The organism is Agrobacterium sp. A3-95, from assembly GCF_053521785.1.
Genome location: NZ_JBNWDR010000006.1, coordinates 57,672 through 114,718, shown reverse-complemented (window position 1 = coordinate 114,718; position 57,047 = coordinate 57,672). Strand labels below are relative to the sequence as shown.

Annotated in this window: 52 protein-coding genes and 2 riboswitches (2 of these 54 cut by a window edge); of the genes, 25 read left to right on the top strand and 27 right to left on the bottom strand. The window is 58.3% G+C overall.

Features of this window, described 5'->3' with window-relative positions:
* The 3 genes from ACQZ5Y_RS16780 to ACQZ5Y_RS16770 form a co-directional block, all read left to right on the top strand.
* A protein-coding gene (locus tag ACQZ5Y_RS16780; RefSeq protein WP_111795197.1) for a sugar phosphate isomerase/epimerase family protein crosses the window boundary here: on the top strand, positions 1-129 show its 3' end. 795 nt of this gene lie to the left of the window's left edge; the window shows 129 of its 924 coding nt (coding positions 796-924); its start codon lies beyond the left edge, outside the window; the stop codon is at positions 127-129.
* Between the two features lie 20 nt (positions 130-149).
* The gene (locus ACQZ5Y_RS16775; RefSeq protein ID WP_026330871.1) at positions 150-1,322 is read left to right on the top strand and encodes a Gfo/Idh/MocA family protein; all 1,173 of its coding nucleotides are present in this window, start codon (positions 150-152) and stop codon (positions 1,320-1,322) included.
* Between the two features lie 133 nt (positions 1,323-1,455).
* Positions 1,456-2,355: a sugar phosphate isomerase/epimerase family protein gene (locus ACQZ5Y_RS16770; RefSeq protein WP_019565834.1), complete on the top strand. Its 900-nt coding sequence runs from the start codon at positions 1,456-1,458 to the stop codon at positions 2,353-2,355.
* Between the two features lie 283 nt (positions 2,356-2,638).
* On the opposite strand, the gene ACQZ5Y_RS16765 is transcribed toward ACQZ5Y_RS16770, so the two are convergent.
* The 8 genes from ACQZ5Y_RS16765 to ACQZ5Y_RS16730 form a co-directional block, all read right to left on the bottom strand.
* Positions 2,639-2,869: a BrnA antitoxin family protein gene (locus tag ACQZ5Y_RS16765; protein WP_013637508.1), complete on the bottom strand. Its 231-nt coding sequence runs from the start codon at positions 2,867-2,869 to the stop codon at positions 2,639-2,641.
* A 295-nt stretch (positions 2,870-3,164) separates the two neighbouring features.
* Positions 3,165-4,922, bottom strand: a complete 1,758-nt coding sequence (gene ggt / locus ACQZ5Y_RS16760; RefSeq protein ID WP_174051436.1) for a gamma-glutamyltransferase — start codon at positions 4,920-4,922, stop codon at positions 3,165-3,167.
* Between the two features lie 522 nt (positions 4,923-5,444).
* Positions 5,445-6,257 (bottom strand): ATP-binding cassette domain-containing protein, encoded by an 813-nt coding sequence (locus ACQZ5Y_RS16755; protein WP_419457032.1) that lies wholly within the window; start codon positions 6,255-6,257, stop codon positions 5,445-5,447.
* 24 nt (positions 6,258-6,281) lie between these two features.
* Complete coding sequence (fhuB, locus tag ACQZ5Y_RS16750) at positions 6,282-8,261, bottom strand: Fe(3+)-hydroxamate ABC transporter permease FhuB (RefSeq protein ID WP_174051520.1); 1,980 nt, start codon at positions 8,259-8,261, stop codon at positions 6,282-6,284.
* Positions 8,258-9,145, bottom strand: a complete 888-nt coding sequence (locus tag ACQZ5Y_RS16745; RefSeq protein ID WP_336509986.1) for an ABC transporter substrate-binding protein — start codon at positions 9,143-9,145, stop codon at positions 8,258-8,260. The genes fhuB and ACQZ5Y_RS16745 overlap by 4 nt, the downstream gene beginning before the upstream one ends.
* A gap of 4 nt (positions 9,146-9,149) precedes the next feature.
* Positions 9,150-11,624 carry a TonB-dependent siderophore receptor gene (locus ACQZ5Y_RS16740; protein ID WP_336509987.1) on the bottom strand — a complete coding sequence of 825 codons (2,475 nt, stop codon included), beginning with the start codon at positions 11,622-11,624 and terminating at the stop codon, positions 9,150-9,152.
* Positions 11,625-11,725: 101 nt separating this feature from the next.
* Positions 11,726-12,667: a FecR family protein gene (locus ACQZ5Y_RS16735; protein WP_174051438.1), complete on the bottom strand. Its 942-nt coding sequence runs from the start codon at positions 12,665-12,667 to the stop codon at positions 11,726-11,728.
* A 32-nt stretch (positions 12,668-12,699) separates the two neighbouring features.
* A complete protein-coding gene (locus tag ACQZ5Y_RS16730) occupies positions 12,700-13,212 on the bottom strand; it encodes an RNA polymerase sigma factor (RefSeq protein ID WP_003517117.1) in 513 nt (170 codons plus the stop codon).
* Positions 13,213-13,826: 614 nt separating this feature from the next.
* On the opposite strand from ACQZ5Y_RS16730, the gene ACQZ5Y_RS16725 reads away from it, so the two are divergent.
* The 7 genes from ACQZ5Y_RS16725 to ACQZ5Y_RS16695 all read left to right on the top strand — a co-directional run bounded on the left by ACQZ5Y_RS16725 (position 13,827) and on the right by ACQZ5Y_RS16695 (position 23,102).
* A complete protein-coding gene (locus ACQZ5Y_RS16725) occupies positions 13,827-15,281 on the top strand; it encodes an HlyD family secretion protein (protein ID WP_112155170.1) in 1,455 nt (484 codons plus the stop codon).
* A gap of 138 nt (positions 15,282-15,419) precedes the next feature.
* The gene (locus ACQZ5Y_RS16720) at positions 15,420-17,387 is read left to right on the top strand and encodes a glycosyltransferase family 2 protein (protein ID WP_174051440.1); all 1,968 of its coding nucleotides are present in this window, start codon (positions 15,420-15,422) and stop codon (positions 17,385-17,387) included.
* A gap of 92 nt (positions 17,388-17,479) precedes the next feature.
* Positions 17,480-18,760 carry a hypothetical protein gene (locus ACQZ5Y_RS16715; RefSeq protein WP_174051442.1) on the top strand — a complete coding sequence of 427 codons (1,281 nt, stop codon included), beginning with the start codon at positions 17,480-17,482 and terminating at the stop codon, positions 18,758-18,760.
* Positions 18,761-19,209: 449 nt separating this feature from the next.
* Positions 19,210-19,395, top strand: coding sequence for a hypothetical protein (locus tag ACQZ5Y_RS16710; protein WP_174051444.1), 186 nt, complete (start codon positions 19,210-19,212; stop codon positions 19,393-19,395).
* Between the two features lie 142 nt (positions 19,396-19,537).
* A riboswitch (cobalamin riboswitch) is annotated at positions 19,538-19,750 on the top strand.
* Positions 19,751-19,853: 103 nt separating this feature from the next.
* Positions 19,854-20,831 (top strand): DUF1852 domain-containing protein, encoded by a 978-nt coding sequence (locus ACQZ5Y_RS16705; protein WP_174051446.1) that lies wholly within the window; start codon positions 19,854-19,856, stop codon positions 20,829-20,831.
* Between the two features lie 24 nt (positions 20,832-20,855).
* The gene (locus ACQZ5Y_RS16700) at positions 20,856-21,884 is read left to right on the top strand and encodes a methionine synthase (RefSeq protein ID WP_174060397.1); all 1,029 of its coding nucleotides are present in this window, start codon (positions 20,856-20,858) and stop codon (positions 21,882-21,884) included.
* Between the two features lie 663 nt (positions 21,885-22,547).
* Positions 22,548-23,102 carry a peroxiredoxin gene (locus ACQZ5Y_RS16695; protein ID WP_003517097.1) on the top strand — a complete coding sequence of 185 codons (555 nt, stop codon included), beginning with the start codon at positions 22,548-22,550 and terminating at the stop codon, positions 23,100-23,102.
* On the opposite strand, the gene ACQZ5Y_RS16690 is transcribed toward ACQZ5Y_RS16695, so the two are convergent.
* The 5 genes from ACQZ5Y_RS16690 to ACQZ5Y_RS16670 form a co-directional block, all read right to left on the bottom strand.
* A complete protein-coding gene (locus ACQZ5Y_RS16690) occupies positions 23,092-23,877 on the bottom strand; it encodes an SDR family oxidoreductase (RefSeq protein WP_003517095.1) in 786 nt (261 codons plus the stop codon). The two genes, ACQZ5Y_RS16695 and ACQZ5Y_RS16690, sit on opposite strands and share 11 nt — an antisense overlap.
* A gap of 23 nt (positions 23,878-23,900) precedes the next feature.
* Positions 23,901-24,860, bottom strand: coding sequence for a sugar-binding transcriptional regulator (locus ACQZ5Y_RS16685; RefSeq protein WP_013637520.1), 960 nt, complete (start codon positions 24,858-24,860; stop codon positions 23,901-23,903).
* 20 nt (positions 24,861-24,880) lie between these two features.
* Positions 24,881-26,350, bottom strand: coding sequence for an FGGY family carbohydrate kinase (locus ACQZ5Y_RS16680; protein WP_065662772.1), 1,470 nt, complete (start codon positions 26,348-26,350; stop codon positions 24,881-24,883).
* A gap of 115 nt (positions 26,351-26,465) precedes the next feature.
* The gene (locus ACQZ5Y_RS16675; RefSeq protein WP_013637522.1) at positions 26,466-27,422 is read right to left on the bottom strand and encodes a transketolase family protein; all 957 of its coding nucleotides are present in this window, start codon (positions 27,420-27,422) and stop codon (positions 26,466-26,468) included.
* Positions 27,422-28,231, bottom strand: coding sequence for a transketolase (locus tag ACQZ5Y_RS16670; RefSeq protein WP_174051450.1), 810 nt, complete (start codon positions 28,229-28,231; stop codon positions 27,422-27,424). Before ACQZ5Y_RS16670 ends, ACQZ5Y_RS16675 begins: the two co-directional genes overlap by 1 nt.
* A gap of 437 nt (positions 28,232-28,668) precedes the next feature.
* On the opposite strand from ACQZ5Y_RS16670, the gene ACQZ5Y_RS16665 reads away from it, so the two are divergent.
* The 4 genes from ACQZ5Y_RS16665 (at position 28,669) to ACQZ5Y_RS16650 (ending at position 33,114) form a co-directional block, all read left to right on the top strand.
* The gene (locus tag ACQZ5Y_RS16665) at positions 28,669-29,649 is read left to right on the top strand and encodes an ABC transporter permease (RefSeq protein WP_174051452.1); all 981 of its coding nucleotides are present in this window, start codon (positions 28,669-28,671) and stop codon (positions 29,647-29,649) included.
* 132 nt (positions 29,650-29,781) lie between these two features.
* Positions 29,782-30,711, top strand: a complete 930-nt coding sequence (locus tag ACQZ5Y_RS16660; RefSeq protein WP_003517083.1) for a sugar ABC transporter substrate-binding protein — start codon at positions 29,782-29,784, stop codon at positions 30,709-30,711.
* Between the two features lie 120 nt (positions 30,712-30,831).
* The gene (locus tag ACQZ5Y_RS16655) at positions 30,832-32,310 is read left to right on the top strand and encodes a sugar ABC transporter ATP-binding protein (RefSeq protein ID WP_174051454.1); all 1,479 of its coding nucleotides are present in this window, start codon (positions 30,832-30,834) and stop codon (positions 32,308-32,310) included.
* Between the two features lie 15 nt (positions 32,311-32,325).
* Entirely contained in the window at positions 32,326-33,114 is a 789-nt protein-coding gene (locus tag ACQZ5Y_RS16650) for an SDR family oxidoreductase (RefSeq protein ID WP_111801291.1), read from the top strand.
* Positions 33,115-33,236: 122 nt separating this feature from the next.
* Here ACQZ5Y_RS16650 and ribB read toward each other — a convergent pair whose 3' ends face one another.
* From ribB to ACQZ5Y_RS16630, 4 genes are all read right to left on the bottom strand, one after another.
* Entirely contained in the window at positions 33,237-33,878 is a 642-nt protein-coding gene (gene ribB, locus ACQZ5Y_RS16645; RefSeq protein WP_174051456.1) for a 3,4-dihydroxy-2-butanone-4-phosphate synthase, read from the bottom strand.
* Between the two features lie 119 nt (positions 33,879-33,997).
* Positions 33,998-34,147, bottom strand: a riboswitch (FMN riboswitch).
* 148 nt (positions 34,148-34,295) lie between these two features.
* Positions 34,296-36,401 carry an ATP-binding protein gene (locus ACQZ5Y_RS16640; RefSeq protein WP_236763177.1) on the bottom strand — a complete coding sequence of 702 codons (2,106 nt, stop codon included), beginning with the start codon at positions 36,399-36,401 and terminating at the stop codon, positions 34,296-34,298.
* Entirely contained in the window at positions 36,343-37,851 is a 1,509-nt protein-coding gene (locus ACQZ5Y_RS16635; RefSeq protein WP_013637528.1) for an ATPase domain-containing protein, read from the bottom strand. The genes ACQZ5Y_RS16640 and ACQZ5Y_RS16635 overlap by 59 nt, the downstream gene beginning before the upstream one ends.
* A 477-nt stretch (positions 37,852-38,328) precedes the next feature.
* The gene (locus ACQZ5Y_RS16630) at positions 38,329-39,006 is read right to left on the bottom strand and encodes a TetR/AcrR family transcriptional regulator (RefSeq protein ID WP_174051458.1); all 678 of its coding nucleotides are present in this window, start codon (positions 39,004-39,006) and stop codon (positions 38,329-38,331) included.
* A 167-nt stretch (positions 39,007-39,173) separates the two neighbouring features.
* On the opposite strand from ACQZ5Y_RS16630, the gene ACQZ5Y_RS16625 reads away from it, so the two are divergent.
* The 9 genes from ACQZ5Y_RS16625 to ACQZ5Y_RS16585 all read left to right on the top strand — a co-directional run bounded on the left by ACQZ5Y_RS16625 (position 39,174) and on the right by ACQZ5Y_RS16585 (position 47,209).
* On the top strand, positions 39,174-40,091 hold the full coding sequence (locus ACQZ5Y_RS16625) for a polysaccharide deacetylase family protein (protein WP_211380952.1): 918 nt from the start codon (positions 39,174-39,176) through the stop codon (positions 40,089-40,091).
* The gene (locus tag ACQZ5Y_RS16620; protein WP_174051460.1) at positions 40,091-41,020 is read left to right on the top strand and encodes a polysaccharide deacetylase family protein; all 930 of its coding nucleotides are present in this window, start codon (positions 40,091-40,093) and stop codon (positions 41,018-41,020) included. Before ACQZ5Y_RS16625 ends, ACQZ5Y_RS16620 begins: the two co-directional genes overlap by 1 nt.
* Before the next feature lie 36 nt (positions 41,021-41,056).
* The gene (locus ACQZ5Y_RS16615; RefSeq protein ID WP_174051462.1) at positions 41,057-42,478 is read left to right on the top strand and encodes an MFS transporter; all 1,422 of its coding nucleotides are present in this window, start codon (positions 41,057-41,059) and stop codon (positions 42,476-42,478) included.
* A 5-nt stretch (positions 42,479-42,483) separates the two neighbouring features.
* Positions 42,484-43,959, top strand: a complete 1,476-nt coding sequence (locus ACQZ5Y_RS16610; RefSeq protein WP_174051464.1) for an amidase — start codon at positions 42,484-42,486, stop codon at positions 43,957-43,959.
* A gap of 5 nt (positions 43,960-43,964) precedes the next feature.
* On the top strand, positions 43,965-44,165 hold the full coding sequence (locus ACQZ5Y_RS16605) for a hypothetical protein (RefSeq protein WP_174051466.1): 201 nt from the start codon (positions 43,965-43,967) through the stop codon (positions 44,163-44,165).
* A gap of 82 nt (positions 44,166-44,247) precedes the next feature.
* Positions 44,248-45,081, top strand: coding sequence for a transporter substrate-binding domain-containing protein (locus tag ACQZ5Y_RS16600; protein ID WP_174060396.1), 834 nt, complete (start codon positions 44,248-44,250; stop codon positions 45,079-45,081).
* A 29-nt stretch (positions 45,082-45,110) separates the two neighbouring features.
* Complete coding sequence (locus tag ACQZ5Y_RS16595) at positions 45,111-45,857, top strand: amino acid ABC transporter ATP-binding protein (protein WP_111801285.1); 747 nt, start codon at positions 45,111-45,113, stop codon at positions 45,855-45,857.
* A 3-nt stretch (positions 45,858-45,860) separates the two neighbouring features.
* Entirely contained in the window at positions 45,861-46,544 is a 684-nt protein-coding gene (locus tag ACQZ5Y_RS16590) for an amino acid ABC transporter permease (RefSeq protein ID WP_080802978.1), read from the top strand.
* Positions 46,541-47,209 (top strand): amino acid ABC transporter permease, encoded by a 669-nt coding sequence (locus ACQZ5Y_RS16585; RefSeq protein ID WP_112402998.1) that lies wholly within the window; start codon positions 46,541-46,543, stop codon positions 47,207-47,209. The genes ACQZ5Y_RS16590 and ACQZ5Y_RS16585 overlap by 4 nt, the downstream gene beginning before the upstream one ends.
* A 385-nt stretch (positions 47,210-47,594) precedes the next feature.
* Here the strand turns inward: ACQZ5Y_RS16585 and ACQZ5Y_RS16580 are convergent, their stop codons facing one another.
* Both ACQZ5Y_RS16580 and ACQZ5Y_RS16575 read right to left on the bottom strand, forming a co-directional pair.
* Positions 47,595-48,344: a pirin family protein gene (locus tag ACQZ5Y_RS16580; RefSeq protein WP_174051470.1), complete on the bottom strand. Its 750-nt coding sequence runs from the start codon at positions 48,342-48,344 to the stop codon at positions 47,595-47,597.
* A 67-nt stretch (positions 48,345-48,411) separates the two neighbouring features.
* Entirely contained in the window at positions 48,412-48,987 is a 576-nt protein-coding gene (locus tag ACQZ5Y_RS16575; protein ID WP_174051472.1) for an isochorismatase family protein, read from the bottom strand.
* A gap of 138 nt (positions 48,988-49,125) precedes the next feature.
* On the opposite strand from ACQZ5Y_RS16575, the gene ACQZ5Y_RS16570 reads away from it, so the two are divergent.
* Positions 49,126-50,007, top strand: a complete 882-nt coding sequence (locus ACQZ5Y_RS16570; RefSeq protein WP_174051474.1) for a LysR family transcriptional regulator — start codon at positions 49,126-49,128, stop codon at positions 50,005-50,007.
* A 13-nt stretch (positions 50,008-50,020) separates the two neighbouring features.
* Here ACQZ5Y_RS16570 and ACQZ5Y_RS16565 read toward each other — a convergent pair whose 3' ends face one another.
* A complete protein-coding gene (locus ACQZ5Y_RS16565) occupies positions 50,021-50,350 on the bottom strand; it encodes a winged helix-turn-helix transcriptional regulator (protein ID WP_112402995.1) in 330 nt (109 codons plus the stop codon).
* A 108-nt stretch (positions 50,351-50,458) separates the two neighbouring features.
* On the opposite strand from ACQZ5Y_RS16565, the gene ACQZ5Y_RS16560 reads away from it, so the two are divergent.
* Positions 50,459-51,445, top strand: a complete 987-nt coding sequence (locus ACQZ5Y_RS16560) for an NADPH:quinone reductase (RefSeq protein ID WP_174051476.1) — start codon at positions 50,459-50,461, stop codon at positions 51,443-51,445.
* 19 nt (positions 51,446-51,464) lie between these two features.
* Here ACQZ5Y_RS16560 and ACQZ5Y_RS16555 read toward each other — a convergent pair whose 3' ends face one another.
* From ACQZ5Y_RS16555 to ACQZ5Y_RS16525, 7 genes are all read right to left on the bottom strand, one after another.
* Entirely contained in the window at positions 51,465-52,355 is an 891-nt protein-coding gene (locus ACQZ5Y_RS16555) for a LysR family transcriptional regulator (protein ID WP_003517041.1), read from the bottom strand.
* A 77-nt stretch (positions 52,356-52,432) separates the two neighbouring features.
* Entirely contained in the window at positions 52,433-52,741 is a 309-nt protein-coding gene (locus ACQZ5Y_RS16550) for a hypothetical protein (RefSeq protein ID WP_174051478.1), read from the bottom strand.
* A gap of 28 nt (positions 52,742-52,769) precedes the next feature.
* On the bottom strand, positions 52,770-53,234 hold the full coding sequence (locus ACQZ5Y_RS16545) for a nuclear transport factor 2 family protein (RefSeq protein WP_174051480.1): 465 nt from the start codon (positions 53,232-53,234) through the stop codon (positions 52,770-52,772).
* Between the two features lie 68 nt (positions 53,235-53,302).
* On the bottom strand, positions 53,303-53,851 hold the full coding sequence (locus tag ACQZ5Y_RS16540) for a carboxymuconolactone decarboxylase family protein (RefSeq protein ID WP_025591651.1): 549 nt from the start codon (positions 53,849-53,851) through the stop codon (positions 53,303-53,305).
* Between the two features lie 124 nt (positions 53,852-53,975).
* Positions 53,976-56,036, bottom strand: a complete 2,061-nt coding sequence (locus ACQZ5Y_RS16535) for a 2Fe-2S iron-sulfur cluster-binding protein (RefSeq protein ID WP_174051482.1) — start codon at positions 56,034-56,036, stop codon at positions 53,976-53,978.
* A 54-nt stretch (positions 56,037-56,090) separates the two neighbouring features.
* The gene (locus tag ACQZ5Y_RS16530; protein ID WP_080850331.1) at positions 56,091-56,702 is read right to left on the bottom strand and encodes a glutathione S-transferase family protein; all 612 of its coding nucleotides are present in this window, start codon (positions 56,700-56,702) and stop codon (positions 56,091-56,093) included.
* A 195-nt stretch (positions 56,703-56,897) separates the two neighbouring features.
* Positions 56,898-57,047 carry the end of an aldehyde dehydrogenase family protein gene (locus ACQZ5Y_RS16525; RefSeq protein ID WP_174051484.1) on the bottom strand. It continues 1,266 nt past the right edge of the window, so only the last 150 of its 1,416 coding nucleotides appear in the window; the start codon falls outside the window, past its right edge; it ends in the stop codon at positions 56,898-56,900.

The following is a 57,047-nucleotide window of genomic DNA, read 5'->3' as shown; positions in this document are numbered from 1 at the left end:
GCCCTTCTTGATGAGCTTGGTTATGAAGGCTTTATCACCGTTGAGCAGGAGCGTGATCCGCGCAACGCGGGCGGTAGCCTCGCCGACGTAAAACTCAGCCGTGACTATCTCAAGTCGGCTGGCTTCTAACAATCCGGGACAGAAACGTCATGATTTACGGAACGCGTCAGACAAAACGACCTCTTCGCTGGGCTATGGTGGGTGGTGGTCGCGGCAGTCAGATCGGTTATATTCACCGCAGCGCCGCCCTGCGTGATCGCTACTTCGATCTGGTCGCTGGCGCCTTCGACCTCGATGCCGAGCGCGGCCGCGCCTTCGGTGTTGAACTGGGGCTCGAGCCTTCGCGATGCTACGCCGACTGGCGTGCGCTTTTCGCAGAGGAGGCAAAGCGTCCGGATGGGATCGAGGCAGTATCGATCGCAACGCCCAACAATACCCACTACGAGATCACCAAGGCTGCACTGGAAAGCGGGCTGCACGTTGTGTGTGAAAAGCCGCTGTGCTTCACGGTGGCCGAGGCCGAGGATCTTCAGCGTATCGCCGCAGAGCGCGGCCGTATTGTTGGCGTGACCTACGGCTATAGCGGCCACCAAGTCATCGAGCATGCCCGCGAGCTCGTTGCTGCCGGCGAGCTCGGGGAAATTCGTCTGGTCAACCTGCAATTCGCCCACGGGTTTCACAACGAGGCTGTCGAGCTTCAAAACCCGGCGACCCGCTGGCGCGTCGATCCGAAATTCGCAGGTCCAAGTTATGTGCTCGGCGATATCGGTACACATCCGCTTTATATTTCCGAGGTCATCCTGCCCGACCTCCGTATCAAACGGCTTCTGTGCACCCGGCAGAGCTTCGTCAAGACGCGTGCACCGCTCGAAGACAACGCCATGACCCTGATGGAATATGACAATGGCGCGTTTGGCACCGTCTGGTCGAGCGCCATCAATGCGGGTTCCATGCATGGACAAAAGGTGCGCGTCGTCGGATCAAAGGCTTCGATCGAATGGTGGGACGAGCAGCCAAACCAGCTACGATTTGAGGTTCAGGGCGAGCCGGTACGCATTCTTGAGCGTGGCATGGGCTACCTGCACGCAAAGGCACTTGCCGACGATCGTATCGGTGCAGGCCATCCCGAGGGTCTCTTCGAGGCCTGGGCTAACCTCTACGACCGCTTTGCTATCGCTATGGAGGCGCGCAACGAAAACGATGGCGAACGCCTTGGGAGCCTCCGGTTTCCGGGGATTGCTGCAGGGGTTGAGGGCGTTCGCTGGGTTGAGAACTGCGTTCGTTCTGCCGATCTCGGCGGGGTCTGGGTCGACTATCGGTAGCGCGATGGAGGGAGCAGCACCACTGGCGCAGCCCCATAAATGATTGCCACCCACGCGACGTGGTCCAGCAAGCGATGCTTGTCCGCATCGACGCTCCCGTGAAGGGGCGAATTTATATTATCAGGAGGTTTTGATGAAACACGCACTCGATCCGCACATGATCCGTCATTTATCTCTGGAGGAAATTTGCCGAAAGACCGCCGAGCTGGGATACGATTATGTTGAGCTCTCACCCCGTCCGGACTTTCTCTCCTGGTGGACGCGTCCGAAGGTTTATCCCGAGAGGGTAAAGAGCTTCAAGAAGGCCCTCAAGGACCATGGGGTGGGCCTGGCAACGCTGCAGCCAATGTACCGCTGGGCCAGCCCATACCAAGACGAGTGGGAAACGGCGATAGAGAACTGGAAGCGTGCCATCGAAATTGCGGCAGAGATGGAATGCCCGATGTTGGTCTCGGAGTTCGGGCGAGGGGGATCCCCGGATCGAAGCCTGAATGACCGCAGTGGGTTGCATCGTCCGGAGACGTGTGAGGGGCAGTTTTTCCGTGCGATGGATATCCTCGTGCCAATTCTGGAGCGCGAAGGGCTGATCCTCTCGCTCGAAGCGCATCCAGAGGACTGGATTGAGGAAATCGCCCCTGCCATCGATATCATCAAGACGATCAATTCAAAGGCTGTAAAGGCATCGTTCATCGCGCCCCATACCTTCTTCTACGGTCCCGACATGGTTGCTAACCTGCGAGCGACCGAGGGGCTTCTAGCACATGTGCGCCTCGCAGACACCTATGACCATAACAAGTCTTCGCAACTGCGCTACATTGTAAATCCGCCTGGAGCAAAGGTGCGCGTCCATCAACACACCGACTTCGGCCAAGGTGAGATCAACTGGGAAGTATTCTTCTCAACTCTTGCCGACATGAAATTCGACGGTGTGCTTTCAAATTGCGTTTTCGCTTGGGAGGACCGAGCCGAAGACAGTGCCCGTTTCATGCTTCGTGAGACACAGATGTATGTGAACAAATACTGGCCAAAGTAACTCCTCCTCAATCGCGGAGTGGTCGAAAAGGCCCTGCGATATGACCAGGCTTTTGTGGCTCGACCAGATCAACCGGCCTTTCGATGCTATCCCACAGTCGCGGGATAGTTCACTGGGCCACCTCTGGTACGAGCGCCTTCAACGCGGAGAAGGCCTTCTCGATTCGACAGAGGTCCGGGCTGACTGTGAATGGCGCATGATTGCGCCACGCTTGCCCAACGAGCCGCGAGGCCGAGAAGCGGCAGCTATTGACGGGGCATGGGGTCAGTACGTTTCAAGAGCTTTAATTGGACGCATTCATTGCGGCTCGCAAGGTATCGTTGATGCGCTCTTGCCAGCCCGGACCGTCGGCTTGAAAATGCGCGAGCACATCACTGTCGATTTTCAATGATACAAGCTCTTTGGTGTTAGGAATTGCAGGCCGTTCAACGGCTGGCGCTGCGACCTTCTTTGCCGGTTTGAACAGCGCCTCGGCTGCGTCTTTCGGATTGGACGGTCGTCGGGGTGTTGCCATGGTCATATATCCTCTTGTGTCGTGCGCTCGAACAGCGCAGCCTGTCAGTTTCTGTTTGCAGGCTGTATGTCAAACACAGCGGTGGTCGCAACCCACGTGTAGTGGTTAGCCGGAAGAACGTAATTGCTGCCGATAAACCGTCAGCCTCCCCCGCGCAATCTGGAAGAGATCGTGCACCGTTATCCAAACTTGAATTGGGAGGCCGCAGGTTCTTGTCAAGGTGTTAGCGCCCCTTGGCGAGATACACACCTTTCGTGTTGACCTATTCTCATGCCCTTTCCGCTGGCGGAGCGTTTCACTCCCCTGCCGCCACTCCCTCGCGTCGTGGATCCGCGCTGCCGATCAAACCTTCGGCGGTTATCTCAATGGCATGCAAACCGGAATTCATCTCGCCCGGTTTTACCTCGTAACCCAGCGCCTTCAGGGGCCCTGCCAGACCTTCCGCGCTTGTACCGGCCTCGATGTCGTAGGTGCCGAAGCGGTTGATGAGATGCGGCTGGGAGACGATCGCCTCTACAGGCATGCCCCAATCGATATAGGCGATCAGCGCCTGCGCTACATAGCCGATGATCTGGCTGCCGCCCGGCGAACCGACGGCGAGCAGCGGCTTGCCATCCTTCATCACGATCGTCGGCGCCATGGAGGAGCGCGGTCGTTTGCCTGGCTCAACGCGGTTGGCGATCGGCAGACCGCCATCATGGGTCTTGAAGGAAAAGTCCGTCAACTCATTATTGAGCAGGAAGCCGTTCGTCATCAGACGCGAGCCGAAGCCGCTTTCGATCGTTGTCGTCATCGAGACCACGTTGCCGTCCTTGTCGACGATGACAAAATGGCTTGTGGAGGGCAACTCGATCGCCGCATCCCGGCCGAAAAGCAGCGCGTGGTCCCATTCCGGCTCGCCGGCCTTGACGGCATCGTTGGTCAACGCCTTATCGCCGTCGAGCAGCTTTGCCCTCTCGCCCAAATAGGTCTTGTCCAACAAGCCCTTGATCGGCAGCGGCACGAAATCGGTGTCAGCGACGTAACGCTCGCGGTCGGCGAAGGCGAGACGCTGGGCGTCGCCGATAATGCGCCAACTGTCGACATTTTTTGGCCCAAGCGCCTTGAGATCAAAATTCTCCACCAGACCAAGCATCTGGCCGATGGCGATTCCGCCCGACGACGGCGGCCCCATGCCGCAAACGTCAAGAGCACGATAGGCAAAGCAGACCGGCTCGCGCTCGACGACCCGATAGTTGGAAAGATCGGCCAGCGACAGCACGCCGGGATTGTCGGCCGCCTCGCGCACAGTCTTGACAATCGCCTCGGCAATTCGCCCTTTGTAAAAGGCATCGGCGCCGCCTTTGGCGAGCGCCGCAAGCGTCTCGGCATAGGCCGGGTTCTTCAAAGGAACGCCGGCCCGCAGGGCGGCCCCGGAGGTGTCAAAGAAATAGGACCGGGGTTCTGTATATTTCTTCAACCGGTCTCCCTCGGACGCGATCAGGGAGGCAAGACGCGGTGACACCTTAAAGCCCTCTGTAGCCAGCGTTTCCGCCGGCTTCAGCAGGCTTGCCCATTCGGTCTTTCCATAGCGTTTGTGGGCTTCCTCCAGAAGTCGCACCGTTCCCGGCGTGCCAACAGAGCGGCCACCGACCACTCCGTCCATGAATTTTAGCGGTTGACCTTCGTCATCCAGGAATAGCTTCGGTGTGGCTTCCATCGGCGCCGTCTCGCGGCCGTCAAACGTCGTCAACTTGCCGCTTTTTGCGTCGTAATAGACGAGGAAGGCACCCCCACCGAGACCGGAACTCTGCGGTTCAACGAGGCCGAGCATGGCCTGCACCGCCACCATTGCATCGATGGCGTTACCGCCCCTGGCAATCACATCACGCCCTGCCTCAGTCGCCAGCGGATTGGCCGCCGCTACCATGAAGCTTTTTGCCTCGATGCGTTTGGCAGTCGCAATATCGGTCGCTTTTTCGGGCGCCACCGTGTCGGACGCCTGCTGCGCGGAGGCGACTGCGGTGGAAAGCATCAAGGCGAAAAATGCCTCACCGAGAAATTTCATTTTCATCAGCCAAATCCTCCAGCGACGTACAACTCGTTAATGTAGCAGGGCATTCAACTGAGCCAGCAGGCAGGCCGAACCTTTATCGACCACGGCACGGCCACTTTTAGAACTCTTCCTTCACTGCTGCAAAGCTTCGGCCTTCACCGGTATTTCAGCCCCGTCCGTTGGCTCGCTCCGCTTTTAAGCGTCTGTCTGGCGCGCCGCTCTTTTTCGGCACTATGGTGGCTGTCTCGCCGCATGTCCATCATGTCGAAGGGTCGACCTGTCGTTGGAAAACGGAAATCTGCTCATTTCCCATCCGACAAGCCTTTCGAGTTGGTATATTGCGGCGGACTTCTCTGCCTTCTTCAGGAAACCGGGAGGCAGGCTCGTATTATTTTTCCGACAGTATAGATGGGCAGTTTGGTGTTCATCCAAGCCACGAGCTGGAGGTAATGACATAGGACGAAACGCAAGGGCAGTAAATGCAGGCGCTGTTGTCTCCACGCATCTGCCTTAATAACGGCGTCGCCGGTTCTGATCCTTTCAACTGCGTGGATATGCCAGCGGCAGACCGCTATCAGGATGGCGCATAACGCCCATTCGGGTCTCGTAGATTGCTTGCAGTCGATCCGGGGCCACGATGTCCTCTGGTCCGCCACGTGCAATGAGTTTTCCACAATGAAGTGCCAGGATTTCGTCACAAAAGCGAGCCGCCATGTTCACGTCGTGGAGCACGACGATGGCCCCAAGTCCACGCTCGTCAACGAGCCGGCGAATAAGCGTGAGAATGTCGATCTGGTGGGCGATATCAAGGGCCGAGGTCGGCTCATCAAGGAGGAGACAATCGGGGTTTTGCGCAACGAGCATCGCGAGCCAGACGCGCTGCCGCTCCCCACCTGAAAGCGTGTCGATGAAGCGGGCGCGATAACGCGCAACGTCTGTCAGCCTCATCGCTTCCTCCACCCTCGTCTTGTCCTCGGGGCCAAACCGGCCAAGAGCGCCGTGCCATGGATATCGTCCGAGCGCGACTAGCTCACTGACAAGCATACCTGCAGTATCGGGCGCCTGCTGAGGCAAATAAGCCACCTTACGAGCGAACGGCCTGCTGCCCCATTCATGCAAGTCTTTTCCATCAAAGGAAATCTTGCCAGCACTGAGGGGATTTTGGCGGGCCAGGAGCTTGATCAATGTCGACTTGCCAGAGCCATTGTGCCCGATCAGGCCGATAATTCGCCGTGCTGGCAAACTTATTGTCAGTGGTTCGAGCAAAACCCGAGTTCCGACGGAGAAACTGGCCCGCTCCAACTCAAAAAAGGGTATCCTCGAGATGGTTCTCGTTCTGCTGTCTTCGGATATCTGAACCAAGGCTGTTACCTCATTTTAGAACCTGGGGCTTTGTCTGCCCCGCGAGCGGATCACCCACAGAAAGTATGGCCCCCCGATAAAGGCGGCGATAACGCCTGCGGGAATCTCATAGGGAAAGTCGGCAGCCCGTCCCAACCAGTCGGCTGAGATCATCAGCGTTGCGCCGACCGCGCTTGCCGTAAGAAGCGTCAGGATTTGGCCGCGTGCCCCGGCCGCTCGGGCGATGTGCGGTGCCATCATGCCGACGAAGCTTAACGGGCCAACAATTACGGTCGCAGCTCCCGTCAGGACGGCAATGAACAGCAAAAGCACGAGGCGGGATCGCGCCGGATTGAGTCCAAGAGAGCGTGCAGTGCTGTCCCCAAGCGCCAAGACCTCTAGCGGGCGGCGCAAGAGTGGCGAGATGGCCAGCCCGATCAAAACCAACGCTGCAGCGATGCTCGCGACGAAGCTGGTTGCACGAAAGGTAGGGCCCATGGTCCACGCCAGAATGTAACTTGCGCGCGGATCGCCACTGGCGACAATGAGCGAAATTATCGCAGTCGCGAGCGCACTGATGGCTATGCCAGACAGAAGAACAGGTCCAGGCGCATAGCTTTTCCCTTTTGCCACAAGCAGAATGATCGCAAACGCGGCGACTGCACCGGTTATGCCGCCGGCAAGCGGAAAAATAGGCGACGCCATTCCTCCGGCGAAGAAAGCTGCGATGATCCCCAGTCCGGCTCCGGCACTGATACCGAGCCCTTCCGGGCTCGCTATGGGATTACGCGTGATCGTTTGTGTGAGGGAACCCGCAATGGCCAACATTGCGCCGGCACTTGCCGAGGTCAGGACCCTTGGCCATCGACCGGCAAACAACACGGATGTTTCCAGCCCGCCAGCTATGAAGCTCTCAGTCAGCGAGAACAACGCGATAACGGCAGCAATGGCAAGAGAACCAGGCAGCAAAAAGCAGCCTGCCAGAGGGTTCTCTCTTTGGTTCAGGGCATTGCTGTTAAGCTGGTCAATGGAATGGGGTACATGTTTGATGAGCACCAACATCACTATGGCGCCGATGATTGCGGTGGCTGTACCCGTTGGCACCTCACCGACGACGGGCGCTCCAGCAAGCACGAGACTGTCAGCGAGCAGCAGGAGGCCGGCACCAAGCAGTCCTCCCCACAGCAGTCGTTGGCGGAGCGTTCGAGCGCCAACTATTCGGGCGAGGTTGGTGGCTGCAAGGCCGATGAACGCGATGACGCCGACGCGGGCTACAACAACAGCCGACAGTACGGTTGCGATAAACAGTACCACCGCGCGCAACCCGCCCGGAGACAGCCCGAGGCTGCGGGCATGGCTTTCATCAAGACCGATAACTGAAAGCGGTCGAAAGAACAGCAACAGCAGCGGTATCAGCACGATCATGCGCAAGGCCAATGCGGTCGCGTTGGAATAGTCATTCTGGATGAGTGAACCACTTCCCCAGATGAACACCCCTCGCAGATATTCGTGGTGAAACAAGGCTAGTATGACGGAGGCCGAGCCGGCGGAAAAGCTGATCACCATCCCACAGAGAAGGAGTGTCATCGGTGCGAAGTTTGAAGCTTTTCCCAGTCCCGCAACGAGTGTTACGGCGACGAGGCCGCCCACAAGCCCGGCTATCTCGCGCTCGCCTGCCGTAACTGCAACTGCAGAAAGGGAAAGAAGGGTGATCGCCAACTGAGCGCCAGAGAGTATCCCGAGCGTCGAGGGTTCTGCCAGAGGGTTTTTCAGGAGCTGCTGGAATATTACACCCGTGAAAGCAAGCGCACCACCAGCCAGAAGAGCGACGAGGAACCGTGGGACAATCGAGAAATAGACATAGATCTGGCCGAACGAAGCTGGATCCGGCTGCCATAAGGCCCTTGGAATGTCGGAGATCGCCACATAGTGACCAACGGCAAAGGCGTGGAGCGCGATCGCTGCCAGTGTGATGGTAAAGGCGAGGCGCGGTGGGGTGATGAAACGGTTTCTCATGCGATGCCGAGACTCTGCCGTAGGACTTCGGCAAACCGCATCGCTGATGGAAACGCGCCAAATACCCACGTGGGTGGAATCATCGATACACGACCATTCCGTACGGCCGGCAAGGCGTTCCATAGTGCGCTTTGCAAAAAAAGGCCCGGTGGACCCGGCTCGATGATGACCAGTCTTGCTTCAGGATAGCGCGCGATCGCCTCCAATCCCGCCGTTGCGAAGCCCCAGTTATTGGTCTTGCCATCCCATGCGTTGGCAATGCCGATCCGTTTCAGGACATCATCGAACAAGCCACCTGCGCCGTAGATATCGATAAGCCTGTCATCCGTAAACTTGATGATCAAAAGGGCGCGCCGGTCGTAGTCTTTTGCGTTGTGAGCTATCGCGTCCAGTCTCGAATAGGACAGTTCCAAATAGTCTGTCGCACGCTTTTCCCTGCCAATGCGACGTGCAATCTCCTTGAGGGCGTGTTCTGCGGCAAGCAATGGTTGCCGGGCGGGGCCGTAAAGCGGCAGCGCAAGGGTGGGAGCAATCGCGCCGAGACGTTCAGCAGAGATACCATATCCGGCTTGAGACACGATCAGCTCGGGTTTCAGGGCTCTTAGCAGTTCAACGTTTGGCCATGATCTCAGGCCAAGGTCGATCGTGTCTGTCGAAAGTGCAGGTGTTACAACGCGGTCACCGTAAAGAGGGGCTTCGGCAACAGCAAATGGCTTGTAGTCCAGAGCGAGAAGGCTTTCTGCCCAGCCCCAGTCCAACACGGCGAGCCGATGCGTTTCCGTGCTTGCTGTTGCCACTGCTGGCAGGAAAACGGAAGCCAACCCGGCGGTGAATTGCCGCCGCGTCAGCCTGTAATCACGATTTGGGTAACGAGCGTCAGACACAATCCTACCAGCTATACTTGAGAGTAGCGTAGACGGTGCGACCCTCGCCCCAATAGCATCCCGTTGCAGCAATGCAGGTCGAGACATACTTGCGGTCGAATATGTTGCTGACATTCAGCGACGCCTTCAAACCTTCCAGCTTCGGGTCTGCCTTGCCGAAATCGTAGCGAACGGCAGCATCAAATACGGTGTATGAGGGGATGTCGAATTTGTTGGCATTGTCGCCAAAAGTCTGACCAGTGTAACGGGCGCCACCGCCAAAGCTCAGACCATCCCAGATGGTCGATGTCTGCAGTGTGTAGTCCAGCCAAAGCGATGCCTGCTGGCGTGGGACAAAGGCAAAGCGATTGCCCTCGTTGCTGATACCGGCAGCATTTGGATTGGCTCTGGTGATCTCGCTGTCGGTGTATGCATAAGATGCCAAGACAGAGAACGCGTCTGTGATTTCCGCCTTGCCCTCAAGTTCGACACCGCGCATCCTGACTTGGCCCGTCTGCACACTGTAGTTCGTGAATCCGGGGGTCGTATCTGGCGACAGGACATTGTCCTGTGTGAGGTGATAGGCAGAAAGGGTGACGAAGCTGTTGCTACCGTTGGGCTGGTACTTGACCCCAACCTCGAGCTGTTCACCGGTAGTAGGCTCGAAGGCGTTACCCAAACGGTCGGTGCCGCTGGCCGGATTGAAGGAGGTTGAGTAGCCGGCGTATGGCGACAAACCGTTGTCAAAATTATAGACGAGGCCGGCCCTCCAGGTAAACTTGCCGTCTCTCTGATCGACCTGATTGTCAGCGACGCTCGTCCGGGTCCTCGTATCTGTATTTGCCCAGTCGTAGCGGCCACCGAGCGAGAACACGAAATTGTTCCACTCCATCTGATCCTGAGCGTAGAGCCCGATCTGGCTGCGGTCCTGATCGATCCGTGTTGCGATCGGCGGGCGCGTGATCGCCGTTGCGCCGTAGACGGGGTCAAGTCCATTGAAGGGAGTGAAAATTGGGGAAAGCGCGGACTCTTCGTAGCGGCTGCTTTCGTAGGAATAGTCGAGGCCGAACAATGCGGTATGAGCGACGTCCCCCGTTTGGAAATTTCCGATCGCTTGATTGTCCACGGTGACGGCGCGGGCACTTTCGGGAAACGCCCAGGCATATCGGTAGAAGGCCGTGGGATTGCAGGCTGCCGGGCAATAGGGCTGAACGCGCTGAGTGTCCGTTCCGATATAGGAGTAGCGAAGGTTCTGTCTGATGGTCCAGGTGTCATCGACTTCGTGTTCAAACTCGTAACCGACAGATGCCTGGTCGCTCTTGTAGTGGTCGTAACCCGGTTCGCCTGGGAATGCACTGCGGGGCAATTCCGGATACATGCGGGTATAGAGTGTGCCGTTCGCGGGAAGCGCCGGCGCTCCGCCGCCGCCGGGAGAGTCGATGTGCTGATAGCTACCGTAAACCGTCAGTGATGTTCCCTCATCCGCCTTGAAAGTGAATGAAGGCGCAATATACCCCTTCTTCTCGCGCACATAGTCATACTGGGTATCGGTCAACCGGCCGACGCCGACGATGCGGTAGAGGAAACTGTCATCGTCATCAGCGCCACCGCCGAGATCGAATGCTGTCTGTATACGCTTATCGGTGCCGAACTGCATCTCCACTTCATTGAGAGCAGTTGCGCTCGGTCGTTTTGATACCATGTTGATCAGACCGCCGGGATCGCCCTGGCCATAGAGGACCGATGCTGGACCCTTGAGGACTTCGGCGCGCTCGAGACTGAACGGTTCGACACGTGGCTGGGCGTAGCCGCGCGATCCAAACGGTAGGCGCAGGCCATCCAGATATCGACTTGGTCGAAATCCACGTATCGTAAACCAGTCATAGCGCGAATCGTCGCCATATTGGCTGATGACGCCTGGCGTATAGCGAAGAGCCTGGGTCAGCGTGGTCGAACCTTGAGCAGCAATCTGGTCTTTCGTTACAACATTGACGGCCTGTGGAGTGTCTTTGAGTGAGGTGCCCGTCTTCGTCGCTGTGGCGCTCTGTGTGGCGACAAACCCCTCTACAGGCCCACGAGCGTTCTCTCCCTGCACAACGATGGGCTCAAGGATTGTCGCGCCAACCGCACTGGCGCTTGACGAGGAGTTTTGCGGGTTGATCAAAAGGACCGTATTTGCGGTCGTAAATCGGAAAGTCAGGCCTGTGCCCGCGAGAAGACGTCTGAGCGCGCCCTCAGCCGAGAGATTTCCGGCTGTACCGACGCTGCGCAGGTTTGCCGGTAGAGGACCGTCAAAAGCGACATCGATACCGGTCACCGATGAGAAGCGCACCAGCGCAGCCGACAGGGGCTGACCGGAGATCGCAAATTCGTAGCTCTTGGCGGTCTGAGCAACTGCTCCTGTTGACAAGACGACGGTGGTGAAACTGGCGCAGGCGGCCAACAACATTATACGGTACAGTCTCATGCGAAAGCCGCCGGCTTGGTTTTTCTGTGTCACTCGTTTTGCCCCCTGCAAACGGACCAATACCCGAGCATTTTCGGGCTTCTGAACAGGGGACGTTTCAGCTTGGAAAAAACCTCGGTCGATTTTTTGATTTTTTATTGCGGATAGATCAACGTGAGCAAAGGCGAGTAGCTCGCAATACGGATAGGCAGGCCGTGCTCCAGACTTTCCAGTATCCGACCGGCCCTGCGCACGTCCACGATGATGCTGATCGGCCGGCGGGCCAGGGCTCTGTCCATGACAATCATCTTGCCGTAGCGCCATTTTGACAGGGCAGCAACGACATCCTCGAACGGAGCCGAGATGAAAACGAGCCTTCCGCTTCGCCACGAAAGTCTCGTCTCAATATCCGTCTGTGATGGCACCGACAGTTTGTCATTGGCGAAAAGCACGGACTGCCCCTCCTGGACGATCCGCTCTTGGCTCAACGATGAGACCTTTACCGTGTGTTCTGCAACCGCAACGACGATACCTTCCTCATGCATCCCAACGGAAAACTGAGTGCCAAGCGCTAAAGCTCTAAGGTCCCTACAATCAACAGAGAACGGTCGAGCAGCGTCCCGAGCGACCGTGAAAAACGCTTCGCCTTGTTGTAAAATGACGTGTCGCTGGCCCGCCGTGAAATGTAACGATATGGCGCTCGCCGTCGACAGTTCGGCAACCGATCCGTCGGGCAAGGAAAAGCGCGCGGTCTCTCCGACACCCGTCCGGTAATCTGTTTGCTGCCTTAAATATGCGTGCGTCCCAAGCCCGGCGGCGGTCAGGATAGCAAGTGCACCGCCGGATTTGAGGATTTTTCGCCGTCTGACAGATGCAGGGCTTGATACCTCTGGCAGGGCCGAGGCTCCAAGCCACAAACGCTCCAGTTCGGCATAGGCTCTCGCATGGGCCGGGCTTTGTTCGAGCCAAACCCTGAAATTGGCACGGTCGAGTGGTGTCGCGCTGTCATCGAGAAGCAGCGCGAACCATTCGGCTGCACGGCGTGATATCTCTGGATCATTGTCAGGAGAGTGCTCCTGAAGGGAAAAATCCTGCATCCGCCGCCTCATTCTTAGCCGCCATGCGACTTTTAGCGCTCGTAGTTGACCTCTGCACGCAACCGCTCAAGCGCCACGACCATGTGACCAAAGACCGTTTTGGGCGATATTCCCAGTCGTTCGCCAATCTCGACATATGTCAGGCCGTCAATACGAGCGAGGATAAAAACCTGCTGGGCGCGTGCAGGCATGTGTTCCAGTGCGGCCTGAACGCGAAGCAGTTCCTGACGGCTGATGGTAGCTGCTTCCGCAGATGGTGCGGGATCACGAATGGATTCAAGGCCTTCGATCCCGTCGACAAAGGGGGCGATCTTGCGGCGGCGTTCGTGATCAAGCGCAAGATTGCGGCCAGTAATCATGAAATAGGCTGCCAGGTCGACAACATCACGTAACAGGCCCGGCCGTTCCCAAAAGCGAAGAAAAGTATCCTGAAGGAGATCGGCAGTTGTCGCCGGGCAATGGACCCGACGGTAGATGACGCGCATCAGACGAGAGCGTACGCCCATAAAGGTCTCGAGGATTTCAGGGTGTTTTGCGCTTTCCATGAAAACGCTGCTACCATTGGCTCGGAATCAAATCAAGATAAGATGAAATTTGCAATCAAGTTTTTACGCCGCCAAGCGCTTGCGTATTGCAGCTGATTTGATCGGCTCGCCATTGATGCTTGCGATGCCCAGCAGCAATCTGCTCTTCGCAGAGCCTTCGCCGTACCCGGCGAAGGCGGAACCGACGCCATGCCGAATGTCACAGCTTGGCGTGTTGCCAGGACCAGATCTTGTTCCGACCTCTTTTTGGCTACCGCGAATACTGACCTGTGGACGCCGGCCTATCGAAAGTTAGATATAGAAAACCAGACTCGTGCCCCTGCCTTGGGCAAGCGGATGCTTCTATAGGTTGCAACCTGGGCGGCCGGGTGAGAGCCCGCATAATAACCAGATGCCATTTAAAAGGCACAGCTGATACGAAACGATTGAAATTTAGCTCTCTAGTTTTTCGTGGACGAGTTTTTGCGATTTCAACGCTAGCAGATGCCTATGATTTAGGCGATATCGAAAAATTTATTAATGCAATCTTAACGATGTTGCGTCGCAAAAAAACTTAGTGAACTATTTTAATACTGCGGGAGGAAAGGCTGTTCAACAAAACAGGAGTTGATATCATGCTGTTCCGCAATAGAGACAAAGAAGTGCGCCAAAGTGCGTCGGTGAAGCTGGCCTCCTATACTGTCCTTGGCGTTGTCGCCACGGTGTTTTCATCTTCTGTGTTTCCGCCGGTCTTCACATCCCAGACGAACCGCGCCCTCATCAATGCACCAGTCATTCCGCTGACGACACCGATCAGCGGTGTGGTAAAGATATCCGACAAGAACGGTAAGGCTGCTATTGAAAACGACAAGGTCGACAATACCACGCTCATCGGCCTGAAGGTGCAATTGGCAGCACTCGATAATGAACTTCGCCAGAAGAACGGAATTATTGGCGACTATGCCAGCCGCATCGACGATTTGAACAGGGATCTTGCCAGTCAGCAGACGGCGTTACTGCAAAGAACCGAGTCTGACCTACAGGCAGCCAATGCAGCCTTGCAGATGGTGACCTATTCGACCCGAATTGCAAAAGCGGAAGCCACGCGAAAACAGAAGCTGATGGCGAAGGGGATGTATTCTGGAATCGGAGAGGATATAGCGGACACAATACAACTTGAAGATACAAAGCTTCAAGCTGCCAAAGTCGCCGTTGACAAACTCACCAAGGAAATGAACTTCGCGCGCCAAGGCATCTATATCGGCTCCGATTTGCAATCGCTGCAAAATCTTCAGCAGGAAATTCGCACACGGTCCGCAGATCTGCTGCAGATCCGGATGCAGATGACCACCATGCAGACGCGCAAAAGCGAGCTCGAAACGCTGGCATCGGCGGAGAGCGCACGTATTGAAAGGCTGACCCGCGCCGATCTTTCCATTCCACCGGGCACAACGCTCTACAAGCCCGTGGCTGCGACCGGCCGTGAAGTGGTTGCAGGCGACACGCTGGCGGAGGCGCTTGACTGCCGCAACGCTTTCGTCGTGGCGATTTTTTCAGAGCGTCAGGCACAGGCGCTTTCCGTCGGTTCTCGGGTGAAGGTGAGTTCCGATGCCTGGGCGGAAGAATCCGATGGGGTGGTGGAGCGCCTGGTGCCGCGTACTACCGAACGTGTCGACCTCGATTATGCCGTGCCCTTTCCACCAACAGAGCGGCGAGAGCTCTACGCCTATATTCGCATGGACAGCAGGGCACAGGAAAAATTGACCGAGAACGGCGCCTGTTCGGTCGGCACGTGGGTAAGTGTGAGCCTGCCGCGCGAGTGGCTCGGCAAAACCCGGAACTATGTGCATGAAGCATCCGCCAGCCTGTTCCAGTTTGCAAAGACCTCCGTCAGCCAATTGCCGGATGTCAGGCAGGCCGCATGGGCACTGATCGAAACGTCGCGTGATACGCTATCCGCACACACTGGTATCGAGTGGCCACAACAGCGGCCGGACGTGCCTGGCCGGGCACATCAGCCCGATATCATCACCCAGCACCCTTTCGGCAATACGGATGCCACCGGAAAGGCACCGCGCACCCAATCCTGACACCCGCATGGATTGGACGGGCCCCTGCGGGAGTGCGTTGCAAACCCGCAGGGCGACCCACCACCTGTTTAAGACACTCGAAGCAACCTCATTCACGCGCGGCGTGCCGCGCGCCTGACCAACCATGAGGATAAGTCGATGTATTTCAGCCCTGATGGCGATGTTCAGTCGGTACTCTACGTCAATCTTGTCATTGCCCTTTGCGCGATCCTGTTTACCATACTGGCCGACCCGCGCAGGGTCCTGGACCGGTTGGTCTTCAGTGCGATTATGCTGCTGTCTCTTGGCCTTTACATATTTTGGCGCGCCACCGATACGCTGCCACCCTTCGAGCTTTCTCTGGAGACTGCCTGGAATTACATTTATTTCACCTTCGAGCTGATCTCCGTTCTTTACGCCATCGGCTCGATCCTGATCCTGACGAGGCGGACGGACTGGACTTTCCTGGCTGATAGAGGGGAAGCCGCGATTGCAACTAATCCCGATGCGCCACTCGTTGACGTCTTTATCTGCACCTACAACGAACCTTTGAACGTCCTTGAGAAGTCGGTTATCGCGGCCCAGGCCATGCAATATCCGCAGCTGCGTGTTTTTGTCTGCGACGACACGCGCAGGCCGGAAGTGCGGGACTATTGCGAGACGGTCGGCGTCAATTATGTGACGCGCCCGGACAATAGACATGCCAAGGCGGGAAATCTGAACAATGCACTTGAACACACCAATGCGCTGCCACAGGTTTCCGATTTCATCATGGTTCTGGATGCGGACTTCGCGCCACAGGCCAACTTCCTTCGTCGCGTAACCGGTCTTTTCGCCGATCCCAAGGTAGCGGTTGTGCAGACACCGCAATTTTACTTTAATTGCGACCCAATCCAGCACAACCTCGGCATCCGCAATTCCTTCGTCGATGATCAACGTGTATTCTTTGATGTATTCCAGCCGGCCAAGGACGCGGTCGGTTGCGCTTTCTGCGTCGGGACGAGTTTTGTCGTGCGGCGTGCGGCGGTCAACGAGCTCGGCGGGTTTCCGCATGATGCACTTTCCGAAGATATGCTGCTGACCTACCGCCTGATGGAGCGAGGTTACGTCACACGCTGGCTCAACGAAAAACTCAGTGTCGGTCTATCGGCTGAGGGCCTGCCAGAATATATCACGCAACGCACGCGGTGGTGCCTGGGCACCATTCAGATCGGCCTTCTGCGGACGGGACCATTGTGGCGTGGCAAGTTCACGCTGACACAAAGGCTGCATTATCTGCACGGGCTGTTTTGCTGGCTGTCGAAGCCTTTCATTCTCTGCCTGTTGCTGGCACCATCGATCTACTGGCTGACAGGCGTTTCCGCCCTTCAGGCCGACGAGCTGATGTTCATGAAATTTGGACTGTCGTCACTGGCTTTGTTTTGGGCCTACTCCACCTGGATATCGGGAAAACGCACCCTACCGCTGTTCACCGAAGTGACGCATGCGTTGACCGCTGTTCCCATCACCATCACCTTGTTTCAGGCTATGCGCAAACCCTTCGGACGTCCCTTTAAAGTCACGGAGAAAGGTGGTGACCGGTCACAGGTGCGCATTCACGGGCCCACAGCGCTATTTTTCGCAATCGTCACCGTCACCTCCGCGGTTTCAGTTCTGCTCGCCGTTTACGCATGGGACGCCCCTGTAGAATTTTCGGCGCGAGATTGTCTCAACCTGATCTGGTCGGCGGTCGCCATGGTGATTGCCTTCACCAGCCTCATCTGCTGCATTGAATTACCACGTGTCGACAAGGAAGAGCCGATCGGCGTGGATCTCGAAGGCCGATTGCGGTGCGCAAGCGAGGTGAAGGCGGTACGGATCGTGGCGCTTTCGACCGAAACCGCGACCCTGGAAGATTGCAACCGGTCTTATGCCGAGGCAGAGTCCCTGTATGTGCCCGAGGTGGGCTGGCTGCAGATCGATGCAACGAAGGTGTCGCAAACGCCCGGCAAATTCACTCTCACCCCCACTGCCGACCAGCATCGTGCAATCTTGAGGCTGCTTTTCCGCAATGCGCCCGAAAATGTCGCGGAACAGGGCGACCTCTTGAAGTCCATGCAGATGTTACTCGCAAGGGCCTTCAGCTAAGACAATTCGCGCCAAACCCGGGACCGTGCTCGACGTAAACCGCAAGCTAGAGGCGGGCTTGTTTGGAAGAGCGCCTACCAAACGGAAAACTCATGTCTGTCAAATCGATCGTCGCGACAGTTCTCATGACCTGCTTCACAACAGGAGTGGTCGCTGCTGGCGATGGGCGCACCGGTTCCGGATCAGTTCGCGACCGCCTTGCTGTGAGCTTGTGTGCGGGTCTCGTTGGGAAGATGGACAAATCCACCACCCCCTTCATATTTCGGAGCTTTGAGCCTGCACCAGGCGGCAAAGCGCTTGATCCCGCTCTTTCAAATGCGGGTTTCACCTATGACAATGCCTTGGCGACGATTGCCCTTTTTTCCTGTGGCAACGACGCCGAAGCAAAAAGGGTTGCCGATGCGCTGCTGCTCGCCGTCAACAACGATCGCTATTACAGCGATGGCCGCCTGCGCAACGCCTACCGTTCCGGCCCCGTTGCGAACGAAAATGATGCTATGCTTTTGCCCGGTTTCTGGAGTGAGGCCAGCAAGACGTGGGTCGAGGATGACTATCAGGTCGGCAGCGCAACGGGCAACCTGGCCTGGGCGGCACTTGCGCTTCTCACTGCCAGTGAACGATTAAGCAATCCGTCCTATGTGCAGGCAGCGACCAAACTCATGCGCTGGATCGATGCGCATACGGCGGGCGTCCGCGATATCGGCTACACAGGTGGCACATTCGGTCATGAGCCTGCACCGGCCAAACTCGAGTGGAAATCGACGGAACATAATCTCGATGTGTATGCCGTTGCGGGTTGGCTCGCCGAAATTGAGGGAGCGCGCGCCTGGCAGGCGATGCGGGACAAAACACGCAAATTTCTTGATGCGATGTGGAATGAGCAGCAGGGACGGTTTTACGTCGGCAGCCTACCCGGAAGCGACACACCCAACTCGAGCCAGTCCGGAATAGATTCCGAGCTCTGGCCCATTCTCGCCGTGCCGGAGTTTCGGGGCCGCAGTGGGCGTGTTCTGCATTGGGTTGATCGGCATTATGCGGTTGCGGGAGGTTTTGATTTTAACGACGATCAGGATGGTGTGTGGCTGGAAGGTACGGCCCAGGCCGCGCTGGCATTTCAGCAGGTCGGCGATGCCGAGCGGGCCGAGGCGCTGCTTGCCACCATCGCCGCACAAATATCTCCCGATAACCTGATCTACGCGACAGTCGGGGACGAACTGACGACCGGGCTGATGATCGGGCCGACCTCGACATTTGCCGACTTCAAATATTTCAGGTTGCCGCATGTCGGGGCCACTGCCTGGGCAATCCTTGCAGCGAAAGGCTGGAACCCTTTTCTTAGAAAAAGCAGTTGTATTCGTCTTTGTGAGGGATAATCGTCCGTTTCGGCGGCAGCAGAAGGATATTGCTCCAGGCCGTTGCGCCGGAGATTGAAAACTGGGACGCATGACGCTGCTGAAAGCGGCGAAAAGCGTAAAACCGCAACGTTGACTGCCGACTGGCAGTTCCAGTGGTTAAAGCCTAACGGTACGATCAACGAAGCCGAATACCGCCCACTGCCAGACCTGTCAGATGCCCGGTGCGGATCGGAACTTCCTGTGCACCTTCAACGACATGCGGCGGTCCGAAGGACCGAGCACAGATTCGGCGATGCTGTCGCGGATACGCGTCCGTGATGTTATCGGCCCGCTATTTAAGGGTGCTTGCCTTCGCTCATTCGCTATTTAATTCAAACGCCGATCCCTTAAATAGCGCTGCGCCGGCACAGTAGGGCATGTCCGAATAGCATCCCAACCTCCAGCGGGGCCGCTTCGTTGAAACGCCTGTGGCAGCCGAAATCATGCGCGCCTCCGGTTTCACCAGGCTGCTCCCGCGCCAGGAACTGTTCGTGGTGTGGTCTGATCCTTTCAACTGCGTGGCGCGAGACGTCTACTATTTCCCGGAAGCTGTCATCACGCATGCTTACCTGCGCTTGTCGGAATTGAACCGACAGTCGACGATTCATCTTTAGTTTGCCACGGCTAGGTCCGCGTATGTGAGAATCGCCTGACAACGCCGAATGCAACCTACTCGGTCGGAACCGACAATGGAAACGTAGACTTAAGGACATAAAGATATCGTTATATGATGTTGACCGATGACGTGGCTTACAATATGGTCGTCACGCCTAAGGTTCCCCAGTCGTTGCACGCAACGTGCCGGGGCTAAGAGGGAAGTCGGTGCTCCGTGTCATGCGGAAAAGCCGACGCTGCCCCCGCAACTGTAAGCGGCGAGCTGAAGTCCAATATGTCACTGGTTTACCCCGGGAAGACGGACGGAAGTGATGATCCGTGAGCCAGGAGACCTGCCTTTGGTGAAATAACGTCCACGGGCGGGGTGTCCCAGTGTGCCGTAGCAAAGGCTGCATTGTCGCGGCCCGTCTTGCTATGCGTCCGCAGACCCATGCCCCCAACTTTATAGGGGCACAACATGTCTCAGACCTGCATTTTTACGATCACGAGCGTACCCTTCGATGAGGACTATCGTCCTTCAGAACATACGCGCATCACCACCAATTTCGCCAATCTGGCCAGGGGCGAAACGCGGCAGGAAAACCTGCGCAATGTCATGCGCATGATCGACAGCCGCTTCAACGCCCTCGCTCACTGGGATAATCCCAAATCGGACCGATACTCGGTCGAGTTGGAGATCATTTCGGTCGATATGAGCTTCGATGTCGCAGGTGAAAAATTTCCCCTCATCGAGATACTGAAGACGACGATCATCGATCACAAATCCAGTGAACGTATCGACGGCATTGTGGGGAATAACTTCTCCTCCTATGTGCGAGACTACGACTTCAGCATTGTGCTGCCGGAGCATAACAAGAGCGTTCCTGCCTTCAGCATTCCGGCCGACTTCGGCGACCTGCATGGAAACCTGTTCAAGTCTTTTCTGCGGTCGGATGCCTACCGCTCGTACTTTCGCAAGACGCCGGTCATTTGCATCAGCGCCTCGACCAGCAAGACCTATTACCGGACCGAAAATCATCACCCCGTCATGGGCGTCGAATACCGGCAGAATGGGTTCTCGTCCACCGACCAGTATTTCGGGAAAATGGGATTGCAGGTTCGCTACTTCATGCCTGCAGGCAGCGTTGCGCCGTTGGCCTTCTACTTTGTTGGGGACTTGCTGGGCGACTACTCCAATATTGAGCTAATCGGCGTCATCAGCACGATGGAAACGTTTCAGAGAATTTATCGCCCCGAAATCTACAATGCGAACGCAGCAGCCGGGACATTTTACCAGCCCAACCTGAAGCACCAGGACTATTCGCTGACCCGGGTCATTTACGATCGCGACGAACGAAATCGCTTGGCGGTGGATCAGGGTAAGTTCACCGAAAAACACTTCATCAAGCCATACCGCGCCGTCCTTGAGCAATTGTTTGCTCACCGCCCCGCCTGAGCATCACTTAGAAGAGGTCCCATCGTGAAGAAACTTCTCCCCACATCGACCGCTGGCAGCCTGCCGAAACCCTCCTGGCTTGCGCAGCCCGAAAAACTATGGTCGCCCTGGAAGCTGGAGGGCAAGGAATTACTGGAAGGCAAGAGAGACGCCCTGCGCCTTTCACTGGACGATCAGCAACGTGCCGGCATCGACATCGTCAGTGATGGCGAGCAAACACGCCAACATTTCGTCACGACTTTCATCGAGCACCTCGACGGGGTCGATTTTGCAAAACGCGAGACAGTCAGAATTCGCGATCGCTACGATGCGAGTGTCCCGACAGTCGTCGGCGCCGTGTCTCGCCAGAAGTCCGTGTTCGTCGAAGACGCCAAGTTTTTGCGCCAGCAGACCAAACAACCCATCAAATGGGCTTTGCCGGGTCCGATGACGATGATCGATACTCTCTTTGATGGCCATTATAAGAGCCGTGAAAAGCTTGCCTGGGAATTTGCCGTGATACTTAACGAGGAAGCAAAGGAATTGGAGGCTGCCGGCGTCGATGTCATCCAGTTCGACGAACCTGCGTTCAACGTTTTCTTTGACGATGTGAATGACTGGGGTGTCGCCACTTTGGACAGGGCAATTGAAGGGCTGAAGTGCGAGACCGCCGTCCATATCTGCTATGGTTACGGCATAAAGGCCAATACGGATTGGAAAAAGACACTCGGGTCAGAATGGCGGCAGTATGAGGAAACTCTCCCCAAGCTGCAGAAATCCGGCATCGGTATGATCTCCCTCGAATGCCACAATTCTCATGTCCCAATGGATCTTCTGGAACTTGTTCGAGGTAAGAAAGTGATGGTCGGGGCCATCGATGTGGCAAGCAATACCATCGAAACCCCGGAGGAAGTCGCTGCAACGCTGCGAAAGGCGCTTAAGTTTGTTGACGCGGATCAACTTTGCCCCTGCACCGATTGCGGCATGGCCCCCCTGTCTCGTCGTGTGGCAAGAGACAAGCTGAATTCCTTGAGCGCAGGAGCTGAGATCGTCCGAAGAGAGCTCACTGTTTAGTTTTTTGATAGTCTGCACCTGCGGATGGCTGCCGTTCGCCGCCACCGCGCCCATCGCGACACACGCTGGGAGACTTACGAATGGCTATAAGGTCACGGCGCGGATCATCCTGACAGCTTCGACGGATGTCCGCCTCTTGGCGCAAAGCTGCCAAGACCGCCTGTTCTCTAAAAATCGGCCCTGTTTCTGCTGAGTGTCTGCGCCAAACGTCTCGGTTGGAAGACATTTATTCCAACGCCACCGACGTCTTCGTGACTTTTGCCAAACAGAACAACTTCCCAGACGCCGAAAATTTCGGGAGCACGACGGCCGCTAAGATCGCCGAAAAAAGTGGATCTCAGTCAGCAGGACGTATTTGCCGAGAGCAGCAATTGCCTTTTGGAAATGGGGACAGTGGTGGCCACCCGGTAGCAGCGATCCCAAGACGAAGAAGCCGTTGCCCCAGAACATCGCTTCAGCGAAAATTCCAAATCGATACTATCGGTCAGAGACTTGGCAATCGGTGACTTTGTCAAATCGAATGAAGGTGTGGCGTTCGTATTCCATCAAGGCTGACGGCGCGAATCGCTATGGCAGCTTTGCACCTGCGCACAAGACATTGCGGTAGTATGAAAATCGGCTAACTTCGCAACGTCGACAGACAGGAAGAGCAACGAGGTGGCAATGATTGAACCCGGCGGGGATGAGCAATTAGTTACCCCACGTGACGACGGAGCAGCCAGGCATTTACCCGGGATGGAGTTGCCTGGCATTTGTTTGGCTGCGACGGATGGCACGACCGTCGATCTGCGTGAGCCGGGGTTAACCGTGGTCTATGCTTACCCCCGGACAAGCCCGCCCGGAGGAAAGGCGATTGACGGATGGGACGCAATACCCGGCGCGAGGGGATGTACACCACAGTCCTGTGCCTTTCGTGATCATTTCGCTGAACTGAAGGCATTGGGAGCAACGCGTCTGTTTGGCCTTTCTACGCAGACCACGGAGTATCAGCGAGAGGCAGCAGAGCGGCTTCACCTGCCGTTTCCTCTGCTTTCCGATCATTCACTCCTTCTGGTGTCAGCCCTTCGCCTTCCAACTTTCCAGGCTGGAGGCCTGACACTGCTCAAGAGGCTCACGATGATTATCGAAACGGGCGTTATCAAGCATGTCTTTTACCCGGTCCATCCGCCAGAGAAGAACGCAGATGCCGTCATCGATTGGTTGAGTGCTACGACATGATCAGCCCGCCATCGACATTAATTGTCTGGCCGGTGATGTAGGCCGCATCCTCGGAGGCGAGAAACGCCACCAAGGCTGCCACTTCGGCTGGTGTTCCTGCGCGGCGCATTGGAATGTTGCGCACCCATTCGGCCATGAGTTCGCCGGGCTTGTAGTCACCGAGCATCTGGCCCCAGACGCGGTCGTTATAATCCCACATTTCGGTGTGGATGATGCCGGGGCAAATGGCGTTGACGGTGATGCCTTCGGGCGCCAGTTCCTTGGCCAGACTTTGCGTGAGGCCGACGACGCCGAATTTTGAAGCGGCGTAGTGGGGGGTATAGATAAAACCCTGGCGGGCCTGGCCGGAGGCGGTGTTAACCAAGCGGCCCTTGGTGCCACTTGCGCGGAAGCGGCGGATCGCCTCCTGGCAGCACAGGAACGCGCCCTTGGTGTTGACATCGAGGTTGAAATCCCACTGTTCCTGCGTCAGCTCCTCGATCTTGGAGATGGTGATGACGCCGGCGTTCTGGACGGAGATGGAAAGGGGACCGATTGCCTCTTCGGCCGCGCCATAGGCCTCGCGCACCGCCGCCGCATCCCGCACATCGAGGATCACGCCATGGGTGACTGAGCCGGTTTCGTCCGCCAGCTTTTTGGCGGCGTCATTGGTGTCCTTGTCGACAGAGGCGATGGCGACTTTCGCGCCTTCCTCGGCAAAACGGCGGGCGATGCCGTAACCGATGCCCTTGTTGCCTCCGGTCACGAATACGGATTGACCTTCAAAGCGCCTCATGTCTCCTCCTTATGGGATAACGGCTATGTTTCTGTGCCGACCAGTCGTTCGGCGGTGAATTTGTCGGTGACAAGGACATCGATCACGCCGGTTCTGAGCGCACCGGCGATCGCCTCGGTTTTTTTCGAGCCGCCGGCGAGTGCAATGACGCGGTCGACATTGGAGAGGTTCTCCAGCGGAAGGCCTATGACCCGGTCATCGAGCGGTGTCTTGACGGGCTTGCCGTCCTTGTCGAAGAACCTGAGCGAAATATCGCCCACGGCGCCCGCCTGTGCGAGATCGGCAAGCTCCTTGGCGGAAAAGATATTGCCCGAGCGGGCAAGAAGCTCTGATGGCTCGACGGCACCGACACCGACGATTGCGAGCGTGATCGAACCGAAAAGATCAATTGTTTCGCGCACGAAGGGATCGGCCAGCATCAAAAGCTTGGCCTCGCGAGAGGTGGCGACGCCGGGGACCGGCAGCAATTTCGGTTCGGCCTCCGTCAGCCGCGCCAGCCGGGTGGTGATCTGGGTCGCGTGCGTCTGCACGGAAGGATCGCCCATGCCGCCCAGCGTCTGGACGATGTAACGCGCTTTGGCGCCCTTCAGCGGATGGATGTTTTCCACCATTTTGAAGATCGTCTGGCTCCAGCTGGAAACGCCGATGATCTCGTTTTGCGACAGCGTCACTTCGAGAAAATGCGCGGCAGCCTCGCCGATGCGGGCCATGATCGCGCCGTCGCGATCCTCGCTGCAATCGACGACAATGGCTTCCGGCAGGTCGAAGCGTTCGCGAAGCTGTGCTTCAAGATCGCTATAGGTACCGGGCGGCGGAATGATGCTGGTGCGCACGATACCTTCCGTTTCGGCACGCTTCAGCATGCGCGACACGGTGGCCTGCGAAAGATTGAGATGTTCGGCAATCTCCGCCTGCCGCCTGTGCTCGCTGAAATACATCTGCGCCACGCGGGATATCATCCGAAGTTCGTTGATCCTGCCCATAAGCCCTCCAGGGTGAATTTTTATTCACCCTTACCCGACGTCACAGGTAACGTCGAGCGCGCAATCGCGTCGCGCCAGACGGCAAGCCGTTGCCTGCCGTCACCGGACGAAGGCGCGATGGCGTTGCCGTGACTGTTGAGCGCGGCGATGGCGTCGAGATCGCTCCATAGACCGAGGGCGAGGCCGGCAAGATAGGCCGCGCCAAGCGCGGAGGCTTCCGGCGCGTCACGCTGGATGACGGGGTGGTCCAGCATGTCGGCGACGCATTGCATGAGGAAACGGTTCTGGCTCGGCCCGCCATCCACGAACAGCTGTCCGAAGCCGGAGGGCGACTGCGCGCGCATGGTCGAGAAGACGTCATAAACCTGAAAGGCGATGGAATCGGTAACGGCGCGGGCCATCTGCGCGCGACTTGTGCTGAAATTGATCTGCGAAAATAGCGCGCGGCAATTGGAATCCCAATAGGGCGCGCCGAGGCCGACAAAGGCCGGGACGAAACCGGGGCCATCTGGTTCAGCGGTCGCGGCAAGCTCCACAAGAGATGCGACATCTGGCAGGCCGAGAATGTCCGTCATCCACGGCAGGGAGGCGGCAGAAACAAGAATATTGCCCTCGAAGGCGAAAGTCGGCTTGCCGTTAATCCTCCAGGCAACAGTCGTGGTGATGCCGCGCTCTGGCGCGATGAAATGCGGCAGCGTCGTCATCACCGATGAGCCGGTGCCGAACGTCACCTTGCCGTCACCGGGATTGAAGGCGCCGTGGCCGAAGAGGGCGGCGTGGCTGTCGCCGACGGCAGCCAGAATAGGCGTGCCGTCCTTGATGCCGGGAACACCTGATGTCACGCCGAAGTCGCCGCTGCTGTCGCGCGGGTCGGGCAGGGCGTTGATGTCGATGCCAAAAAGGTCACAAAGCTCTTCGCTCCACACCTGCCGCTTGAGATCGAGCACCTGGCTTCGGGCCGCGTTGGAGGCGTCGCAGGCATGCACCTTGCCGCCGGTCAGGCAGTGGATCAGCCAGCTATCGATGGTGCCGAGGCGAAGGCTGCGGCCCTTCGGCGCACGCTCCAACAGCCAGCGCATCTTGGCGCCGGGAAACATCGGGTCAATAGGCAGGCCGGTTAGCGCCATGACACGTTCGGAATGGCCCTTGCCGATGAGATCGGTGCATTCCTGCGCAGTGCGGCGGCATTGCCAGCTCAAGACCGGACCGAGCGGCTCGCCGGTTTCACCGTCCCAGATCGTCACCGATTCGCGCTGGTTGGAAATGGCGATGGCTTCAATGCTGACGGCGGAGGGTGCCGAAGACAGGCAGGCGGAAATCGCTTCGCGCACCGACGCCCAGATACGGTTCGGATCCTGCTCCACCCAGCCGGGCTGTGGATAGGTGATGCCGACCGGCGATGAACCGCGCGCCAGCAATTCTCCTGTTTCAGAAACGAGAATGGCCTTGGAATTGGTGGTGCCCTGATCAATGGACAGAATGGCGCGCATCACTTGAGTTCTTTCGTCGGCAGTTTTTTCGTTTCAGCCTTGCGGTGATTAAACGACGATATTGCAAAGGGTGTCGCCGCGCATCCGAAGACACGCGACGACCCTGGGAGGAGACTTACTTTCTCTTGAGCAGCGCTGCTGCAGCCTCCGCGATGGCCGCGGGTGCCATGCCAAACTCATCGAGCAGCCATTCTGCCGAGCCGGTATGGGCAAAGACGCCCGGAACGCCGAGGCGCTTCATCGGCACGGGGGCATGATCGACAACAACTTCGGCGATGGCAGAGCCGAGACCGCCGAAGATCGAATGTTCTTCAGCCGTCAGGATTGCGCCGGTTTCCTTCGCTGCGGCAATGACGGCCGCCTCGTCGATCGGGCGCACGGTTGCCATGTTAAGCACACGCGCCTTGATGCCACGACCGGCCAGAATATCGGCGGCCTTGACGATGCGGTGTGTCAGCGTGCCATTGGCGATCAGCGTTATGTCGGAACCTTCGCGAAGCAGGTTGGCGCGGCCGAGTTCAAAGACGTGGCCATCAGGCAGAAGGTCCGGCACGCCGACGCGCGACAGGCGCAGGAAGCAGGGGCCGGCATAGTCCGCAGCCCATTTGACGGCGGCGGCCGTTTCGATGCGGTCGCAGGGGGCAATCACCGGCAGGTTTGGCAGAACGCGGGTCCAGGCGAAATCCTCGATCGAGTGATGCGTCGGACCCAGTTCGCCATAGGCCATGCCCGAGGAGATGCCGATGAGCTTCACATTGGCGTTGGAATAGGCGAGGTCTGCCTTGATCTGTTCCAGCGCGCGACCGGTCAGAAAACAAGATGCGCCGCAGACGAAGGGAAGCTGGCCGCCATTGGCAAGGCCGGCGCCGACGCCCACCATGTTCTGTTCGGCAATGCCGACATTGACGAGGCGCTCGGGGAATTTCGACTTGAAGCCGCCGAGCTTCGAGGAGCCGACTGAATCGTTGCAGACGGCCACGACCCTGTCGTTTGCAGCGGCCAGCGCTTCCAGCGTTTCGGCGAAGGCGTCGCGGCAATCATAGAGTTTGGCGGCGGTTACGGGCGCGTTCATTACAATGCCTCCGAAAGTTCTTTGACGGCAATTTCGTATTGTTCCTTGCTTGGAACCTTGTGGTGCCAGTCGACGCGGTCCTGCATGAACGAAATGCCGTGACCCTTATTGGTGTGCGCAACGATGCAATGCGGGCGCTCGCCACGATGTTCGAGCGCCGGAACGATCTCTTCCATCGCGTTGCCGTTGATTTCGCTCACTTCCCAGCCGAATGCTTCAAGCTTCGGACGAAGCGGCGCGACATCGTTGGTTTCCGAGATCGCAGCACCCTGCTGGAAACGGTTATGGTCGATGATAAGCGTCAGATTGTTAAGCTCGAACTGCGCGGCGGACATGATGGCTTCCCAGTTGGAGCCCTCCTGCATCTCGCCATCACCGGTCATGACATAGGTATGGTAATCCACTCCCGAAAGCTTGGCCGCCTTGGCCATTCCGACGGCAACTGGAAGCCCGTGGCCAAGCGGGCCGGTATTGGTCTCGACCCCCGGCACCTTGTTGCAGTTGGGGTGGCCATTGAGGCGGGAATTGGGTTGCAGGAAGGTCGAGATTTCCTCTTCCGGGATAAAGCCACGTTTGGCGAGCGTCACATAAAGCGCGCAGGCGGTGTGGCCTTTCGACAGCACGAAACGGTCGCGGGCAGGGTTCTTCGGTTCTTCCGGCCAGATGCGCAATACGCGGAAATAAAGGGCGGTCATGATGTCGATCGCCGACATTTCTCCGCCGATATGGCCGGCACCCGCTTCGAAAACAGCCTGGACGTCGCGAAGGCGAATCTGGCGCGCAATGCGCTCTAGCTCTGTGGGCTGCATGGGATCCTCTTCAAAACATGCGTGTGAATATTTATACAGCTGTTTATATAATTGCAGACGTGGCGTTTCTGTCAAGCCGGAATTGTGAATTGTCCTGTTTCAATCCGTGCCGATTATTTCTGCCACTTCATTTTCACCAATGATGAAGCGCACCTCCCCGCCTCATTCCTCGGTCCGTCAAAGGAACCTGCTCAGCCTAAGTCCTTTGGCTGAAAGGGCTCTCCTTGCCACGCAGGCGCGCTTGCGCTGGATTCCCGCGATGCGCACCGGAACGGGATGAGAGGCGCAAGTGTGAAGCCATCCCATCACCCGCAAGGCCCGTCCCGCCCTCCAAGCCTATTGACAAGTTTCTCTCAACTGGCTTATGCATGTTTCACCGAGTATGAATAATTATTCTAATCGGTTTAAAAAATGCAAGATAGCCACTTGGAGGAGCCATGTCCGTGCTTGAACGCAATGAGGGGGTTACGCACACCAGAAGCCCGCTTGCCTGGCTAAGCGGTGCGACCGGACCTCTTTTGGGCCTGCTGCTGCTGTGTGTCTTCCTGACCTTCACCAGCGAAAATTTTCTGTCGCTTCGAAACGGTCTCAACATCCTCGACCAGATCACCGTGCTCGGCATCATGGCCGTTGGCATGACCTTCGTCATTCTGCTCGGCGGTATCGATCTGTCCGTCGGTTCGGTGTTGGCGCTGTCTATGATGATCATGGGCTGGACAGCCAATGTCTCGGGCATGCCCATGGGCATGGCCATCATGCTGGCGCTCATCGCATCCGCAGCCTGCGGCCTTGTCGTCGGCGTTCTCGTCACCGCCTTCCGGGTTCCGGCCTTCATCGCGACGCTTGCCATGATGTCGGTGGCGCGCGGCCTTGCTAATATGATCACGGATGGTCAGCAGATCGTCGGTTTCCCTGACTGGTTCATGATGCTGGCCATCGACCGCCATTTCGGCGTGCTGACGGCGACCGTGCTGCTGATGCTGGTCGTTGTTCTGGTGTCGTTTCTTTTCCTGCGCTTTCGCTCCGAAGGCCGCACCGTCTATGCGGTTGGCGGCAACCCGGAAGTGGCGCGACTTGCCGGCATCAACGTCGCCCTGGTGACGATCTGCGTCTATGTTGCCTGTGCGGTTCTTGCCGGTCTGGCGGGTATCGTTCTTGCAGCCCGTCTCGACTCGGTGCAGCCCTCCAGCGGTTTTGGCTACGAGCTGGATACGATTGCGGCTGTCGTCATCGGCGGGACCTCGCTTTCGGGCGGTGCCGGCGGCATCGGCGGAACGCTGATCGGCGTGCTCATCATCGGTGTGCTGCGCAACGGCCTCAACCTGCTCAATGTCTCTCCCTTTCTGCAACAGGTCATCATCGGTGTGGTTATCGTGCTGGCCGTGGGCGCTGAAACATTGCGCCGGCGCAGAAGCTGAATTTGCCTGCGGAGGGCGATGAGCCGTCCGCGCAATAGACGACCCTCCCGGTATGGGAGGCGTGAAAAGCGGCCGAAGGGGAGGAGGTTTGATCTGCCCGAAGGTCAAAAATCAACAAATGGAGGAATAATCATGAAATTTTCACGCATTCTGCTGACATCCGCCGCCCTTCTCGCCCTGTCGCTCGGTTCGGCCAACGCCGCCGAAGTCAAGAAGATCGGCCTTGCCGTTGCCAATCTTCAGGCGAACTTCTTCAACCAGATCAAGCAGGCCGTCGAAGCCGAAGCCAAGACGCGCGGCATCACCGTCGTCACCGTCGATGCCAAGGGCGACGGTCCGACGCAGGTCAACCAGATCCAGGATCTCCTGACGCAGAACATCGACGCGCTGATCTATATTCCCGCTGGTGCCGCTGCGGCGACCGTTCCGGTCAAACTTGCCAAGGCGGCCGGTGTGCCCGTCATCAACATCGACCGCAATGCCGACGGCGCACCGGGCGATACCTTCCTCGCCACCGATTCCGTCGCTTCCGCCAAGTCGGTCTGCGACTACATCATCAAGCAGGCAGGCGGCTCGGGCAAGATGGTCATCATTCATGGCCAGAAGGGCACGACACCGGAAGTCGACCGCACCAAGGGCTGCATGGAATCGGTCAAGGCCAATTCCGGCGTGAAGATCGTTGCCGAACAGTGGTCCAACATGTGGAGCCAGGATGAAGGCTTCCAGATCATGCAGAACATGCTGCAGGCCAATCCGGACGTTTCCATCGTCTTTGCCCAGGCAGACGGTCTGGCGCTCGGCGCGGCACAGGCGATCAAGGTCGCCAACCCCTCGCAGAAGATCGTCGTTGGCGGCTTCGATGGCGACACGGCAGCGCTTGAGGCGCTGAAGAACGGCGTCTTTGACGTGACAGCGACGCAGCAGACCCAGAAGATGGGCCGCACGGCTGTGGAAATGGCCGTCAAGATCGTCGGCGGCGAGAAGGTTCCGGCCGTGCAACTCTCCGAGGCGACGCTGACGACGAAGGAAAACGTCGACGGCTTCATTGCCAATCACCCCTGATGCATCCGCCCCCGCGCACTCCAGCCGGATGCGCGGGGGCGTCATCTGTTCGTTTTCAGGCAATTCGGACGCTAAGCCGTGGCGCATCGCTGCCACGCGTGTTTCCCAGGAGGTCCCGTCATGCGCGAGCCGGTTCTTTCGCTCCGTGGCATCAGCAAACGTTACGGCCCGCTCGAGGTTCTGAAAAGCGTCGATCTCGACGTCTATCCGGGTGAAGTCGTGGCGTTGCTGGGTGAAAACGGGGCGGGCAAGTCCACCCTGTCAGGCATCATCGCCGGTTCCCGCGAGCCGTCAGAAGGAAAGATGACCTGGCTTGGCCAGCCCTATACGCCCGCTTCGCCGCGTGAGGCGATAGACAAGGGCATTGTACTCATCCATCAGGAGCTGAAGCTTCTGCCGGAGCTTTCCATCGCCGAAAACGTCTTCATCGGCCGCTGGCCGATGAAGAACGGCATCGTCGACCGCGCCGAAATGGTGCGAAGGGCGCAGCAGCAGCTGGCGCGTCTCAATCTGCATATTCCCGCAACCCGCAAGGTGGCGGGCCTTTCGACCGCGAACCAGCAGCTGATCGAAATCGCCAAGGCGCTGGCGCTCGATGCCAAGCTCCTGATCCTCGACGAGCCGACGGCGGCCCTTGGCGGTGCGGAAACCCAGGCACTGTTCGAGCAGGTTCGCAAGCTGCGCGCAGAGGGCGTAGGCATCATCTATATTTCCCACCGCATGGAAGAGATCAAGCAGATCACCAACCGCATCGTCGTGCTGCGCGACGGTGAGCGGGTGCATGAATTTGAAGACAGCGCGACACCGGTGCGCACCATCGTCGAAAGCATGGTCGGCCGGTCGCTGGAACGCCTGTTCCCGGCGCTGCCCGAACCGCAGGAAAAAACGGTGCTGGAGGTCAAGGGGCTGACTGGCGCGGGCAATTCTTTCCGCGACATCAGTTTCGGCGTGCGTGCAGGCGAAATTCTTGGAATTGCCGGGCTGATCGGCGCGGGGCGTACCGAACTGGTGCGTGCCATTTCCGGTGCCGATCCGACCAGTGCGGGCGAGGTTTTGCTCGATGGACAGGTGCTGACGCTGAAAAGCCCGGCGGATGCGATTGCGAAGGGCATCGTCATGGTGCCGGAAGACCGCAAGCTTCAAGGGCTGGTTGTCGAGCATGAGATCGGTGAGAACCTGATCTACGCCAATCTCGACCGTGTCGGCACCGGCTGGATAACGCCTAGCATCAAGCGTGCTTTTACGAAGGAGGCAATTGCCAAATTCGGCGTGAAGGGCCGCAGCGAACAGCCTGCCTCGGATCTCTCCGGCGGCAACCAGCAGAAGGTCGTCATTGCCAAATGGCTTGCACGTAACCCGCGCGTGGTTGTGCTGGACGAGCCGACGCGCGGCATCGATGTCGGTGCGCGGGCTGGCATTTACGATATTATCGTCGGTCTGGCCAAAAGCGGCGTTGCCGTCATCGTCGTCAGTTCCGATCTCGAAGAGGTGCTGGGCGTTTCAAACCGTATCCTCGTTCTTGCGCAGGGAAAACAGGCCGGAATCCTCAATCGCGACGAGGCCAACGACGTCTCGGTCATGGAACTGGCAACCATCTGAAGAAGGAAATAGAGAATGTCCACCATCACGCTCAACGCGCCGAAACTCTTCGATCTTTCCGGCCAGGTGGCGTTCGTCACCGGTGCCGGTTCCGGCATCGGCCAGCGGATCGCCATGGGGCTTGCCCAGTCCGGTGCCGATGTCGCGCTGCTTGACCGCCGCACCGATGACGGCCTGGCGCAGACGGCTGATTTCATTGCCAGAACTGGTCGCAAGTCGATCCAGATCGCCGCCGATGTTACCAGCAAGCAGGCGCTGAGCGAAGCGGTAGCACGCACGCAGGCCGAACTCGGAGCTCTCTCGCTTGCCGTCAATGCCGCCGGCATCGCCAACGCCAATCCTGCCGAGGAAATGGAGGAAAGCCAGTTCCAGACGATGATGGACATCAACCTGAAGGGTGTGTTCCTCTCCTGCCAGGCGCAAGCCAATGCCATGCTGAAGAACGGTCGCGGCGCAATCGTCAACATTGCCTCCATGTCCGGCGTCATCGTCAATCGCGGTCTGATGCAGTGCCACTACAATGCATCTAAGGCTGGCGTCATCCACATGTCCAAATCCATGGCGATGGAATGGGTGGGGCGCGGCATCCGCGTCAACACCATCTCGCCGGGTTACACCGCGACGCCGATGAACACGCGGCCGGAAATGGTGCACCAGACGAAACTGTTCGAAGAGCAGACCCCGATGCAGCGCATGGCGGGCGTCGATGAAATGGTCGGCCCGGCGATCTTCCTGCTGTCAGATGCGGCGAGCTTCGTGACGGGCGTGGACCTTTTGGTAGATGGCGGGTTCTGCTGCTGGTAGGGTTTGCGCGGCAGCGCCGCCCGAATTGATGACCACGTGCAAGAAGTAAGGTGGTCTGCCTTTTGATTTTACGCCCGGCTTTCGCCGGGCGTTTTTTTATTCACCGCACAGGCGCGTGAAGACTAGGCAACCTGCTTCTGCGCCACTTCCTCGACAACCTCGCCCTTCAGATAGGCAACGAGGTCCTTGATCGTCACGACGAGCAGACCGTGGCGTTCGGCGAAGATTTCCAGCTGGGGCAGGCGGGCCATGGTGCCGTCGTCATTGGCGACTTCGCAGATGGTGCCGCAGGGGTACTTGCCCGACAGGCGGCACAGATCGACGGCGGCTTCCGTGTGGCCGGTGCGGCCGAGCACGCCTGCAGGGTTGGCGCGTAGCGGGAAGATATGGCCGGGGCGGGCGAAGTCTTCGGGACGCGAGCCTTCCGACACCAGCGCACGCACGGTTTTTGCCCGGTCTGCAGCGGAAATGCCTGTCGTGGTGCCGGGAATATAGTCCACGGAGACGGTGAAGGCTGTCTTGAGGGATTCGGTATTGCGCGACACCATCAGCGGAATGTCGAGCGCGTCGAGGCGCTCTCCCGGCATGGCGACGCAGATCAGCCCGCGCGCATGGTTCATCATGAATGCGATCTGCTGCGGGGTTATGCTGTCGGACGCGGCGATGATATCGCCTTCGTTTTCGCGGTCTTCGTCGTCAACGACAATTACCATCTCGCCACGGGATATGGCTTCGATTGCGTCTTCAATTTTAGCAATGGTCATTTTCTTTCAAGCCTTTCAAGGGTTATGCCGTTTTGCGGCATTTTCGCGCTTCAAGAAGCGCCAAATATCCCTTGGGCGAACAATGCAATGCGAAGCCCGCTGCATGCGGGCGTCTTTTGCCTTGTCCTCTTCCATCCGGACTATACCGTCGGCTCCGGCCTCTCACCGGATCTGCTGACCTTCCGGCGTTGGAGACCGGAAGCGCTCGCGGGCTCCGGGAAAATCCCGATACCGCCGGTGGGGAATTGCACCCCGCCCTGAGAACATTGCCAACATAAGTTATCAAATGGGGAGGACGCAAGCGGCAATATTTTGCCAGGCTCCGCGCGCGCGAAACGGATATCCCGATTATATTCGAGACCGGGTATTTCATTTCGGAATAAGAATTGTCTGGGGTAAGAGACCAGACGGCGGCGTTTACGTCGGATCGTTAAACAGCTTATGAAGCTCCCGCTCCAGCTGATCCTGCGTATAAGGCTTGCCAAGCCGGGAAACGTCAAGATCAACTCCAGGCGGCAGTTCTGCATAGCCCGAGGCGATGAGTATCGGAAGCTTTGGGACAATATGGCGCACTGCAATTGCCAGATCTCCGCCGGTCATGCCGGGCATTGAATAGTCGGTGATCAGGAGGTCAAAGCCGGTTCCGTCTCCCAGATGTTCCAGTGCCTCTTTCCCCGAATGCGCTTCAACGACATCGTGACCGAGGTCCATCAGCATATCGGCTGAGCTCATCGCTATGAGAGGGTCGTCATCCACCAGCAGTATTCGTTTCGGTCCTGAGGCGCTCGCGGTCGCGCCAGCCGAGACCTCAATCGCTGCGGAGTCATTTGTGATTTCGGATGTCGAGATTGGGATCCACAGTTCCGCCCTTGTGCCCTTACCCAGTTCGCTTGTCAGCTTGAGGTCGCCTTTCAACTGGGACGCCAGGCCATGGATCATGGAAAGACCAAGACCGGTGCCTTTCCCAAGTTCCTTGGTCGAAAAAAACGGCTCGATAGCCTTTAGCAGCGTGTCACGATCCATTCCGTGGCCCTGGTCGACGACCGAGAGGACGACGTAATTGCCTGCCGCAAGCTCACCGGCCTGGACGTTCTGATGGACATCGTGCAGCCCGATAACGATCTCGCCTCCGTCAGGCATGGCATCACGGGCATTGACAACGAGATTGAGGAGCGCGAGCTCGACCTGGTTGGCGTCGGCCGAGACCAGAGGAAGGTGATCTGGCACGTCAGTTTTGATCACCACGGTCGAGCCGACGGATCTTTTCAGAAGGTCTTCCATTCCGGTAACCAGCGCGCGCATATCGACCGGGTCAATGCGTAGGTCCTGCCTGCGCGAGAAAGCGAGAAGCCGCTGGGTGAGGGAAGCGCCACGTTTTGCGCCCTGTTGGGCACCCTCGATGAGGCGGATTGCCCTTGCGTCATTGCCAACGCACTTTCGCAGCAACTCAAGATTACCGAGGACGGCCATCAGGAGGTTGTTGAAATCGTGCGCCACGCCGCCGGTGAGTTGGCCGATCGCTTCCATCTTCTGGGACTGGCGCAACTGTTGCTCAGCTCGTTCTCGTTGGCTTACCTCTTCCATGACGGTAGCATATGCTTCTTCCAGTTCACGCGTTCGCTCCGCGACGCGCTCTTCCAGAACCTCATTCAACTGCCGTTGATGCTCTTCCGCTTTCAGACGTGAGGTTATGTCGGCCGATACGCCAACAAGCTTGATGGCCTTGCCAGTGCGGTCCCTGTAGAGCTGGGCACGGATCTCCACCCAGTGGGTAGACCCGTCATTCCAGACCGTTCGGTATTCTATCGCGTAGTCGGCGCCCGCTTCTATCGTTGCACGAACAGCCAACTGCATGCGCTCGAAGTCATCAGGATGGACCGATGCTAAGAGGTCCGCATAGGAAAACTCTTCGTCGGGACCGCGGCCAAAAATTAATCGACATGTTGCCGAAGTGGTCAGTTCATTGGTTGCAAGATCGAGCTCCCACGCGCCAAGTCGGCCGGCGGCAAGGGCCGTCTGGAGGCGACGCTCGCCTTCATCGAGTGCTTCCATTCTGGCCCGGGCATCGAACTGCCGCCGGCGACCGCGCATGGCCGACCGGGCAACGCTTATGAAAGTCGTCGCATGAAAAGGTCGCTCGACAAAGCTCACATTTCCCAGAACCTCAGAGAGCCTCGCCGCAGTCGGGTTGCGTTCAGGTCCTCCGCCGCGGTTTGTCAGGATAATGAATGGCAAGTCAGACCAACTGGGCTGCGCTGCGATCCAAGCAAAAATCCCTTTCAGGTCCGCTGAACGAAATGCCTCCTCGGTCACCACAGCGAAGGCGATGTTGTCCCCCAGGCCGGCGACAAACGACGCAATGTCAGCCACGGTGGTGGAAGATACACCAGCTTCCTTCAGAAGTGACGCTGCAATTTGCGCATCGCGGCCGATCGGAGCATAGACAAGTGCGCGTGTGTCGCCGTTAGGAATTCTTGCTACCCTCCCCGTTGAGAGGAAGAAGCGGGTGTTGATCGCCGACAAAGTTCGGAACGCCGCGAAGGATGCCCTGGAAGTCGGAAAGTGGTTCTCCGAGGGTCAGTCCGTTGCCGGATATTCTGAACTCACGGATCGTGTCTTCGTGAGGGCCTGTGCGCTTCTTGATCACTGATACGGCGCGACGCACTTTTCCGAGCGCCTCGAAATATCTCAGAAGGATGACGCTATCTGCCAGATAAGTGACATCGACGGGTGATTTCATGTCCCCAACGAGGCCATGCTGGGCGACCGTCAGGAATGTATTGGCTCCCTGCCTGTTGAGGTATTGTAGCAGTTCGTGCATGTGCAAGATGAGAGCATTCTCTTCCGGCATAGAAGCCTGGTAGCCATTGATGCTGTCGATCACCACTGTCTTGGCATCGAAAGTTGATACCCGGTCGCGCACACGCTGTGCAAATTCCCCCGGTGATAGTTCGGCGGCATCGAGTTGCTCGATGTGGACGTGCCCGTCTGCCTGCAGCTTCTCCAAGTCGATACCCATTGATCTGGTGCGTGCGTAAAGGAGACCAAGTTCCTCATCGAAAATGAAGACCGCAGCCCTTTCCCCACGCTCGACTGCGGCGTTGACGAACTGCAGAGCAAACAGGCTCTTTCCGGTTCCAGCAGGGCCGATGAGGAGAGTGCTTGATCCACGCTCCACGCCCCCACCGAGCAGGCCGTCGAATTGGGAAAGACCGCTCGAGAGGGTCGTTCGTTCGAATTCGGTTCTGTGCTCAATCGCGCGAAGGCGCGGAAAAACCGCAACGCCACCAGTCTTGATAGTGAAATCATGATAGCCGCCGCGAAACGACTGACCGCGATACTTGATCACTCTCAACCGACGCCGCTCGGAGCCGTAATCGGGAGCAAGCTGTTCGAGATGAATGACACCGTGGACTACGCTATGGACCGTCTTGTCAAAATTTTCCGACGTCATGTCATCAAGCAGCAGCACCGTTGCATCGGAGCGAGCGAAGAAGTGTTTCAATGCGAGGATTTGTCTGCGGTATCGCAACGAACTCTGCGCTAGAAGGCGAATTTCAGAGAGACTATCAATTACGACGCGTTGAGGTTTGATCCGCTCAAAGGCTTGGAAAATCAGTTTTGTCGTTTCACCCAACTCGAGATCTGAGGAATAGAGCAGGCTTTGTTGTTGTTCGGCGTCGAGAAGGCTTTCCGGGGGGACGAGTTCAAATATCTCGATCCCGCTACCAATCTCCATGCCATGCGATCTGGCGCAATCGCGCAATTCTTCGTCCGTTTCCGACAGGCTGATGTAAAGGCAGCGCTCGCCGCGTATTTCTCCTTCAATAAGGAACTGCAAAGCAATCGTTGTTTTGCCAGTCCCTGGAGAGCCCTCAAGTAAAAAGACATGCCTGCGCGTAAAGCCACCGGAAAGAACATCATCCAGTCCCTTGACGCCAGTTTCTGCTTTTTGACTTAAAACCTGATGCATGTTTCCTCCGGACTTTCTAAAACATCTAGGGCGCGACCTCAGGAGAATCAAGCGCGTAGGCGCGGGAGTGTCTGAGCCCGGACTGCCAATGGCGCCCGCCGCAGCGCCGCAGCGCGCAGCGTTTGGCGACGGTTGGCACCGTAATTTGCACAGGCCGGAAGCTGACTTCGCCGTGCGCGCGTGGCTCTTTCGGGAGTAATTTGCCGAGGTCAGGTCACAAACAGCATGATCTCGATTGCGTCCCCGGGGAAGAAGGTTCTTCTTCCGAAGACTGGATCAACCTTAAGCACTGAAGCAAACCCTCCTCAGTTGCGTGTTTTCAATGGCACGCGCTTTGTGTTCGCTCGCAGGACGTTCGGGCACCGCCGTTTTGGTGTGAAGATCGGACCGATCGATAAGCATGCCGTTGGGAAGCGAGTGGACGCGAAGCTTGTTTGTAATGTAGTCGCCGACACTGCCCGCTTATATTTTGGAATCTCAGAGAGGCTTGCCGAACCCACGCAGAATAACTGCAATCACTCTCTCAACCGCGCTTTTACCAAGCTCAAATCTGGGCGTTTGCGGCAGGGTTTCACCGGGGGAGAGCATCAGCTGTTCAAACCGACGCGAGACAGGATCAAGGTTTGCCAAAAGATGGACCGACGTGCCGCGTGCGAACTCGTAATTCCAGATGACATCTTCCAGATCGAGCTCGGGAAAGGTTTTCTGCATCGCTTTGATAAAGCGATGCGCCGCATGGCTGTTGATGTTGAAATTGTTGTATCCGGCGCGGGCATCGACGCGCATCTGGAAAACGTTCCGGACGTAAAGGCTTCCGCCGTCGCTGGACCGGGAAGCGGTCAGGATGGGCTCGATCAGAGCCTCGAGGATCTGGCGGGGCGTAAGAGCCGCTTCGCCTGCCGCCTGTTCCATTTCGGTGAGGCGCGATAGGCGCTGCTGGTTTACGTCGCCGGTGATCTCCTGCGTTGCGAGACGGACAAGTGCATCCTTCGACTGAAAGTAATAATTGACCGCTGCCGTGTTGGCACCAGACGCCTCGGTAATATCGCGCACGGTCGTGCCCTTGGGGCCTTTGCGCGCAACGAGTTCCTTGGCAGCACTCAGGATCGCATCGCGTGTTTCACTCCGGCGCGTTGTTGCGTCTTCCTCTTCCATGGAGGTCTCCATCCCTGTCTTGCCTGTTTTCTTTGGTTACGATGCTCTACCGAAAAAAACAGACTTGCACCAGCAGATGTTTGAATATAATGTTCAAAACAAATGTTTCAATTATGTGTTTGACAATGACATATCGTGAATGAAGCTGGGAACGTGACGGGAACGACATGATGCAAGCAAACGTCGATACGGGACAGTATCGGTATGCGCCGATGCGGGGCAGGCCCAAGATTGCCCTGCCGGACGGTGCGCGCCTCGCCTTCTGGCTGGCGCCGAACATCGAGCACTACGAATGGCAGCCACCGGTCAATCCCAATCGCTTTCCGTTCCGTACCCTGCCGGACGTCCTGTACTATTCCTCGCGCGATTATGGTAATCGCATCGGCTTCCGCCGTATTGCGGACGAGATGGCCAAGCGCGACATTCGTGGATCGGTTTCGCTTTCGGTGGCCGTATGCGACCATTATCCTGATATCATCAAGCGCTGCAACGATCTGGGCTGGGAACTTTTCAGCCATGGGGTCTACAACAGCCGCTACTTCTACGGCATGACGCCTGACGAGCAGCGCCAGGTCGTCATCGATTCCCGCGAGACACTGGCGAAGGTCGGTCAGCGGCTGGACGGCTGGCTGACGCCGGCCATTACGCCAAGCCTCGAGACCCAGGAAATTCTGGCGCAGGAAGGTATTCGCTATACCCTCGACTACTTCCATGACGACCAGCCGATGCCGCTCAACTTGAAAAGCGGCAAGCTTATTTCGCTGCCCTATTCCATCGAGATGAACGACATTCCGATGGCGGCCTGGAACAATAACTCGGTGGACGAAATGTTCGCGTCACTGAAGGCGCAGTTCGACCGGCTTTATATCGAAGGTGCCGACAGCGCCCGCGTAATGTGCTTTGCGATCCACCCACTGGTGCTCGGGCATCCGCATCGCATCGATGCCTTTGCCGAATTCCTCGACTACGTCAAATCGCATGATCAGGTCTGGTATCCGACGGCGCGCGAAATCGCCGACTGGTATTACGAGCACCACTACGACCAGATGTCCGCGTGGCTGTCCGGGCTTGAGGGAGAGCAATGATGATCCGACCAACCGGGCCCGCCTATCTCGAAACGCCGCTTCGCCGTCACCGTCAGATGGATCACGACTTCTACGCCTGGCGCGACACCTGGAGCGAGCGCAGGCTTCAATGGTCTGGCGACACCACGCTCGGCGTCTGGATTCAGATCGCCGTCGAGTGGTTTCCGCTCAACATCTCCGGCAAGCCTTTTCTGCCGGTCGGTGCGCCGAACCGGGCATGGCCGGACACACAGACCTACACCCAGCGCGATTACGGTCACCGGGTCGGTATCTACCGGATGATGGATGCACTGAAGGCAAGGGGACTGACAGCAAGCGCCTTCCTCAATGCCCGTGTCGCACAGCGTTACCCGATCCTGATGCGCGAAATTCTCGGTGAGGGGTGGGAAATCGTAGCGGCGAGCCTTGATGCCGGTTCGATCCACCACGAAGGGCTGGATGAAAAGACGGAAGCCGCGATGATTGCCGAAACGCTCACCATTTTCGATGGTTTCGGCGTAACACCTGTTGCATGGCATTCACCATCCTGGTCGCAATCGACGCGCACGCCGCGCCTCTTGGTCGAAGCCGGCGTGACGGCGATGGCAGACTGGGTCAATGACGAGGTGCCTTATCGTTTCGACACCGGTGCCGGCGAGATCATTGCGCTGCCCTCGACGATGGAGCTTTCCGACCGTGAAATGCTCGCTGTTCGAAAGCAGCCTCTGCAGGATGTGGAACGCAGCTTCATAGCGGCCGCCAGGCGTTTGACTAACGAAGCAAAGGAAAGCGGGCACGGCCGTCTGCTTACGATCAACCTTTCGCCCTGGATCATGGGGCAACCCTACAGGATTGCCGCTTTCGAGCGGATACTCGACCAGATTTTCGCGATCGAGGGTGCCAAGAGCGTCACCGTTCCCGAAATAATCGAGGCAACGATTGGGCTTTAGCGCCTGAGCGTTACCTCACGCACCGGATAGACCCAGATGGTTTCAACGCCTCGCCTTTCAGGGGAGCGCAGCCTCATGCTGCTTTCCCTTTCGATCTCGGCCGCCTTCCTGATCGAAGGGCTCGACAGCACGATCATGGTATCGGCAATCCCGGCGATTGCGGCCGACTTCGGCATTGAGCCTCTGCGCGTCAATCTGGCGCTCTCGATCTATCTCGTGACGCTGGCGGCCGTGATCCCGGCAAGCGCATGGCTGGCTGATCGTTTTGGTGCGAAACGTATCTTCCTGTGGGCGATGGGCGCATTCATGCTGATGTCGGTGGGCGCGGCGCTGGCGCAGGACCTTGCGACGCTTGTCGCGATGCGCGCCTTGCAGGCGGTGGCCGGGGCGCTAATGACGCCGATCGGCAGGTTACTTCTCATTCGAGCGGCACCGAAGGATCAACTGGCCTCGGCCATTGCCTGGATGTCGACGCCGGCACTTGTCGGTCCAGTGCTCGGGCCGCTGATCGGTGGCTATGTGGTAACCTACCTTTCCTGGCAGTGGATCTTTTTTGTGAAGATGCCCTTCGGCATTCTCGGCATGATTTTCGCAGCGCGTTTGCTGCCACGCGACGAGCCCGGGGAACGCTATAATTTCGACCTCTGGGGTTTCGTGGCCTGTGCCGTGTTTCTCGGCGCGGTACAGCTGCTGCTCGACCAGCTGGTTCATGTCTTCCTGCCGATCTCCGCGATCCTTGTCATGATTGCAATCCTGCCGGTCTGCGCTTTGTTCTACGCCCGCCATATGGCGAGGCGTGAAGCGCCAGCGCTTGACCTCACGTTATTGAAGCTGCGTCTGTTCCGGGTGGGCTTCTTCGGCGGGGGACTTTCGCGCCTTGGCTTCAATGCCTTGCCTTTCCTTTTCCAGCTGCAATTGCAGATCGGTTTTGGCTGGAGCGCGGCGGATGCCGGCTGGGTTGTCTTCATCGTTGCCGCAAGCGCGATTGCACTCAAACCCATGATGCGGCGCGTGCTGGCGAAATTCGGTTTCAAGGTAACGCTGTTTGGTAACGCCATGCTGGGTGCGGTGACCATTGCGCTGATCGGCTGGATCGGACCGGACACACCACTCGCGATCACGGTCTGCGTCGTCTTCCTGTTTGGCGTCATGCGCTCTCTTCAGTTCAACACGACCAACGCGCTTCTCTTCGCCGATATTCCCAGGACGAGGCAAAGCGCGAGTACCTCGCTTGGCGGTGTCGGCCAGCAATTGTCGATGGGATTGGGCATCTCCGTTGCGGCGGTACTGGTGGCGCAGATCCAGGCAATGGGCGTGACAATACCGGCGGATGCCATCTCGGCCTCCATTTTCGTCGTTGCCGGATTAACCGCTTTGTCCGGCATTTTTTTCCTCGGATTACAACATGCCGATGGCGCTGACGTAAGCCGCCACAAAGCATACAGTGCAAGGAGCTGACGCTCATGAAGGCTACAGAAAACACAGAAGCAACGGCAAAGGCAGGCATCGGACTTGCCGGCCTTTCGGTGGCAGAGGCAGGGCGGCAAATTGGGAGCGGCGAGATCACGCCATCGGCTTTGTTGGAAGCCGTATTTGCCCGCATCGATGCGGTCGACGGCGTGATCTATTCCTATCTGCGCATGGATCGAGACGCTGCGCGCGAGAACGCCGTCGCATCGGACGAGCGGGCCGCAAGCGGGACGCTGCTCGGCCCGCTTGACGGCATTCCCTTCGCGGTTAAGGACAACATCTACACCGCGGGCATGGAAACGACCGGCGGCTCACGTGTGCCGCAGAGCCACGATCCCGACATGACAGCCACGCTGGTAACGCGGCTGAAAGCGGCTGGCGCCATTCTCGTGGGAAAGCTGAATACCTGGGAATACGGCACAGGGACCGGTGCCGTACATTTCGATCTTGATGCACCGCCAAGCCGTAACCCCTGGAATACCGCGCATTTTACCGGTGGATCGTCGACAGGTTCCGCTGCGGCTGTCGCGGCGGGCACCGCACTGTTTTCAATCGGTACCGATACGGGCGGTTCGGTGCGCCTGCCAGCCGCAGCCTGCGGTCTCGTCGGGCTGAAGGCTACCTTCGGTCGCATCAGCCGTCATGGCGTCATGCCGAATTGCTGGAGTTTCGACACGCCAGGTCCACTGGCGCTCAGCACCGAAGACACGGCACTCATCTATGATGTGATTGCCGGTTTTGACGAGGCCGATCCCGTCAGCCTTTCCTTGCCGGTTGAGCCGACACTGCCGGGTCTGAAGGATGGCGTAAAAGATCTGAAGATCGGGTTCGTCCGCAATCTCGATCCGGGTGGCGTAGCGCCGGAGCCGGCTATTCTCGATGCTCTTGCCAAAAGCGCGGCGATGTTTGCCGCACTGGGCGCTGAGGTGGTCGAAATCGACCTGCCGATTGCGCCATCCGAATATCGCTCGATCGCCATGCCGATCAACCGGGCGGAGAGCTTTTCCATTCATGAGCGCGACTATCTCGAGCATCGGCATCTTATGGGCCGTTCGCTGCGCGAAAAGCTCGAAATGGGCATGTATCTGAGGGCTGCCGACTACCTTGCCGCCCTGCGCCAGAGGCGTGCGCTCGTTGCCCGCACTGATGAGATTTTCGCGAAGGTCGATGTGCTTTTGCTACCGATGACCTATCGGGTGGCGCCGCCCATTCACGACAATCCGGCGGTCATTTCCTATACGGCAGGTTCTGCCGGTAGCCCGTTCTCGCTGTCCGGCCATCCGGCGCTGGCGCTGCCTGCTGGGTTTTCGCCGGAGGGCCTGCCGCTGTCTGTACAGCTGGCGGCCGGGTTCAGGAACGAAGCGCTGCTGATGCGCGCGGCGTGGGCGCTCGAACAGGTTCTGACCCCCAACCCGATGCGGGCAGAGCCACAGCATGTTCTTTCAATCGCCACCAGGGCAGAAGGGTAAGTCGCATGTCACAGGATACCAAGGATTTGCGCCTTGCCGTTCAGGTGCTGTGGAGAGGTTGCGGCGAGACGGCCCCGACCGGCGATGAACTGGCCGCGGCCGCGATCACGTTCGGCAAGGCTCTTGAAGTGGGACGCATGATCCCGCGCGTCACGGATAAAACCCTCGAGCCGCTGGTTGGACCGCGCCGCGATCTGGAAGTCTAAAAATAATAAAAATGAATGAAACATCCATTTGAAATGTTCATTCGAATTCTGTAGCCTGATTAAAATATAAAGGGGAACGACCATGAAAAAAATCTACGACATCATTGCCCTGCTCGCCGTTGCGGCTGGGCCCGCCTTTGCCCAGGAACCGTTGAAGAGTGCACTCGACGGCAATGCACCACCCTTCGCCCAACCGAAGATGGACGGTTCCATCGAAGGTCTGACCGTCGATATGACGAACGAGATTTCCAAGCGCCTCGGCCGCAAGATTACAATCGACGCCATGGCATTTTCGGCGCTGATTCCGGCCCTGCAGGCGGGCACCTACGACATGCTGTCGGTTCCGATGACGGTAACGAAGGAACGCTCCGACATCTTTCTGCTGACGGAAGGTATCTGGTCTGCCGATCTCGCCTTCGTGACCAAAAAGGATGCGCCGGCGCTGAAGAGCTATGACCAGCTGAAGGGCAAGGTCATTGCCGCCAACAAGGGCAACGCCGACGAGAAGTGGGCGCGCGAGAAGGCCGGCGAAATCGGCTGGACGATCGAGTCCTATGCATCGCTCAGCGATGCCGCGCAGGCCGTTCAGGCAGGGCGCGCGGATGCGGCGATCATGAACGTGCCGACTGCGTTGACCTTCGCCAAGCGGAACCCGGCACTGAAGGCTGCCGACCTGAAGGAAACCACCGGCCGCTACTTCGCTTACACGATCCCCAAGTCCTCGCCAGAACTGCGTAAGCAGATCGAAACCGTCATTGAGTGCATCAAGTCGGATGGCACGGCAGCATCGCTTTATGAAAAATGGCTTGGCGTGAAGCCTGATGCCGGATCGCTGGAAGTGACCCCGCAAGCCGGTTTCGGCCCGGTCGGCCTCGGCAATTACGATGCGACGCCGCACGAATTGTCGTGCAACTGAAACAGACTGACTGATTAAGGCCTAGAACCATGTCGCAATCGATCGCGCAGCCCATGCTCGACATTCATGCTCTGTATAAGTCCTTCAACGGCGTGAATGTTCTCAACAACATCAACCTGCGCGTCATGCCGGGTGAGCTGGTGTTCTTGATCGGACCCTCGGGGTCTGGAAAATCCACTCTTCTGCGGTGCTGCAACAGGCTGGAGGAGCCGACGGACGGCGCGATCATTGTCGACGGAATCAATATCACCGCCGTGGCGACAGACATCAACAACATGCGCCAGCGCATCGGCATGGTGTTCCAGCAGTTCAATCTTTACCCGCACATGACAGCCGAACAGAATGTGATGCTGGCATTGCAGAGGGTGCAGAAGAAATCCACGAACGAGGCGCGGGAAATCGCGCGCCGTGAATTGACCCGTGTGGGTCTCGGCGCCCGCCTGACGCATTACCCATCGCAGCTTTCCGGCGGCCAACAGCAGCGCGTCGCTATCGCGAGGGCGCTTGCGCTTGGGCCGAAGGTCATGCTTCTCGACGAGCCAACCTCGGCGCTTGATCCGCAACTCGTCGCCGAAATTCTGCAGGCGATGATGGATATGAAAAAAGAAGGCATGACCATGCTGGTGGTCAGTCACGAGATGCGCTTTGCCCGCGAGGCTGCGGACCGGGTCGCCTTCATGGAGGCGGGGCAGATCGTCGAGATCGGAACGCCCGCCGAAATTCTGGCGCGTGGCGCGGAAAGCCGCGCTTTCCAATTTCTCTCGCACGGACACTGAGCGATGGATATCACCGGTCTCGTCGATCTCTTCTTCAACGGGGCGGTCGCGCAAACATATCTGCCCGATCTGCTGCGTGGCGCTTGGATTACGATCTATCTGTCGCTGGCGATCGTAATCGCCGGGCTCCTGTCCGGACTTGCGTTGGCGCTGATCCGTCTTGTGTCGAACAAGGCTGTCGTGTGGGTCCTGCGCCTTTTCGTCGACTGTTTTAGAGCTGTTCCGCCGCTCTCGGTCGTGCTGCTGCTTTATTTCGGCTTGCCAAGTGTCGGTATCAGCCTTTCTGCATCTTGGGTACTCTGGCTGACGCTTTCTCTCATACTTGCGTCCTTCGCCGAGGAGATTTTCTGGGCGGGGATCTCAGCCGTCGGCCCAGGGCAATGGGAAGCCTCTCGCTCGACCGGCATGACCAATGCACAGACCCTGCGCTATGTGGTCTTGCCGCAGGCCATGCGGCTTTGCATCCCGCCGCTGACCAACCGTGCACTGGCCATTTCCAAGAATACGGCGCTTGGAACAGCAATCGGCATGCCAGAGCTTTTGAACGAAGCGCAGACCGCGCTGTCCTTCTCCGGAAATGCCACGCCACTGATCATGGCGGCGATCCTTTACCTGATCATCTTCATGCCGCTGATGGCTTTGGCAGGCGGCCTTGAAAAACGTATGGCCTGGGGGACGCGGACATGACCGATCTGATCGAACAATTCTTCAATCTCGACATCATGAGCCAGGCGCTACCCTATCTCGTCTCCGGCCTGATGATCACCCTCGTGCTCACGGCCGTGCTGGCACCCGTCGGTTTCGGTATCGGCCTTGGGTTAGCGCTGATGTCTGAAGCGCGCTCGCCGGTGCTGCGCTGGATTGTCAGGACATGGGTTAACGTCTTTCGCACCATGCCGCCGCTGGTGCTCATCATCGTCACCTTCTCCGCCCTGCCGTTTCTAGGCGTCAGGCTGCCTGCGATCTTGTGCGCGATCATTGCACTGTTGCTTAACAACACGGCTTATTATTGCGAGATCATTCGAGCGGGCCTCGGTTCGGTGTCGCGGGGGCAAATGGAAGCTGCCCGCTCCACCGGCCTTGGATACACAGATTCCCTTCGTTATGTCGTGCTGCCGCAAGCATTGCGCAACGTGCTGCCGGATCTTGCATCCAATACGATCGAGGTTGTAAAAGCGACTTCACTAGCCTCGATTGTTGGTGTTCACGACCTTCTATATTCGGCCAGCACCATACGGTCCGTGACTTTCAACACCTCGTCGCTGACGCTGGCGGCGATAATCTATCTCATAATCCTTTTACCAGCAGTTCGGCTTTCAGGCCGGCTGGAACGGAAGCCGCAAACGGTTTAGAGCTCCAACCCACTGCCAGGTCTATCCGACGACCGTACGCTGGAGTGGGCCATGCTTCTATAGGGCAGCAGACGAGGTGAAGCCCCTTTGCCCTGCGTCATTTCGTTCGATTGAGATCGATGCCTGTCTACCGGGTAGGCGAGGACGCCACGGTCTTCGTGATCCGCATCAGCGATCGCTATGAAGATTGGGAGGGTAGCGACGATTAGCCAGAACTGCTCTTCCGTTCATCCACGATGGCCACGGAAGGCGCTGGCGATGATATCGACCTAATGGTGCCCTTTGCTATGCATAAAAACACCATCGGTGGGAGACACCGAAACGTTGAAAGAGACTTGGCGCGAGAAAGCCCCTGGTTCACGTTTGCGCCGCTCGAGCAACGACTTCAGCGGCCCCGTTTCTGGTTGCCGCTGAACATGCCGCCGCGAAATACCTGGACGTCGGTATCGAACGAGAACAAGACGATATCGGTCTCGGTCAATGCCGTTGGATGTTGTTCGAACGAGGTCACGAACACGCTCTCTCCGTCGGAGACCGTCTCGTTTCCAAATCGAATTTTCCCCTTGAAGACAAAGAGCAGGCAAGCCAACCGGGAGTTATCAGCGGTTGGCAATCTCAGCGTCGTGCCTACGCTGAGGCGCACATCAAAGACCCAGACATCGGATCTTACCGTCAATGGCGCTTTTCGTGGCCCTGCAATCAGTCTCCAGCTATCGTCACTGAATTCATCGACGAAATCATGAAACTGCACCATTGGCTCAAGATTTTGAGCGTTAGGACGCAGGAAAATCTGTAGGGCCCGGACGGGTGTTTCCCCAAGCATAAGCTCTTCATGCTGGAAGTGATGGCCGGCGTTCATCATCATGAAAAGTGTCTTGTCGAGCTTTTTCTCGTTTCCGACGGTGTCTCGGTGGAGCATCTGCCCGCCGCGCATGTAGGTCAGTATTTCGTCGTCCTTGTGCGGATGCATGCCTATGAGATGACCCGGCTGAACCTGGGCGCGGTCAATCCTGCCGATGGGACCGATCCCGCTGTCGTCGGTTGTCAGTGACAGCCCCGGATACATGATCTCGACGCCGAAGCCCTGGCCGATATTGCCGCGCATAAGTCCCGCACGGATTTTGGTGATGGTCATTGGACTGTTTCCTTCGATCTCGGGCGCGGGCGACAATCGCCCGTGCCGAACGCAGCGACTTGCGTTGTCAGTGGTAGTTCAGGATGCCGACGAGCTTCTGGCCGAGCGGGCTCGTCCAGTCGACGGCGAGTTCCGAGATGATCTGGTCGACAGTGGTGATAATTGCGCCTGCCTTTTCCATGCGCCTCAGGGCGATATCGTCGCCGTATTTGGTGTAAGAGGCGGATGCGTCCGCCGAGACCTGCACCTCGTAACCTTCGTCAAGCATCTGGAGGACCGGAAAGGTGACGCAGATTTCCGTGGTCACGCCTGCGACGAACAGCTTCTTGCGGCCGATCGCCTTGACGGCCTGGTTGAAGCCGTCGTGATGCATGGCGTTGACGATACCCGGGCGCTTGATGCGGGCTTCGAACGCCTCGGGCAGGACTTCCTTGAGTTCCGGAATCAGCGGCCCCTGGATTTGTTCTTCCATGCTGGACGTCAGGATGGTCGGGATGTTGGCGGCTTTGGCGATCCGGGCAAGCTTGAGTGCGTTCTGCTTGACCAGGTTGATGTCGTGGGAGTGGGGCCAGGCCATCGTGCCGATCTGATGGTCGATCAGCAGCATGGCGGAATTCTCGGGAGTAAAAACGTCCTTATGCATTGTCGTATTCCTTTTTGCGTTGTCGGCGGCTGTCGGGTTGGATTTAGGTCCGCTCGATGAGTGGAATTTAGCGTTGCGATAGACGGCACGGTAGCTCTAGGATGAGCCACTCTGTGGAACGGAAAATGGAACGCAATAATGGTCAGCTTCGAAGATATGCAGACTTTCGTTGAGGTTGCCGATGGCGGCGGGATCACGGTTGCGGCGCGACGTCTCGGATTGCCGAAATCCATCGTCAGCCGTCGCCTCGTTCGTCTCGAGAGCGAGCTGGGCGTCCAGCTCCTCGCCCGGACCACACGAGGTGCGTCGCTGACGGAGGCTGGAGCGTCGTTTCGCGAGCATGCCGCGCGCATGTGCCTGGAAATGGAGGTTGCGCGCGAGGAGATGGCGCCGACCGGGGAGCTTCGGGGACGGCTGCGCGTCGCCGTTCCGTCATCCTTCGGTCCGCGGCATTTTGCGCCAGCGCTCGCCGAACTGGCCCGCCAGCATCCGCTCTTGCAGCTCCATGCGCACTACAGCGACCGTTACGTCGATCTGGTGGCGGAAGGCTTTGATTGCGGGATACGTGTCGGTTATCTGCAGGACTCGAACCTGATGGCGAGGAAGATCGGTGCATTCGCGGCTGGATTGTTTGCCAACCCCGAATACCTCCGGAACCATGGCGTCCCGCGAAAGCCTTCCGATCTGCTTGACCATCAGGCGATCCTGCAGGGCACCGAGAGCTGGAAGGTGTCCGATGGCAGCCGAACCATCGTCATCAATGCGCAGGGAAGGTTCAAGGCGGATAGTGCCCTTGGCATTGCCGAAGGGACGGCAGCCGGACTGGGCATCGCTGCACTGCCGGTTGTGATCGCGGAAAGCTATGTTGCCGCAGGGACGCTTGTGCCGATTATGTCGGACTACGGCCTGCCGGAGATCGGCGTTTACATCGTGCGTCCGCCAGGATCGCACGTGTCCCGGAAGGTCAGAGTGCTAATCGACTTCTTCGTGCAGCGCTTCGCGGCGAAGCCCGGTCCCTGACGCGGACGACCGGTCATGCCTTCGTGGATTGACAGCGACCCTGGAAGGAAACTCCCCAGTCGCGCATCGCCATCAGCACGGGGGCCAGCGTTTTTCCGAATTCGGTGAGGGAATATTCGACGCGCGGAGGGACCTCGGCGAAGACCTCGCGGCTCACGATCCCGTCGGCCTGGAGTTCGCGGAGCTGCATCGTGAGCGAGCGCTGGCTCGGATCGCCGACCAGGCGGCGCAGCTCTCCAAACCGGTACGGACCGTCGAGTAGACGATAGATGATCATCGGCTTCCACTTGCCGCCCGTGACATCGACGGTAACTTCTACCGGGCATTTTGGGCCAACAGCCATTCAGTTCTCCATTAGTGTACTTTTTATTCCTATAGGCAAAACTGTTGCCTACTTGCAAGTTTGGCTGTGTCACGCCCAGATGGAAGCCACATTTAGGAGAGGTGTGTTATGCGAGCTGCGTTCTACGAACGGCAAGGAACTGCGAGAGAAGTATTGACCGTTGGCGAGCTTCCCGATCCCCAGCCCGGGGCGGGGGAAGTCCGGGTCAGGATCGTGGTCTCGGGCATCAATCCTTCGGACATCAAGACGCGTGTCGGCTTCGGCGGTAAGGCCGTGCCATTTCCCAGAATCGTTCCGCATCAGGAGGGGTCGGGCGTCATCGACAGTGTCGGCCCCGGCGTGTCGCAGGAACGTATAGGCGAGCGGGTGTGGGTCTACATGGCCCAGACGGGGAGGGCGTTCGGGACGGCTGCGGAATTCGTCGTGGTGCCGTCGAGGCAGGCAGTCAGGCTGGCCGACAACGTGCCCTTCGGGGTCGGTGCGTCGTTCGGCGTCCCCGCGATGACGGCGCATCGATGCCTGTTTGCCGATACAAACCTGCGAGGTAAGCGGGTTCTCGTGCAGGGTGGCGCCGGTGCGGTCGGTAACGCCGCCATTCTTCTTGCAAAGTGGGCAGGGGCGTGGGTGGCGGCAACGGTGAGCCGCGACGAACAGGCAGACGTTGCCCGCGCAGCCGGAGCCGATCTCGTCGTCAACAGGCATGCCGGTGATGTTGCTGTGAAAATAAGGTCGGCGACCGATGGTCACGGCGTCGACCGTATTGTCGACGTGGACATCTCTGCCAACATCGACACGGCAATCGCCTGCCTTGCGCGTGACGGGGGCGTGTCGGCTTACTCCACGGGATCGCCGCAAGCCAGGCTCTCGATCCCGTTCTTTCCGGCGCTTGTTGGTGGTTTTTCTTTCCGTTTCGTCTACGTCTATACGATGCCGGAAACAGCGATGCGCGACGCCGCCGAGGAAGTCTCGGCCTGCGCGGCTTCGGGAGCCTACGTTCCCAAGATCGCCGTAACGCTCGGGCTTGATCAGATTGCCGAGGCCCATGAACTGCAGGAAAGCGGTAAGGCCATTGGCAAGATTCTGATTGGTTTTTGATCTGCCCGCTGCGCCTGGATCAGTTCAGGAGACGGTTCTCACGCAGGCGGGCAACTGCCATGTCAACGAAAGCCCGCACCTTTGCGGGTGCATTCCGACCCTCTGGATGCATGATGTGGATAGGCAGGGGCGGCTCTTCAAACTCGCTGAGCACGATCTGAAGGTCGCCCGCCATAAGGTCAGGGCCAATCTGGTAGTTCAGCACGCGCGTCAGTCCCCAGCCCTCGCGTGCGGAGGTTATGGCCGCTTCGTTGGTGTTGCACTGAAGAGCAGCGTCTATCGTCACGCGGAAATCATCGGAAAAGCGCCATTCAGGGGAGGCCCAGGCGCTGGTGGACGCCGCGATGCGATGATCCCTGAGGTCGGATGGCGTTGTCGGAATGCCATGTCGGTCAAAGTATGCCGGTGAACCACACACGACACGCCTGACGCTCCCGACCTTTATGGCGGAGAGGCCGGAGTCGGGGAGGTGACCTATGCGGACAGCGACATCGATGCCTTCATCGACAATATTGACGGGCCGGTCGATAAACAGGGTTCGCGCCTTCATGGTCGGAAATGCGTCCAGAAAGCCCGTCACGACGGGCAGCACATACATCTGCCCGAACATGACCGAAGCAGTTACGGACAGGGTGCCTGTCGGTGTAGCGTAGGAGCCTCCCGCTGCCGCCTCTGCTTCAGCAATGTCTGACAAAATCTTGCGGCAGTCCTCGAAATACCGGGCACCCGCCTCGGTCATTTTTACCGAACGGGTCGTTCGCACAAACAGGCGTGCTCCGATGATATCTTCCAGGGCTGCAACAGACCGTGTGACGGCAGGAGCACTCATGTGCATCTGGCGGGCGGTATCTGCGAAACTTTCGGTCTCCGCTACTTTCACGAAAATCCGCATTGCCTGCCAACGATCCATCCGGTCCCCCATGCCCTCGATACGGTGACCATAGTAGAATCCTGGACGACAAGACCGCAAGCCGTCCGCGGCATGGATTAGCTGCCAGCGACCTGTCGGTTGGCAGCAGCAAGGTGCTCGATTTCGACGCAGCTTCGCTCACAAAGGCCAGCGGCGCTTGCACGTGCGCGTGTGTGCTCATTGACCGCGAGTGCAAACGCTATGGCCCTCGCTATTTTCAGATCGAAGCTCAGGCCACGGCGTGCCAGATCGATTTCCGCACCCGTCAGCCCAAGCGCACGGCTATCGTCTTCCTGCTTGCGCTTCCGCGACAGGTCGCCGCTCGATGCGGTAAGAGCGAGTTCAACGGAAACTCGAACTCGCTCGTTGAGTTTGAATGGCGGCATTGACGAGGCCAACGGACCGACGCCCGGCTCAAAAGCCGAAGTCGCTGAGACCGGGATGGTCGTCAGGCCTTCGGCCGAGCGGCCAGTGAAACCTGCGGTCGGCTTCAGCGATCGGGTGTTCGTTGATGCTGGCGTGACGCACCCGCATCAGGCCGTCTTCGGCAAACTCCCAATTCTCGTTCCCGTAGGCCCGGAACCACTGGCCGCTGTCATCATGATATTCGTAGGCGTAGCGCACCGCGATCCTGTTGCCCGTGAATGCCCAGAGTTCCTTGATCAGGCGGTAGTCGAGTTCCCTGTTCCACTTGCGGCCCAGAAAGGCCTCGGCCTCAGCGCGGCTCGTTACGAATTCGGCACGGTTGCGCCAGCGAGTATCCAACGTGTAGGCGAGCGCTACCCTGGCAGGATCGCGGCTGTTCCAGCCATCTTCTGCAAGGCGGACCTTTTCGATGGCGCTCTCTTCAGTGAAAGGGGGAAGCGGGGGACGGGACATTGTGATGGCTCCAGGTTTCGTAAGGGGGAGGGAAGGATGACGGCTCTCGTGTCACCCCGTCCTGAATGTCATGCCGCAAGACGATCGATACGCGGGAAATCGATCTCGGTATCGAGGGCTTCGTTGACGTAGTTTGTAAAGGTATTGAGCGCGACATGCGCAATGATCTCGACGATTTCCGCATCGCTGTAGCCGGCGTCCCGAACTTTTACGATTTCCCCAGGTGCCACCGAGCCACGCGCGGTCGTCAGGGCGCGGGCGAATTCGACGGCTGCCGCAGCCTTGGCGTCGTTCGATGTTCCGCGGCGGTTCGAAGCGATCTCCGCTTCATCGAGCTTGGCGAACTTCGCTCCGGTGAAGGTGTGCGCGGAAAGGCAGTAGTCACAACCGTTGGCTTCGGCCATAGCCAGGGCGATCCTTTCCCGAGTGGCGGGTGCAAGCTTGCCCTTTCCGAGCGCACCCTGCAACGAGGCGAGGCCGTTGAGGGCCGCTGGGCTGTTGGAGACGAGGCGGAAGATATTCGGCACGGAGCCGATCTGCTTCTGGATGGTCTCCAGGATCGGCCGTGAGGCTTCGGGCGCCTCCTCAATCGTGGCGGGGGTAGGAATGCGTGACATGGTATTCTCCCTTTAATGGTTTTGAGAGACGTCGCTCTCTGATCCTCAAGATGATTGGTAACCGGTTGTTGTTGAACGTCGAAAAGCAGGAAGGGACTGTTGCGTCAGGCGTAGTAATGTTGGTTTAGACGGCGATCTGGATGCCGCCTTCCTGGCTTGCTGGAACGGCACAGCAAAGGAGGATCTCGTCATCGTCAACCTTCGCTGTCGGCTCCTTCAGGTACGTCACAGCGCCTTTGACGAGTTTTGTTTTGCACGTACCGCAATTGCCTTCGCGGCAACTGAACTCGGGCTGAAGACCGCGTGCTTCTGCAAGTTCCAGCAGCGTTCCGGAGCCGGGTACCCAGCGGGCCTCCTTCAGCGAGTTCGTGAATATGACAGGCACCGGCTTGTCGGACGGCAGCGCACGCAAAGGGGCGGCCCTGGCATCTTTGGCCTCTACAGACCGAACCAGCGACGAGGGCCCGAACGCTTCCGCGTGGATACGATCGTCTGCAATGTTGTAGCCGCGTAAACCGTCATAGAGCGCCTGCGTAAACTGCGGCGGACCACACAGATAGAAGTCGTAGTCGTTGAACGGCAGATGCTTGGTGAGCATAGCCATGTCGATACGGCCGGCAGTATCGTAGTCGGAGCCCTCTGTGGCATCGCCGATGTCGCTGAGAACTCGCACTAACCGGACCACGCCCTTGGCCGCAGCCACGAGTTCGGCGATCTCCTTGTCGAAAGGTCGCTCGGCTTTCGTGCGGGCGGCGTGGAACAATGTGATCGGCCGGATGTGCTGTTTGCGAATTCCCTCGTAGACGACATGACGGAGCATGGCGAGCAGCGGCGTGATGCCGACACCACCGGCAACGAGCACTGCAGGGCGCGTGGCACGGGCGTCAACACCGAACCCTCCTGCGGGGGCGCGCGCCTCAATCACGTCGCCAACGGAGATGCTGTCGTGCAGAAACTGCGACACGAGCCCATCGCGTTTGACACTGATGCGGTAGATGCCATCGGACGGTGCGACAGACAGGGTGTAGGTCCTGACAACAGGCCGCTCGCTTCCCGGCAGCACCAGCCGGATCGGGAGGTGCTGCCCGGCAGCATGCGGCAGCAACCCCGCGCCGTCGCTTGGCTGGAGATGGATCGAGCGGATCGTCGTGCTTTCCTCGACGATCCTGGTGACCGTCATCGGCCGCCACGTGTCTGAAAGTCCGGTGGCACGCATCCGGTCTGCTGCCTGCGCCCAGTTCCCGGTCATCAGAGAATTCGGCGACCATCCATCCTTCTGGAATGCCCAGCGGAGTGCGAGTGCATTCGGTCTCCGGACGATCCGGGTTGGCCTGAACGTCCAGAGCCGTTCCGCGCCCTGGAAGGCCGCAATCTCGGGTGATTCCAGGATGACGTCGGCTTCGCCTGTCATCTGCAGCACATCGCCCGTCGCGAAGTCTACGAAGAGCAGACCTGCTTTCTTGTTCAGCAGAATATTCCCCAGTGTCGAGAAGAAAAGGTTTCCGTCGAAATCGGGAATTGTCAGAACGTCATCATCGCCAACGCGGACGAAGCCAGCATTCCCGCCGCGATGCGAAACGTCAACCTGGCGCCTGTCTTCGCGGTCGACATAGGAGGCAACGAAGAACGCGTCCGCAGCCGTGATCGTGGAGCGAGCAAGGTCGTCAAGCTCGGACAGGTCTTCACGCTGGTTCTGGCTTGGTTGGCCGGGTGCTCTCTCGAATTGGAAATCCCGCAATTGTATGTAGCGCGGGCAGTTGCCGAAGCTCTGATCCACATCGATCCGATAACCGTTCGCTGCGGTGGAGACAAAGCCGTTCATGCGATTGCGGCGACGCGTGTGCATCTCGATGCCGAGCAGGCCGATCGGTTTGCCGTCTGCCATTCCTTCGCTGGCGGGGTCGCTTGGCTCCAAGGTAGAGCGGATATCGAGCGTGGTCGGCGTAGGAGAGGACATGAAGCCGGGTCGGCCCTCGACAAAGGTGGCCCAGGCGTCATCGTGGCCATCCACACTGCCAAGGACGATGAACGGGAGCTGGGCATAGAAGTCCCGATGCTGATCCGGCATGAAATCGCGAACGACCCGCTGGCCGACGACCTCCATACGCTCGGCGACACCGACTTTTTCCTGGATGAACTTCTCGCCTTCGTGCCATGTCGGCAGTTTTGTCAAAGTGTCGGTCATGTCAGCTCTCCTAAGAAGGGATCGGGCACGCTTCGGCGCGCACCCGAATGCGGATCAGGCGGCAAGGCCAACCGGAGTCCCGATAAAGTCCACGAAGCCCGGGAGCGCTTCGATACGACGAAGCAGCCTGTTGACCGCAGGATAAGTGGAAAGATCCACGTTGCCTTCAGGGGCGCGGGCCACGTAGCTGTAGATTGCGACGTCGGCGATCGTCGGGCGTTCGCCTACCAGCCATTCGCGGTCGGAAAGCTGAGTTTCGAGTTTTCCAAGGACCGCATGTGCGCGACCAATGACCTCTTCCGGATTGAACTTTGCACCAAAGACGGTGACCAGGCGGGCCGCCGCCGGACCATAAGCGATCTCGCCGGCAGCTACCGACAGCCAGCGTTGGACCTCTGCGGCGCTCTTCAGGTCATCGGGAAGCCAGTCCGTCCGTCCGGTTTTCTTGGCAAGGTAGACAAGGATCGCGTTGGAATCCGATACATATTCGCCGTCGTCGTCGAGAACCGGAACCTGGCCAAACGGGTTCATCTTGAGGAAATCGGGCGTCTTGTGCGCGCCGGACATGAGGTCCACCTCAACCAGCTCATGCGGCAGGTTGATCAGTGAAAGGAACAGACGGGCCCGATGCGAGTGGCCCGATAAAGGATGATGATAGAGTTTCATTGTGCGCTCCTGCGAGTATCGTTCGGGTCAATTCCCGATCCGCACCTGCAGATTGCTATTATTACGTGGTGATGAGAACGATCGCGCTTCACACTTCATCATTACGCCAGGTGCAACAATGGCCGCCCAACAGGGTTCGCTCGACGGTATGTGGCATCAGGCCACGCAGCTAAAAAGTTGCGTGGCCTTTAAATGTCACGACAGTACGGCACGGGGTTCGAGAAAGGCCTCGAGCCCAAAGACGCCGAATTCCCGCCCGAAGCCGGATTGCTTGAATCCGCCGAATGGTGCCATTGGGTCATGCGGCGCATCGTTGATGAACACGCGACCTGCCTCGATCTGGTT

Bases quoted from the DNA above. Each gene is read 5' to 3' on its own strand.
- ACQZ5Y_RS16625 (WP_211380952.1), top strand. From the start codon at position 39,174: ATGATGCAAGCAAACGTCGATACGGGACAGTATCGGTATGCGCCGATG.
- ACQZ5Y_RS16615 (WP_174051462.1), top strand. From the start codon at position 41,057: ATGGTTTCAACGCCTCGCCTTTCAGGGGAGCGCAGCCTCATGCTGCTT.
- ACQZ5Y_RS16585 (WP_112402998.1), top strand. From the start codon at position 46,541: ATGACCGATCTGATCGAACAATTCTTCAATCTCGACATCATGAGCCAG.
- ACQZ5Y_RS16570 (WP_174051474.1), top strand. From the start codon at position 49,126: ATGGTCAGCTTCGAAGATATGCAGACTTTCGTTGAGGTTGCCGATGGC.
- ACQZ5Y_RS16635 (WP_013637528.1), bottom strand. From the start codon at position 37,851: ATGCATCAGGTTTTAAGTCAAAAAGCAGAAACTGGCGTCAAGGGACTG.
- ACQZ5Y_RS16595 (WP_111801285.1), top strand. From the start codon at position 45,111: ATGTCGCAATCGATCGCGCAGCCCATGCTCGACATTCATGCTCTGTAT.
- ACQZ5Y_RS16715 (WP_174051442.1), top strand. From the start codon at position 17,480: ATGTCTGTCAAATCGATCGTCGCGACAGTTCTCATGACCTGCTTCACA.
- ACQZ5Y_RS16665 (WP_174051452.1), top strand. From the start codon at position 28,669: ATGTCCGTGCTTGAACGCAATGAGGGGGTTACGCACACCAGAAGCCCG.
- ACQZ5Y_RS16650 (WP_111801291.1), top strand. From the start codon at position 32,326: ATGTCCACCATCACGCTCAACGCGCCGAAACTCTTCGATCTTTCCGGC.
- ACQZ5Y_RS16735 (WP_174051438.1), bottom strand. From the start codon at position 12,667: ATGCAGGATTTTTCCCTTCAGGAGCACTCTCCTGACAATGATCCAGAG.
- ACQZ5Y_RS16530 (WP_080850331.1), bottom strand. From the start codon at position 56,702: ATGAAACTCTATCATCATCCTTTATCGGGCCACTCGCATCGGGCCCGT.
- ACQZ5Y_RS16725 (WP_112155170.1), top strand. From the start codon at position 13,827: ATGCTGTTCCGCAATAGAGACAAAGAAGTGCGCCAAAGTGCGTCGGTG.
- ACQZ5Y_RS16610 (WP_174051464.1), top strand. From the start codon at position 42,484: ATGAAGGCTACAGAAAACACAGAAGCAACGGCAAAGGCAGGCATCGGA.
- ACQZ5Y_RS16630 (WP_174051458.1), bottom strand. From the start codon at position 39,006: ATGGAAGAGGAAGACGCAACAACGCGCCGGAGTGAAACACGCGATGCG.
- ribB (WP_174051456.1), bottom strand. From the start codon at position 33,878: ATGACCATTGCTAAAATTGAAGACGCAATCGAAGCCATATCCCGTGGC.
- ACQZ5Y_RS16690 (WP_003517095.1), bottom strand. From the start codon at position 23,877: ATGAGGCGCTTTGAAGGTCAATCCGTATTCGTGACCGGAGGCAACAAG.
- ACQZ5Y_RS16705 (WP_174051446.1), top strand. From the start codon at position 19,854: ATGTCTCAGACCTGCATTTTTACGATCACGAGCGTACCCTTCGATGAG.
- ACQZ5Y_RS16680 (WP_065662772.1), bottom strand. From the start codon at position 26,350: ATGCGCGCCATTCTGTCCATTGATCAGGGCACCACCAATTCCAAGGCC.
- ACQZ5Y_RS16775 (WP_026330871.1), top strand. From the start codon at position 150: ATGATTTACGGAACGCGTCAGACAAAACGACCTCTTCGCTGGGCTATG.
- ggt (WP_174051436.1), bottom strand. From the start codon at position 4,922: ATGAAAATGAAATTTCTCGGTGAGGCATTTTTCGCCTTGATGCTTTCC.
- ACQZ5Y_RS16535 (WP_174051482.1), bottom strand. From the start codon at position 56,036: ATGACCGACACTTTGACAAAACTGCCGACATGGCACGAAGGCGAGAAG.
- ACQZ5Y_RS16605 (WP_174051466.1), top strand. From the start codon at position 43,965: ATGTCACAGGATACCAAGGATTTGCGCCTTGCCGTTCAGGTGCTGTGG.
- ACQZ5Y_RS16560 (WP_174051476.1), top strand. From the start codon at position 50,459: ATGCGAGCTGCGTTCTACGAACGGCAAGGAACTGCGAGAGAAGTATTG.
- ACQZ5Y_RS16670 (WP_174051450.1), bottom strand. From the start codon at position 28,231: ATGCAGCCCACAGAGCTAGAGCGCATTGCGCGCCAGATTCGCCTTCGC.
- ACQZ5Y_RS16770 (WP_019565834.1), top strand. From the start codon at position 1,456: ATGAAACACGCACTCGATCCGCACATGATCCGTCATTTATCTCTGGAG.
- ACQZ5Y_RS16600 (WP_174060396.1), top strand. From the start codon at position 44,248: ATGAAAAAAATCTACGACATCATTGCCCTGCTCGCCGTTGCGGCTGGG.
- ACQZ5Y_RS16655 (WP_174051454.1), top strand. From the start codon at position 30,832: ATGCGCGAGCCGGTTCTTTCGCTCCGTGGCATCAGCAAACGTTACGGC.
- ACQZ5Y_RS16675 (WP_013637522.1), bottom strand. From the start codon at position 27,422: ATGAACGCGCCCGTAACCGCCGCCAAACTCTATGATTGCCGCGACGCC.
- ACQZ5Y_RS16695 (WP_003517097.1), top strand. From the start codon at position 22,548: ATGATTGAACCCGGCGGGGATGAGCAATTAGTTACCCCACGTGACGAC.
- ACQZ5Y_RS16620 (WP_174051460.1), top strand. From the start codon at position 40,091: ATGATCCGACCAACCGGGCCCGCCTATCTCGAAACGCCGCTTCGCCGT.
- ACQZ5Y_RS16550 (WP_174051478.1), bottom strand. From the start codon at position 52,741: ATGCCGCCATTCAAACTCAACGAGCGAGTTCGAGTTTCCGTTGAACTC.
- ACQZ5Y_RS16565 (WP_112402995.1), bottom strand. From the start codon at position 50,350: ATGGCTGTTGGCCCAAAATGCCCGGTAGAAGTTACCGTCGATGTCACG.
- ACQZ5Y_RS16730 (WP_003517117.1), bottom strand. From the start codon at position 13,212: ATGGAAAGCGCAAAACACCCTGAAATCCTCGAGACCTTTATGGGCGTA.
- ACQZ5Y_RS16555 (WP_003517041.1), bottom strand. From the start codon at position 52,355: ATGGATCGTTGGCAGGCAATGCGGATTTTCGTGAAAGTAGCGGAGACC.
- ACQZ5Y_RS16545 (WP_174051480.1), bottom strand. From the start codon at position 53,234: ATGTCCCGTCCCCCGCTTCCCCCTTTCACTGAAGAGAGCGCCATCGAA.
- fhuB (WP_174051520.1), bottom strand. From the start codon at position 8,261: ATGAGAAACCGTTTCATCACCCCACCGCGCCTCGCCTTTACCATCACA.
- ACQZ5Y_RS16765 (WP_013637508.1), bottom strand. From the start codon at position 2,869: ATGGCAACACCCCGACGACCGTCCAATCCGAAAGACGCAGCCGAGGCG.
- ACQZ5Y_RS16590 (WP_080802978.1), top strand. From the start codon at position 45,861: ATGGATATCACCGGTCTCGTCGATCTCTTCTTCAACGGGGCGGTCGCG.
- ACQZ5Y_RS16720 (WP_174051440.1), top strand. From the start codon at position 15,420: ATGTATTTCAGCCCTGATGGCGATGTTCAGTCGGTACTCTACGTCAAT.
- ACQZ5Y_RS16540 (WP_025591651.1), bottom strand. From the start codon at position 53,851: ATGTCACGCATTCCTACCCCCGCCACGATTGAGGAGGCGCCCGAAGCC.
- ACQZ5Y_RS16575 (WP_174051472.1), bottom strand. From the start codon at position 48,987: ATGCATAAGGACGTTTTTACTCCCGAGAATTCCGCCATGCTGCTGATC.
- ACQZ5Y_RS16685 (WP_013637520.1), bottom strand. From the start codon at position 24,860: ATGGGCAGGATCAACGAACTTCGGATGATATCCCGCGTGGCGCAGATG.
- ACQZ5Y_RS16580 (WP_174051470.1), bottom strand. From the start codon at position 48,344: ATGACCATCACCAAAATCCGTGCGGGACTTATGCGCGGCAATATCGGC.
- ACQZ5Y_RS16660 (WP_003517083.1), top strand. From the start codon at position 29,782: ATGAAATTTTCACGCATTCTGCTGACATCCGCCGCCCTTCTCGCCCTG.